Origin of the sequence: Shewanella sp. 5S214, from assembly GCF_041439795.1 — a bacterium.
Taxonomy (GTDB): domain Bacteria; phylum Pseudomonadota; class Gammaproteobacteria; order Enterobacterales; family Shewanellaceae; genus Shewanella; species Shewanella vesiculosa.
In genome coordinates, this window is record NZ_JBGOOV010000001.1 from 305,142 (window position 1) to 359,491 (window position 54,350).

Annotated in this window: 41 protein-coding genes, 2 pseudogenes and 1 riboswitch; of the genes and pseudogenes, 22 read left to right on the top strand and 21 right to left on the bottom strand. The window is 41.6% G+C overall.

All coding sequences use genetic code 11. The features are described 5' to 3' along the window. From ACED29_RS01180 to nth, 5 genes and pseudogenes are all read left to right on the top strand, one after another. Positions 1 to 522, top strand: a pseudogene (locus ACED29_RS01180) (electron transport complex subunit RsxC); the annotation flags it as partial. Positions 523 to 527: 5 nt separating this feature from the next. After that, on the top strand, positions 528 to 1,580 hold the full coding sequence (gene rsxD / locus ACED29_RS01185; RefSeq protein ID WP_124014719.1) for an electron transport complex subunit RsxD: 1,053 nt from the start codon (positions 528 to 530) through the stop codon (positions 1,578 to 1,580). Positions 1,581 to 1,606: 26 nt separating this feature from the next. Continuing rightward, the gene (gene rsxG / locus ACED29_RS01190; protein ID WP_182697431.1) at positions 1,607 to 2,230 is read left to right on the top strand and encodes an electron transport complex subunit RsxG; all 624 of its coding nucleotides are present in this window, start codon (positions 1,607 to 1,609) and stop codon (positions 2,228 to 2,230) included. Next, positions 2,223 to 2,918, top strand: coding sequence for an electron transport complex subunit E (locus ACED29_RS01195; RefSeq protein WP_124014717.1), 696 nt, complete (start codon positions 2,223 to 2,225; stop codon positions 2,916 to 2,918). Before rsxG ends, ACED29_RS01195 begins: the two co-directional genes overlap by 8 nt. Before the next feature lie 59 nt (positions 2,919 to 2,977). Then, positions 2,978 to 3,610, top strand: coding sequence for an endonuclease III (nth, locus tag ACED29_RS01200; RefSeq protein ID WP_124014716.1), 633 nt, complete (start codon positions 2,978 to 2,980; stop codon positions 3,608 to 3,610). Between the two features lie 110 nt (positions 3,611 to 3,720). Here the strand turns inward: nth and ACED29_RS01205 are convergent, their stop codons facing one another. Beyond that, the gene (locus tag ACED29_RS01205) at positions 3,721 to 5,112 is read right to left on the bottom strand and encodes an alpha-amylase family glycosyl hydrolase (RefSeq protein ID WP_124014715.1); all 1,392 of its coding nucleotides are present in this window, start codon (positions 5,110 to 5,112) and stop codon (positions 3,721 to 3,723) included. 118 nt (positions 5,113 to 5,230) lie between these two features. On the opposite strand from ACED29_RS01205, the pseudogene ACED29_RS01210 reads away from it, so the two are divergent. Both ACED29_RS01210 and ACED29_RS01215 read left to right on the top strand, forming a co-directional pair. Further along, a pseudogene (locus tag ACED29_RS01210) lies at positions 5,231 to 5,476 on the top strand (endonuclease III); the annotation flags it as partial. A gap of 478 nt (positions 5,477 to 5,954) precedes the next feature. Next, a complete protein-coding gene (locus ACED29_RS01215) occupies positions 5,955 to 6,950 on the top strand; it encodes a LacI family DNA-binding transcriptional regulator (protein ID WP_371696774.1) in 996 nt (331 codons plus the stop codon). On the opposite strand, the gene ACED29_RS01220 is transcribed toward ACED29_RS01215, so the two are convergent. The 5 genes from ACED29_RS01220 to ACED29_RS01240 form a co-directional block, all read right to left on the bottom strand. Next, positions 6,922 to 8,136 (bottom strand): oligosaccharide MFS transporter, encoded by a 1,215-nt coding sequence (locus ACED29_RS01220; protein ID WP_182698582.1) that lies wholly within the window; start codon positions 8,134 to 8,136, stop codon positions 6,922 to 6,924. The two genes, ACED29_RS01215 and ACED29_RS01220, sit on opposite strands and share 29 nt — an antisense overlap. Before the next feature lie 61 nt (positions 8,137 to 8,197). Continuing rightward, positions 8,198 to 10,210: a glycoside hydrolase family 32 protein gene (locus ACED29_RS01225; RefSeq protein WP_371696776.1), complete on the bottom strand. Its 2,013-nt coding sequence runs from the start codon at positions 10,208 to 10,210 to the stop codon at positions 8,198 to 8,200. After that, on the bottom strand, positions 10,197 to 11,534 hold the full coding sequence (locus ACED29_RS01230) for a sugar porter family MFS transporter (protein ID WP_182756202.1): 1,338 nt from the start codon (positions 11,532 to 11,534) through the stop codon (positions 10,197 to 10,199). The genes ACED29_RS01225 and ACED29_RS01230 overlap by 14 nt, the downstream gene beginning before the upstream one ends. 194 nt (positions 11,535 to 11,728) lie before the next feature. Next, a complete protein-coding gene (locus tag ACED29_RS01235) occupies positions 11,729 to 13,438 on the bottom strand; it encodes a RagB/SusD family nutrient uptake outer membrane protein (RefSeq protein WP_273058158.1) in 1,710 nt (569 codons plus the stop codon). A 33-nt stretch (positions 13,439 to 13,471) separates the two neighbouring features. After that, the gene (locus ACED29_RS01240) at positions 13,472 to 16,417 is read right to left on the bottom strand and encodes a SusC/RagA family TonB-linked outer membrane protein (RefSeq protein WP_273058159.1); all 2,946 of its coding nucleotides are present in this window, start codon (positions 16,415 to 16,417) and stop codon (positions 13,472 to 13,474) included. 1,869 nt (positions 16,418 to 18,286) lie between these two features. On the opposite strand from ACED29_RS01240, the gene ACED29_RS01245 reads away from it, so the two are divergent. Further along, positions 18,287 to 19,249 carry a mechanosensitive ion channel family protein gene (locus tag ACED29_RS01245; protein WP_371696777.1) on the top strand — a complete coding sequence of 321 codons (963 nt, stop codon included), beginning with the start codon at positions 18,287 to 18,289 and terminating at the stop codon, positions 19,247 to 19,249. A 406-nt stretch (positions 19,250 to 19,655) separates the two neighbouring features. Here the strand turns inward: ACED29_RS01245 and ACED29_RS01250 are convergent, their stop codons facing one another. Next, positions 19,656 to 19,781: a hypothetical protein gene (locus ACED29_RS01250; RefSeq protein WP_259395335.1), complete on the bottom strand. Its 126-nt coding sequence runs from the start codon at positions 19,779 to 19,781 to the stop codon at positions 19,656 to 19,658. A gap of 311 nt (positions 19,782 to 20,092) precedes the next feature. Between ACED29_RS01250 and ACED29_RS01255 the strand changes: the two genes are divergently transcribed. The 5 genes from ACED29_RS01255 to gloA all read left to right on the top strand — a co-directional run bounded on the left by ACED29_RS01255 (position 20,093) and on the right by gloA (position 25,107). Next, entirely contained in the window at positions 20,093 to 21,469 is a 1,377-nt protein-coding gene (locus ACED29_RS01255; RefSeq protein ID WP_371696780.1) for an NAD-dependent succinate-semialdehyde dehydrogenase, read from the top strand. Between the two features lie 54 nt (positions 21,470 to 21,523). Further along, a complete protein-coding gene (locus ACED29_RS01260) occupies positions 21,524 to 22,126 on the top strand; it encodes an SDR family oxidoreductase (protein WP_371696782.1) in 603 nt (200 codons plus the stop codon). 81 nt (positions 22,127 to 22,207) lie between these two features. Beyond that, on the top strand, positions 22,208 to 22,945 hold the full coding sequence (locus ACED29_RS01265) for an SDR family oxidoreductase (RefSeq protein ID WP_371696783.1): 738 nt from the start codon (positions 22,208 to 22,210) through the stop codon (positions 22,943 to 22,945). Between the two features lie 383 nt (positions 22,946 to 23,328). Next, positions 23,329 to 24,105, top strand: a complete 777-nt coding sequence (locus ACED29_RS01270; protein WP_371696784.1) for a hypothetical protein — start codon at positions 23,329 to 23,331, stop codon at positions 24,103 to 24,105. A 591-nt stretch (positions 24,106 to 24,696) separates the two neighbouring features. Continuing rightward, complete coding sequence (gene gloA, locus ACED29_RS01275; protein WP_124018189.1) at positions 24,697 to 25,107, top strand: lactoylglutathione lyase; 411 nt, start codon at positions 24,697 to 24,699, stop codon at positions 25,105 to 25,107. A 207-nt stretch (positions 25,108 to 25,314) separates the two neighbouring features. Here the strand turns inward: gloA and ruvB are convergent, their stop codons facing one another. The 6 genes from ruvB to ACED29_RS01305 form a co-directional block, all read right to left on the bottom strand. Continuing rightward, positions 25,315 to 26,319 carry a Holliday junction branch migration DNA helicase RuvB gene (gene ruvB / locus ACED29_RS01280; RefSeq protein WP_124018188.1) on the bottom strand — a complete coding sequence of 335 codons (1,005 nt, stop codon included), beginning with the start codon at positions 26,317 to 26,319 and terminating at the stop codon, positions 25,315 to 25,317. Between the two features lie 30 nt (positions 26,320 to 26,349). Next, the gene (ruvA, locus tag ACED29_RS01285; protein ID WP_124018187.1) at positions 26,350 to 26,967 is read right to left on the bottom strand and encodes a Holliday junction branch migration protein RuvA; all 618 of its coding nucleotides are present in this window, start codon (positions 26,965 to 26,967) and stop codon (positions 26,350 to 26,352) included. Further along, the gene (gene ruvC, locus ACED29_RS01290) at positions 26,964 to 27,485 is read right to left on the bottom strand and encodes a crossover junction endodeoxyribonuclease RuvC (RefSeq protein WP_124018186.1); all 522 of its coding nucleotides are present in this window, start codon (positions 27,483 to 27,485) and stop codon (positions 26,964 to 26,966) included. The genes ruvA and ruvC overlap by 4 nt, the downstream gene beginning before the upstream one ends. 7 nt (positions 27,486 to 27,492) lie before the next feature. Beyond that, the gene (locus tag ACED29_RS01295; RefSeq protein WP_124018185.1) at positions 27,493 to 28,245 is read right to left on the bottom strand and encodes a YebC/PmpR family DNA-binding transcriptional regulator; all 753 of its coding nucleotides are present in this window, start codon (positions 28,243 to 28,245) and stop codon (positions 27,493 to 27,495) included. Positions 28,246 to 28,370: 125 nt separating this feature from the next. Beyond that, positions 28,371 to 30,146, bottom strand: coding sequence for an aspartate--tRNA ligase (aspS, locus tag ACED29_RS01300; RefSeq protein WP_124018184.1), 1,776 nt, complete (start codon positions 30,144 to 30,146; stop codon positions 28,371 to 28,373). A 171-nt stretch (positions 30,147 to 30,317) separates the two neighbouring features. Continuing rightward, positions 30,318 to 33,134, bottom strand: a complete 2,817-nt coding sequence (locus ACED29_RS01305; RefSeq protein ID WP_347690025.1) for a transporter substrate-binding domain-containing protein — start codon at positions 33,132 to 33,134, stop codon at positions 30,318 to 30,320. 567 nt (positions 33,135 to 33,701) lie between these two features. On the opposite strand from ACED29_RS01305, the gene cmoA reads away from it, so the two are divergent. From cmoA to ACED29_RS01345, 8 genes are all read left to right on the top strand, one after another. Further along, the gene (gene cmoA, locus ACED29_RS01310) at positions 33,702 to 34,433 is read left to right on the top strand and encodes a carboxy-S-adenosyl-L-methionine synthase CmoA (RefSeq protein ID WP_124018182.1); all 732 of its coding nucleotides are present in this window, start codon (positions 33,702 to 33,704) and stop codon (positions 34,431 to 34,433) included. Further along, entirely contained in the window at positions 34,430 to 35,422 is a 993-nt protein-coding gene (cmoB, locus tag ACED29_RS01315; protein WP_182723674.1) for a tRNA 5-methoxyuridine(34)/uridine 5-oxyacetic acid(34) synthase CmoB, read from the top strand. Before cmoA ends, cmoB begins: the two co-directional genes overlap by 4 nt. A 25-nt stretch (positions 35,423 to 35,447) precedes the next feature. Continuing rightward, positions 35,448 to 36,218 carry an ATP-dependent zinc protease gene (locus ACED29_RS01320; RefSeq protein WP_273058169.1) on the top strand — a complete coding sequence of 257 codons (771 nt, stop codon included), beginning with the start codon at positions 35,448 to 35,450 and terminating at the stop codon, positions 36,216 to 36,218. A gap of 8 nt (positions 36,219 to 36,226) precedes the next feature. Further along, positions 36,227 to 37,735, top strand: coding sequence for an inactive transglutaminase family protein (locus ACED29_RS01325; RefSeq protein ID WP_124018179.1), 1,509 nt, complete (start codon positions 36,227 to 36,229; stop codon positions 37,733 to 37,735). Then, a complete protein-coding gene (locus ACED29_RS01330) occupies positions 37,735 to 38,691 on the top strand; it encodes an alpha-L-glutamate ligase-like protein (RefSeq protein WP_124018178.1) in 957 nt (318 codons plus the stop codon). The genes ACED29_RS01325 and ACED29_RS01330 overlap by 1 nt, the downstream gene beginning before the upstream one ends. After that, positions 38,654 to 40,465 (top strand): hypothetical protein, encoded by a 1,812-nt coding sequence (locus ACED29_RS01335; protein WP_371696788.1) that lies wholly within the window; start codon positions 38,654 to 38,656, stop codon positions 40,463 to 40,465. The genes ACED29_RS01330 and ACED29_RS01335 overlap by 38 nt, the downstream gene beginning before the upstream one ends. After that, positions 40,443 to 41,567 carry a DUF3541 domain-containing protein gene (locus tag ACED29_RS01340; RefSeq protein ID WP_124018176.1) on the top strand — a complete coding sequence of 375 codons (1,125 nt, stop codon included), beginning with the start codon at positions 40,443 to 40,445 and terminating at the stop codon, positions 41,565 to 41,567. Before ACED29_RS01335 ends, ACED29_RS01340 begins: the two co-directional genes overlap by 23 nt. A gap of 115 nt (positions 41,568 to 41,682) precedes the next feature. After that, positions 41,683 to 42,582: a LysR family transcriptional regulator gene (locus tag ACED29_RS01345; protein ID WP_124018175.1), complete on the top strand. Its 900-nt coding sequence runs from the start codon at positions 41,683 to 41,685 to the stop codon at positions 42,580 to 42,582. Between the two features lie 152 nt (positions 42,583 to 42,734). On the opposite strand, the gene ACED29_RS01350 is transcribed toward ACED29_RS01345, so the two are convergent. From ACED29_RS01350 to thiC, 8 genes are all read right to left on the bottom strand, one after another. Then, positions 42,735 to 44,069, bottom strand: coding sequence for a putative metalloprotease CJM1_0395 family protein (locus ACED29_RS01350; protein ID WP_371696789.1), 1,335 nt, complete (start codon positions 44,067 to 44,069; stop codon positions 42,735 to 42,737). 2 nt (positions 44,070 to 44,071) lie between these two features. Next, positions 44,072 to 44,359, bottom strand: coding sequence for a chemotaxis protein (locus ACED29_RS01355; RefSeq protein WP_124018173.1), 288 nt, complete (start codon positions 44,357 to 44,359; stop codon positions 44,072 to 44,074). Between the two features lie 88 nt (positions 44,360 to 44,447). Beyond that, positions 44,448 to 45,563, bottom strand: coding sequence for a 2-iminoacetate synthase ThiH (gene thiH, locus ACED29_RS01360; RefSeq protein ID WP_371696791.1), 1,116 nt, complete (start codon positions 45,561 to 45,563; stop codon positions 44,448 to 44,450). 1 nt (position 45,564) lies between these two features. After that, complete coding sequence (locus tag ACED29_RS01365; RefSeq protein ID WP_182756162.1) at positions 45,565 to 46,374, bottom strand: thiazole synthase; 810 nt, start codon at positions 46,372 to 46,374, stop codon at positions 45,565 to 45,567. 2 nt (positions 46,375 to 46,376) lie between these two features. Continuing rightward, positions 46,377 to 46,604, bottom strand: coding sequence for a sulfur carrier protein ThiS (thiS, locus tag ACED29_RS01370; protein WP_124018170.1), 228 nt, complete (start codon positions 46,602 to 46,604; stop codon positions 46,377 to 46,379). Continuing rightward, positions 46,591 to 47,409: a HesA/MoeB/ThiF family protein gene (locus tag ACED29_RS01375; RefSeq protein ID WP_182698556.1), complete on the bottom strand. Its 819-nt coding sequence runs from the start codon at positions 47,407 to 47,409 to the stop codon at positions 46,591 to 46,593. The genes thiS and ACED29_RS01375 overlap by 14 nt, the downstream gene beginning before the upstream one ends. After that, positions 47,406 to 49,100, bottom strand: coding sequence for a thiamine phosphate synthase (thiE, locus tag ACED29_RS01380; protein WP_371696792.1), 1,695 nt, complete (start codon positions 49,098 to 49,100; stop codon positions 47,406 to 47,408). The genes ACED29_RS01375 and thiE overlap by 4 nt, the downstream gene beginning before the upstream one ends. 5 nt (positions 49,101 to 49,105) lie before the next feature. After that, positions 49,106 to 51,106 carry a phosphomethylpyrimidine synthase ThiC gene (gene thiC, locus ACED29_RS01385; RefSeq protein ID WP_371696794.1) on the bottom strand — a complete coding sequence of 667 codons (2,001 nt, stop codon included), beginning with the start codon at positions 51,104 to 51,106 and terminating at the stop codon, positions 49,106 to 49,108. Positions 51,107 to 51,312: 206 nt separating this feature from the next. After that, positions 51,313 to 51,412: riboswitch (TPP riboswitch) on the bottom strand. Between the two features lie 280 nt (positions 51,413 to 51,692). Between thiC and ACED29_RS01390 the strand changes: the two genes are divergently transcribed. Then, entirely contained in the window at positions 51,693 to 53,819 is a 2,127-nt protein-coding gene (locus ACED29_RS01390; RefSeq protein WP_371696800.1) for a TonB-dependent receptor plug domain-containing protein, read from the top strand. Positions 53,820 to 54,350: the final 531 nt, after the last annotated feature.

Sequence of the window (54,350 nt, forward strand, 5' to 3'; positions counted from 1 at the left end):
ACCGATAACCCTGCTGAGTCTGATAGTGCTGTTACGGCTGAGGCGATAAATAGCCAGAGTGCAACAGATAGCAGTATTAACGTCGCTCCTGTTGATGACAAAAAAGCTAAAATCGCTGCTGCGGTGGCTAAAGCAAAAGCCAAAAAAGCCGCGTTAGCGAATGAATCGGCTGCAACCGATAACCCTGCTGAGTCTGATAGTGCTGTTACGGCTGAGGCGATAAATAGCCCGAGTGCAACAGATAGCAGTATTAATGCCGCTCCTGTCGATGACAAAAAAGCTAAAATCGCTGCCGCAGTGGCTAAAGCAAAAGCTAAAAAAGCAGCATTAGCTAATGAGTTGACGCAAACAGATGAGTCAGCCGTATCATCTACCGTCGTCAATCAGGCGATTAAGACCGCTAGTGATGTTGATATGACCAATAGCGAAGCTCCTATTGATGACAAAAAAGCCAAAATTGCCGCCGCTGTCGCCAAAGCGAAAGCCAAGAAACTCGCTAACAGTGCTAAGCAAGAGGAATAACCACTATGGCATTTAAAATTGCCTCATCACCACATGTCAGTTCAACATCGCAAACCAATACAGTGATGAAGCGCGTTGCGCTATGCCTGATCCCTGGGATTGCTGTACAAAGCTATTATTTTGGCTATGGAACCTTAGTTCAATTATTACTCGCCATCACAGTAGCTTATCTCGCTGAAGCTGCAGTAATAAAGTTACGTCACAAAAATATAACGGCAACCTTAGCGGATAATAGCGCATTGGTGACGGCAAGCTTACTGGCGGTTGCAATTCCGCCTTTAGCACCCTGGTGGATGATCGTTATCGGGACATTATTTGCGATTGTGATTGTCAAGCAGCTCTATGGCGGATTGGGCAATAATGTCTTTAACCCTGCTATGGCTGCATACGTACTGCTGTTGATCTCATTTCCAGTGCAAATGACATCATGGGTTGCCCCGCAAACATTAGCCCTCAACAGCGCCGATATGTTGCATACATTCAACAGTATCTTTCAATTAAACACTGGCTACGCTGCAGACTATTTCCATCTTGCGATTGATGGCACAACGATGGCCACGCCACTAGATACCCTAAAAACTGACCTGTCGATGGGCCTGACGACAACAGAAAGTATGACTAAGACTATCTTTTCTGGCACTGTTGGCGAAGGTTGGTTTTGGGTCAATCTCGCCTATCTCATTGGCGGCATAGTCATGCTGAAGCTCAAGGTGATCCGCTGGCACATAAGCGGATCAATTCTTTTGAGCTTATTTGTTTGTGCCAGTATTGGCTTTTTAATCAGCCCTGATACCTTCGTGAGCCCTACGATGCATTTATTTTCTGGGGGAACCATGCTGGCGGCATTTTTTATTGCCACTGACCCTGTGACTGCGGCAACGAGTACTCGTGGTCGTCTAATATTTGGCGCCATGATAGGCTTACTTATTTACTTAATAAGAACGTTTGGCGGCTATCCTGATGCTGTCGCATTTGCTGTGTTACTGGCGAATATGTGCGCACCATTTATCGATTATTATGTTCGCCCTCGCAGTTATGGTCATCGAGCAGGAAATTAATTATGTCTATTTTAACCACTAACCCGATGATTAAAAATGGTCTTTTACTGGGCCTATTTGCCTTGTGTTGCACAGGTCTTGTAGCATTAGTGCATGCGTTAACCAGCGACACGATTTCATTGCAACAGCAAAAACAATTAACCTTGATTCTCAACCAAATCATTCCGCCCCAGTTACACGATAATGTACTCAGTGAGCAATGTATTTTGGTTAACTCGCCAGAACTATTAGGCACAGAAGCCGATTTACCGGCATATCTTGCTTATCAGGGTGATCAACCTGTCGCTATCGCAATAGAAGCAATTGCACCAGATGGCTATAACGGCGAGATAAAACTGATTATCGGCGTTGATAACCAAGGGGAAATATTAGGTGTGCGAACCCTTTCCCATCAAGAAACTCCTGGGTTAGGTGATAAAATCGATCTTCGTAAATCTGATTGGGTAACCCATTTCAGTGGCAAATTATTTAAAGACAACACCAGCATGTGGAAAGTAAAAAAAGACGGTGGCCAGTTTGATCAATTTACCGGTGCAACCATTACTCCACGCGCTTATGTTAAAGCCATTACTAAAGCGATGACGTTTATTGAACAACATCGTCAAACACTGTACCAAAGTCATTATGCCTGTGAGGCCAGCCATGAGTAATTATCGTGAAATAGCCGCTCAAGGGCTATGGAAAAACAATCCAGGGTTAGTGCAACTCTTAGGCCTATGTCCACTACTTGCCGTTACTGCCACCATTACTAACGCGTTAGGTTTAGGTGTGGCCACTTTGCTGGTATTAGTTGGCTCAAATATTTTAGTCTCTTTAGTGCGCGATTTTGTTCCTAAAGAAATTCGAATCCCGGTATTTGTGATGATCATTGCTGCACTGGTGACTTGTGTGCAATTACTGATTAACGCTTATGCCTATAATTTATATTTATCATTAGGTATTTTCTTACCCTTGATCGTCACTAACTGCGTCATCATAGGTCGCGCTGAAGCATTTGCATCGCGTAATTCATTAGCCCACTCGACATTCGATGGATTGATGATGGGCTTGGGATTTACCGCAGTATTGGTAGTGTTAGGTGCAAGCCGTGAACTCATTGGTCAAGGGACTCTTTTTGACGGTGCAGATCTATTATTAGGTGATTGGGCCAGTGTATTGACCATTCATGTATGGCAGGTAGACACACCATTTTTATTGGCCATGTTACCGCCTGGAGCATTCATTGGCATGGGATTACTAATCGCCCTTAAAAATGTCATCGACAGCCGAGTAAAAGCCATGCAACCTAAAGCTGAAGTAGTTGGTGTTACGCGGGCTCGGATCACTAAAGTCAACTAATACTCAACCGCTGTTAACCGACAGCGGCCGTTAACTTAACGATAAATTGACCGATTATTATGAATAAAGATAAACGCCATCAAATTCTCTGCCGATTAAGGGACAATAACCCTAAACCTGAGACCGAACTTAATTTTTCCAGCCCATTTGAGCTCTTAGTTGCGGTCACATTATCAGCACAAGCAACTGACGTCAGTGTCAATAAAGCCACTGATAAACTGTTTCCAATTGCCAATACGCCTCAAGCAATCTACGACTTAGGCGTTGACGGGCTCAAGCAATATATTAAAACCATTGGCTTATACAATAACAAAGCTATTAATGTGATTAACGCCTGTAAAATGCTGATTGATTTACATGCTGGTGAAGTGCCCGAAAATCGAGAAGCGTTAGAAGCTTTACCTGGAGTAGGACGAAAAACGGCCAATGTAGTACTCAATACCGCTTTTGGTTGGCCAACCATTGCCGTTGACACGCATATTTTTAGGTTAGCAAACCGGACTAAATTTGCCCCAGGCAAAAATGTCGATCAAGTTGAACTGAATATGCTTAAAGTGGTGCCGAATGAGTTTAAAGTAGACGTACATCATTGGTTTATTCTTCACGGACGGTACACTTGCTTAGCCAGAAAACCCCGTTGCGGCTCCTGTATTATCGAAGACTTGTGTGAGTTTAAAGATAAGACTGAGTAAGCTAATTTTTAATTGAAATATATTGATGATCATGCGAATAACTTAAATATGTGCTACTCGCATGATTATCTTAATTTGAAAACCTTAAATAGCCGCTTAACCTTTAATTATTACTGAACATAAACTCTATACTCCCAAGGCGCCAACTTAAGGCTTGTGTCTTCAGTAAGCGTTGCCTTTTGTTTGCTAAATAGCTCTGTATATACTCCAGCTGTTTGTGGCCCCATAAATTGAATATCTTGCTCTTTATCAGAAAAATTAATCACAACAAACACTTTATCTTTGGTATTTTCGCGTATAAAACTAAACACTTCAGTCGGGTTAGTATTATAAATACGTTCCATTCTCGCGCCATACTTGCCATGCCATAACGCACTATTTTGTTTCTGTAAAGCTAAGAGCTTCTGAATCAATGGCTTAAACTCATGCTCTTTCCATTTAATAGGATCTTTTTCGAAAAACTCAAGCCGCTTATTATTCCCAGCTTCAAGTCCATTATAAATTAATGGCATACCTTCACCGACAATAGACAATACAATAGCTGTCGCTACTTTTTCTTCACTACCATAACGTTCAAATACGGTACCTTCCCACGAATTAGCATCGTGATTTGAAACATACGTCATCCGGTAGCTATTTTTTGGGTAAGCTCCCTCATTCCATGAATAGTATACAAACAACCTATTTAGATCAGCGTGACCACTTAAAATATCATGAATAGCTTCCTGCCAAGACCATGCATAAGTAGCATCAAAAGCTTTAGCATGTAAATCCCGCATCTCCCATTCAGCTAACATAAAAACAGGCTTGATCGCGTCTAGCTCTGACCTAACGTTTTCCCAAAAATCTAGAGGAACAAAACCTGCTACATCACATCGATAACCATCAATGTTCGCTTCTTTGACCCAATACTTCATTGCATCAGTCATGTATTCACGCATTTCTGGTACGTTATAATCAAAGTCTATTATGTCTGACCAATCCCACCAAGGCGTAGGTTGAAAATTGCCTTGCGAATTTTTTGTATACCAATTTGGGTGCTTATGCCTTAATTCATTATCCCAGGCACTATGATTCGCGACCCAATCTAAAATAACGTACATACCTAATTCGTGAGCAGCATTAACAAAGCTTTTTAAGTCATCTAAAGTACCAAACTCAGGGTTAACACCGTAGTAATCTTTTACTGAATAAGGGCTACCCAGCGACCCTTTTCTGTTTTCTTCGCCAATCGGATGAATCGGCATTAACCAAAGAATATCGACGCCAAGTTCTTTTAATCGTGGTAGTTGATGCTCAGCGGCTGCAAATGTTCCTTCAGGCGTGAACTGTCGCGTATTAATTTGATAAAAACTTGCATTCTTACTCCACTGAGGATGCGTTAACTTCACATATTCTTGCGGAACATAATTTGAGGAAATATTCGTTGTCTTAGTTTTTTTACTTATATTAGTACAAGCACACAGCCCTAAAAGCAGTAATATGAGCGTAAGTTTTTTCATTTGTGGAACACCTTAAACGATTAAGTTCAAAGAATATACGATGTAGCGACATTATTTTAAACAGTCCATTAACATGAATACGAATGCAAACCTTTGCGCCTGTCTAGCATAATTACCTTTTGGCTGGCCAACCATTGCCATTGACACGCATATTTTTAGGTTAGCAAACCGGACTAAATTTGCCCCAGGCAAAAATGTCGATCAAGTTGAACTGAATATGCTTAAAGTGGTGCCGAATGAGTTTAAAGTGGATGTTCATCATTGGTTTATTCTTCACGGACGGTACACTTGCTTAGCCAGAAAACCCCGTTGCGGCTCCTGTATTATCGAAGACCTGTGCGAATTTAAGGATAAAACAGAGTAGTGAGATCCTTGGATTCTTTTTCTGCCGGCTTTTAAGTTTTTGTTGCCCTAAAATTAAGGTATAGATTTTCGGTAATAGATAATTCAAACCTCTTTTCCTTTATTTTCTTCATTACATTGGCACTCAAACGAGTAACTATAATAATTAGCACTCGTTTGAGCACCATTATGTGACTATTTAATGTATAAAATTTTCGCTTAGCTTATTAATATCACTGAACATACACTCTATATTCCCAAGGTTTCAATTTAAAGCTTGTCTGTTGAGTAAGTTTACCTTTTTGCTTACTCAATAACGCTGTATATTCTCCAGATGTTTGTGGTCAAAAATCATCTGATTTAGCAATAAAAAATTTGGCTACAGTAAGCCAAGATTTATAGTTACTGCTTATATTTGTAATAAAACTATTATAAAAACACATAAATAAAATCTAATCAGCTGTTATACTCTAATGACTCAGAGAGGGTCTTATTCTAGTATGGTTACAATTAAGCAAGTGGCTGTCCACGCAGGTGTTTCATTCAAGACAGTATCGCGAGTGGTCAATAATGATCCAACAGTCAAAAAGATTAACCGCGAGAAGGTTCTTAAAGCAATAAAAGAATTAGATTATCGCCCTAATCGTGCGGCAAGCATAACGCGACGTAAAAAATCAAACATTTACGCAATTATTGCTGATGAACTGCTTAGTGTTCCTTATACTTTCGATATTATTCGTGGTGCCCAAGAAATTGCTTGGCAGAAAAATAAAGAACTGTTGATCCTCAATGTTAACGAAACCCAAGCGAGTATAGACAGAGCTATCGAAAGCCTTTTAGAGTATCGCGTAGAGGGTGTTATCTATTCAGCAATGTATCATCGCCAAGTTGTAATCGCTGATGAACTAAAAAAAATCCCAACTATTTTAGCTAACTGCTTCCCTGCTTCAAATAACTTTCCTTGCGTAGTACCTGATGAGCAACAAGCCGGTGAAGATATTACCGATGCATTAATACGTAAAGGCTATCGCCGAATTGCTTTCTTAAACTTAAATGAGCATATAATTGCTGCCAAAGGTCGCAAACAAGGCGTTATAAATTCATTTAAAAAGCACGGCTTACCGCTCGATGATTTACTCATTGAATCGGTTATTTTTTGTCAAGCCGATGGTAGTGATATTTCTACCTCGAGAGAATCTGCGGCGCGAGTGATAGACGAGTTTAAACCTGATGCTATTATATGCGGGCAAGATCCCATGGCGCTGGAAATTTATTTTGTTGTGCATGATAAAGGAATGGTAGTTGGTAAGGACATTGGTATTGCAAGTTTTGATGATTGGGGCAGTATTCCAGAATTATTACAACCGAATTTAACTACGATGGCACTACCACATCATGCGATGGGACGTTGGGCAATGGAGTATCTTATAGAGCAGCGCACTGATATTGTTCACCACCACTTACCGTTTAAATTGATTGCTCGCAATTCGTTTTAATAACATCTGTTTTTAATGCAAAAAACGATAATACGATAAACACACAGATAACCAAACCCAAATATTGATAGGCTAACGCAAAGCCTACATGATCATATACAACGCCTACCCCGACGGCTAACATTGATGCCACCAATTGCGTAGTAAATTGAAAGCCAATTATATAGATCATCGCTGAATAGCGAGCGTCAAAATGCATATTTATATATTTAAATAACGCAATCAGCATCAGCGGTAATTCAATTGCGTGTAACAATTTCAATAAACTAATGCTGATAGGATCACTAACAACCCCCGAGCAATATATTCGTATCGCCATCAATACACCACTTAACAGCAACGAATTTTTAACGCCCAAATAATTCACCCATTTTACAGCTAAATACAAAATAACCGCTTCAAGGATAACTTGCGCTGAAGTTAAATAGCCAAAAATTTCTCGACCTTGCTCTGGGGTGTCAAAAAAAGAGGTGTAATAAATAGCAAATTGCTGATCAAATACCGCATAAATACAACTAACACCGATCACAAACACACTTAACCGCCACAGTCCTGCGATTTTAAAAAAGGCTTTAAGCTGTTTTACAGGAGTAAAAGTTCGAGAAGGCGCTATTTCACTCTGATTTTGTGCGACCTTAACAAAGGCTAAAAAACCTATTAAGCAAACCGCCGCAATGCTTGATAACCAATAATTTAAACTAGGGGATAAATTAAACGAAAGACCTGCAAAGTAGCTTGCCATGGCCCAACCTAGTGACCCCCACATTCGAGCTTTACCAAATTCAAAGTTCGTCGAGCGACTTTGTTTATCAATATAACTTTCAAGCGTCCCTACTCCAGCTAAAAATGCACATGAAAAAACGGCACCGCCTAAAATAGCAGCCAGATAAAACTGCGTTTGTAGTAGTGGCGCGTATACATAACTAACAAACGGGCCAATCAACATAATGAAAAATGCAATGAAGTAAAGCAGTGTTTTTTGTAAACCGAGTTTATCTTGCAAAATGCCGTAGCAAGGCATCACGAGTAAAGCCATGATGGAATTAATACTAAAGATAATCCCGACTTTAGCACTATTGAGGCCTACTTCTTGACTAAGCCAAATAGGAAATAATGAAAAAGAAAAAGACCATGCCATAAAATAAACAAACAAAATGACACTTAAGAGTCGATAGTTGCTACTCATATATCGCATAGCCTTGGAGAAAGATTAATGACTCTATAATAATATAGAGTCATTTTGGAAGTTATTTTTCTATTGCTATATTATTTAACTTAACGTCACTAAGCGACAAAGGCTGCTCAGCACTTACTTGTATTTTATTGTAAGGAGAGGTTGGAAAAACAATCGAGGTCATAGAGCTAACCCCTTTATTTACAAACACTTCTACCGACGCTTTATCTACCCATATCTCAACATCGTAATACTCAAGGCCCTTTTGTAATGGGGCTGTTTGTAAAGAAGCAAACCCATCTTCAAAGTCTTTTAAACCTGATTGTCTGCGATCAAGTACAAGTTGCCCTTGAGCTGGGTTTAGCTGCAGCTTAGTGTATTCACCCGTATCAGAGCTAAGCACAATATCAGTAACTTGCTCAGCGTTTGATAAACTAAAGCTCACCTTAAATTGCCCAGGTTCAACAGTAAAAAGCTCATCTAACTGATAGCTATTTGCACCAGTTAGGCTTGCCTTTTGTTGTGTGTTACTCAATAAACTATCGAGTTCTTTAATAGGCTGAGATGCTAAACGCACGCCACTTGCTGTTTGCAATAAGGTTAATTCTCTGGGAATCGTCATTGCACTGCGCCATACTTCAGTGGGTACTTGGTTTGCGTATTGCCAGTTACTCATCCACCCCATAAATAAGTGTCTACCGTCTTTGACATCAGAAAAAGTGACACCTGCATAATTATCTGTGCCGTAGTCTAACCATATTGAAGGTTCATATCTTTCATTTGCTGCATTATCAGAAAATACGATATCAGCGATTTTTATATGCCCCCAATCACCTCGTTCATTATCGACCACTTTAATATAAGCTTGCTGGCCTTTTAATTGACTTACGTTCCATGAACGCTCTGTCATAGTACCGGTATTATTTCCGCTTGCGGTTTTAACAATCTCGCCATTAACTAACAACTGTATTGCGGTACTATTGTGATGCTTTCCGCCTGCAATCTTAAAGTTAATGAAATCATGATCGATCGCAAATGATGTTGAGGTTAATGTGCCAATTGCCTTATCAGAACCTTTAAAAGAACTGGCAATCGTATTTGCTGGTTGATCATTAACTATATGGAATGCATCACCAGATACTTGCCAATTTTTTAAACCACTCTTGAAATTAGAAAAATCAAGTCCTTGGGGGAAAACGGCTGGCGTTGCAGTAAGCATTTTTTGATAATCACTATCAAGTACAAATTTTTCACCGTCGAAATCGCCGACAAAGTATTGTGTACCAGAGCCGCCATTTGGCGCGCCTGGGTTGATGCTCACTAATAAAACATATTTATATTCATCTGTGCCTTCAATACGCACGCGAATAAGGTCTGGACACTCCCATACACCTGCGTGACTTCCCCAATCGGCGCCAAAGTTACTTTCAAATTGCCATGTTTTTAAATCTTTTGAGCTGTAAAAGCCAATATGATCATCTTGAGCCAATACCATAACCCACTGCTGGGTATCCTCATGCCAACTTACTTTAGGATCACGAAAATCGCGGATCCCAGGGTTTTTTAATACCGGATTATTAGCGTATTTTTTCCATGTACGGCCTTTATCGGTGCTATATGCTATACCTTGCGTTTGAAAATCAATCGCCCCCAGTGCAGCCTTTTTATCATCGTGATAGGTAAATATAGCCACTAATGGTGGATTTTCTTTAGTGCCAAAGCCGCTACTATTTTGCCAATCAACCACCGCACTACCGGAGAAGATAGTACCGTGCTCATCAGGAAACAGCTTAATGTCTTGATGCTGCCAATGAACCATATCTTTACTAATTGCATGTCCCCAATGCATTGGCCCCCATACAGATGAATCAGGATTATGCTGGTAAAACAGATGATATTCACCTTGGTAATAAACCATACCGTTAGGATCATTCATCCAATGCTTTTTAGGGGTAAAATGAAAAGCGGGACGAAACACCTCTTTGCTAGGTTTATCTACACCCTCAAGGGCAGTTTTTTCAGTTTGGTTTGTCATACTACATGCTGCCAAAAATGATGAAATTAATACTAAATTAACGGTTCGCATCTAATGCTCCATGCTTATTATTGGTATCTAATGAAATTGCTTCTAAAGACCGTCCTTTTGTTTCTGGCATAAACCACGCAACAAAAATTAACTGGCCTAACATCATTAACGTAAAGAAAGTGAACACTTCAGTGGCACTAAAGCGCTCTAAGAAAAATGGCATAAGTAAAGTGATTGCTGCGGCAAAAAACCAATGCGTACCTGAGCCCAAAGACTGACCTTTTGAACGTACATTATTAGGAAATATTTCTGCAATGAAGACCCAAATAACGGTACCTTGGCCAATGGCATGAGCGGCAATAAACACAAATACAAATGCTACGACCGTTAAGCCGCCAGAATCCGTACTAAACGCCCACGCCACCACCGAAAGAGAAATAACATAGCCAATTGAGCCTATATACATCAGCGCACGGCGACCATACTTATCAATCAAGGATAAACCTAGCATGGTAAAACATAAGTTAACCACACCGATCCCAGCGCCTGAAAGTAATGATTGATTTACATCCAAACCAGCAAGTTCAAATACACGCGGGGCATAATAAATAATAAAGTTAATTCCTGATAATTGATTAAATGCGGCAAATAAAAATGCAAATAATATGGCCTTATTGTAACTACCACCAAATAGCTTTGATTGACTGTTGTGTAACTTGTCGCGCTCAATTTCATTTAATACTTGGTCTGGATCTTCTTCACCTAAGGTAACTAAAATGGAACGCGCTTTGGTTCTCTGATTTTTCTTTTGCACTAACCAACGTGGGCTTTCAGGTGCCTTAATGATCATTAACAAATAAGCTAAAGCAGGTATTGCCTCCACACCTAACATTAAACGCCAATCAATTGAGGATGTACCTGCAATTAAAAAATTAGAAACAAACGCGACTAAGATACCAAATACAATTTGGAACTGATAAAGCGCAACCAAACGGCCACGGAACTTAGCTGGAGCAATCTCAGAAATATAGGCAGGTACAACAATTGAAGAAATCCCCACTCCCACACCGCCAATAAATCGCAATAAAGCAAAGCTGTAAACTTCAGGAGCCATGGCAGAGCCAAGTGCCGAAATAAAAAATAACACCCCGACTAAAATCAATGTGGGTTTTCTCCCCCACTTATCGCATGGGTAATTACCGGTTAATGCACCAAGTAGTGTCCCCCATAAAGCCGAAGACATAATAAAAAGACCATGAAATAACGAACTCGTATTCCATAATGCTTGAATAGGTTTATCAGCACCGGATATAACCGCGGTATCAAAACCGAATAAAAATCCAGCAACTGCAACAGTCGCTGACCAGTAAATAATTTTTTTCATAATCACTCTTAACACGTTAAATTTAAAAGGTGGGCCGAAACCCACCATTAATTAGTAACCTGAGTTTGTGTATAAAACTCGCTATTAATCACCTGAGTCTTGTGTATACAAGCCACGGCTATTAATCACCTGGGTTTTGTGTATAAAACCCACCCCAATTAATCACCTGAGTTTGTGTATACAAGCCACCGCTATTAATAACCTGGGTTTTGTGTATACAACCCACCACTTAAAATCATTTGCTGATTCGGAATAGGTAAATACTCATCACGACCTTTAGTGAAAACAGCATCGGCCAAATAAGGTTTGCGTAACGCTTCAATTGCTAAATAACTATCAATCGTTTCTTTCGCTATTCCCCAACGCACTAAGTCAAAAAAGCGATGTCCTTCAAGCCCTAATTCTAAACGTCGCTCAAAGCGCAATGCCTCTCTTGCTTGCTCTTTAGAAACAAAACTTGTATATGAGCCAATATTATAAATACTGGCGTTGTGTAATTTACCGGTGCTATTTTTAGCGCGCTCACGAATGCGATTGATGATTGGCAATGCTTCGTCATACCGATCTAACTCAATTAACGCTTCTGCTTTCCAAAGTAATACATCAGCGTAACGAATGAGCGGTGTATTTAATGAAAAGATAGGAAATGGTCCATTCTGACCACGACAACTACAATCTGGGTGTTCAAGATCCTTCATCGCTGTAAAGTTGCCATATATCCCCGGAGCTCGAGCCCAACTATCACCGCCGTGGATCAAATTCTCGTCATATTTAAATGGTTTACCTTCCATCGCCACAGTATGATCTAGGCGAGGATCAACTGCATCGGTCACCTTGTCGTAATTGAAATCGTTAAAAGTGTCAAATAACGGTAAGCCTTGTTGATCTGTTTTAAACGCATTGACAAAATTTTCTGTTGGTACATGGAAACCACAGCAACCAAAGCCTCCAGCCAATGGGGCATTTAATGCACTAGGCCAGCTTCCACGTCCATCTGGCGAACCGTCATTTAAAGAACGCTGAATAGCGAATACTGATTCTTTGCCATTTTCACTTTCAAACAAAAAGTTATTCGCGTAATCATCAAATAAGCCATATACGCCCGCCTGTTCAATTTCATTAACCAGAGCGACCACTTTTACAAGTTTATCTTTATTAATATTGATAACTTGATGTAACTCATTCTGCTCATAAGCCTGGTAGAGCAATGCTTTAGCTAAATATGCCTTAGCAGATAACGCTGAAGCTCGCCCGACATCTTTTTGAGTTTGTGGTAAATGATTGGCAGCAAACTCAAAATCAGCAGCAATTTTATCCCATAACTCCTGATCGCTCAGATCACTATTAGTCGTGAGAAGTATCTGATCTTGTGTCATTGTTTCATCAATCCACGGGATATGTTTATGATGTATTTTTAAATCAAAGTAGAAAATACTGCGAATAAACCGCAGTTCGGATTGTTTTGCAGCACTGTCTTCAATTGCATCTGGCGCATTTGCGATTACCGCTAATGCTGAGTTGACTCTTGAAATACCCGTGTAATTACGTACCCATTTTTTGTTGTTCAAATCAATCAAATCTGGCGGGAATGACTCCATATCAGGCACTACTGGCTGATATAAAGACAAAGCATGATAAGCAAAAATATCACCAGGTCCATTACCGCCTTTATGGGCGTCTCCTGCGCGTAAATTCCCCGTCGGCCATAAAAAGTTAGGCGCGGTATAATGATCGTTACCTAGATATGAGTAGGCTGCGATGATCAACGCATCTACATTTTTACTGTTAGAAACTTGTTCTTCGGTCAATACCCCTGAAGGTGCAACATCAAGATCAGAACCACCACACGAAGCTAAAAAAAGAGCAAATGTAGTTGCTGAAAATAGCGTTTTTATTTTATTCATAATAAGTGCTCGTATCGTTTTTGTTTTAATAAATCAAAAAGTGAGGTTCACGCCTAACGTGAAACGTTTAGGATTTGGGAAGGTTCCGTTCGGAGTTTCAGGATCCTGAGTTAACGTCCCTGATGGCGTAATGGTCAATAAGTTACTTCCCTGAAAATAAATTCGTGCAGAACTTATACCGTAGTGACTTAACCACTGTTCATCGGGGGTATACCCTATAGATAAATTGCGCAATTTAAGATAGGTACCCTCTTCCCAAAATAAGCTTGATTGACGACCTTCACCATTGTTATCAATTGCAGTTAACGCAGGAACATCGGTATCAGTATTGCTGCTTGACCAAGCATTAAGAACACGATCGCCATAGTTAGAACCTATGTTGAGTGATGTAAAGTCTGTGAATCCACGCCAACCATTTCGAATTTGACCTCCTTTAACACCTTGCCAGAACATAGTGAAATCCCAGCTTTTGTATTTGAAGTTCATATTCATGCCATAGATAAAATCAGGATCGGTATCGGCAAAAAATGTTTGGTCGTTTTCATTAATAACACCATTGCCATCAAGATCCTGCCAACGAACTCTTCCTAAGCCAGCACCTGATTGAACAGCGTGAGCATCGATTTCACCTTGATTTTGAAATAAACCGTCGGCAACGTAGCCATAAACTGAATTAATAGAATGACCAACAATTGTCTTATCAGCGCCATTGCCGCCAAAGGAGTTAACAACATCTTTTGGAAGGGAAACAACTTTATTTTTAGCGGAAGAAATATTGAAGCTTATATCAACATCAATATCATCATCTAGGCTATCGAATGAAAGGTAATCTGCGTAGCCAATTATAAATTCGAAACCTGAGTTTTCTATTGTGCCACCATTAACCCACTGCTGAGCGCCTTCACCTAGCGTCGCAATAGGGTTGGTAAGAGTTAAGATATCTTCAGTGGTTTTTTCAAACCAATCAATGCTGCCGTAAATCGTGTCGTAATGCATTCCAAAATCAATGCCAATATTTTTTTGCGTTGAAGTTTCCCACTTTAAATCATCATTACCTGTTTGAGCTTTGACAAAACCTGAAGGTAAGGTGCCGCCATTAGCGCCGCCGATATCATAAGCGGTGCCTTCATCTTGCTGATCAGTGAATAAAGACTGTGTTGCATAACGACTTAAATACGTTGTATATGTTGCATCTGTAGGAATTTCTTGGTTACCCGTTTTACCCCAACTAGCTCGTACTTTTAAGGTGCTTAAAAACTCGAAGTCATAAAATGATTCGTTGCTAATGACCCATCCCGCTGAAGCAGCTGGAAAATTACCGTAACTATTATTACTACCAAACCGAGATGAACCATCGCGACGAATAGTGAGCCCAGCGAGGTAGCGATCATCAAAGTTATAATCCATACGAGCAAAGTAAGAATCGAGTGTCCACTTATCGCCATCACCTTCAACACGTACGTCTCCAGTTGCTTGTGATAAATGAGCATAATCACGATCATCAGAGGCAAAACCTGAACCAAAACCAACAGAGCCTTCATACTCATAATCGATTTGTTCTGTACCGGCTAAAAAGGTAAAACTGTGATTATCACCAACATCTAATTTATACTCTGCAGTGTTTGTCCAACTAAAACTACTATTCCAGTTTTCAGTAACTGAAAGTTGATCTCCGTAGTTTAATGAGCCAGCTTGAAAAGCACGAGTATAGTTTCTGAAGTAGTATTGTCCGTAATCAAGTCCAACAGTACTTTTTAGCGTTAACCCATCAATTAATTCATATTCAAAAAAGATATTACCCATTAGTTTATTAAACCGACTGACATTATCGCGGTTCATTTCGATTATTCTAACTGGATTATCGCGGTCCGTGACACCAGGAACAGGGCCACCCCAGCCGCCTTCATCATTGTAAACGGGCACAATAGATTGTTGCTCTATTGCCAGCCCTAGAATTTCACTAGCTCTCGCATTGATGAGATTTGACTCTTGATTAGTAACAGTGAAGTTTTCGCCTATTTTTAATTTGTCGGTTAATTGGTAATCAGAATTAACTCGAAAACTAATTCGTTCAAATTCCGAACCATCAACAACACCTTCAGAATTGAAATAGCCTAAAGAAGTATAAATAGAGGCATTTTCTGAACCTCCTGATAAAGAAATGTTAAGGTCACTAACTTTAGCTGTACGGGTTACCTCATCAAACCAATTCGTGTCTGCAGGACGCTGTACTTGTTGAGGATCGGTATAAGTAGGTAAGATCACCGCGTTTAATTGGGGGTTACTGAAGTCACCATTCCAATCATAACGATATAGCGAACTGGCTGAATTTGGATTTGAACCATCATTAACAGCAGCTTGCCATACAGCTTGTCCACGTTGTTGGGTATTAAGCGGATTTAGATCATAGCTATAGTCATCTTGAGATTGGTTAGCAGAGAAATTAAAATCAAGTCCCTCATGACCTTTTTTCGTTGTAATGACTATCACGCCATTACCAGAACGTGCCCCAAATATACTAGCAGCGGCTGCGTCTCGTAAAACCTGAATATCAGCAATATCATGGCTATTAAGTTCATGCATTCCTGACTTAGTAGGAATACCATCAATAACATATAGAGGGTCATTATTGCCTAATGGCCCTAAACCTTGGCCACGTATCCTTACCGTTGCAGTAGACTCCGGTGAACCATTAGTTGAAATTTGTAAGCCAGGTACTCTACCCTGCAAGTTTTGCATTATATTACCCGAAGGCATATCAACTACATCGTCTAACTTAACAGAACTTACAGCACCTGTTAGGTCCTTTTTTTTAACACTGCCATATCCATAAGACACTTCGATAACTTCTATATCGTCATCCTCAGGAGGCTCTTGTACTTGTTCTTGTTGAGCTGCTAAAGAACTGTATGGCAAGAGCAAGCCTATTAATACAGCACTTACGCTCGCAGTAAGTGGCTTTTTACGAAACCTTTGCATTATGTGTGTCCCCAATTGATCTAATTAATTAATGTTGATATTACTCACTACAAATTAACAACGTTGTCTTTTTTGTTTTTAGGCTAGTTATCAAAGTCTACATATTAGAATATTTATTCAAATTCAAAGTAGCTTTTGCTGGTTTAAACAACGTTGTCTTTTTAACATCAAAGAAACTAAGTTTCAACATATATTGCAAACTTTATGTATAATTCTATTTATTTTATTACCAAGATAGTCAATCTGTGCGGTTCGATAAACTCATTAATCTGCTGATGAGATAATGTTGAAGTTGCTCCGTGACATTGAGCTCACATAGCCCCAACCGCACATGAAAAATCAATCCCTTGCTGTGGTGATTTATTAAGACAAAGTTGATAACCAAGCGCCTACAAGAAAGAATATCAAGGAAAAACAGTGTTATATACGTTTTTGGTTTAACCTGAATTATAGTAATGCTTACCCTTAACCGGCAATAAATCGCCATGACGCCGTTTAGTAACACATAAATAGTCTGTGTTTTTTTGGATATAAATGCTCAGTTTTGTTCGAGTGATTGATATTGACTACCCATTCGTTGGTACAGGATCTTATAGCGACTTTGTTTTCGTGATCCTGGAGTATTTTTCAATAAACAAACCAATAACTATTGAATATTATTAACAAGTCGGTATGACGCAGATGCAGTAATTGCCCTATATACGGCTAATAAACCACTTAACTTTGAAGTACCTGATTGGGTAAGATTTGAAAATGGACAAGCAATTATTTATTCCGACCAAAACGATAATAAACCAGATGTAAAATATTGAGCAAAAAGTGAAAATACATGGTTCTCTGGCCAATACCCTGCGCAAGAAGGTGAATTTTTATGCAGGTAGGACTGCTAGCCCGCCGACGTAAACTCTCATGTTTGGTTGGGCAGCTCATAAGAATACACGCTCTAATATAGGCAATGCTGATTTTGGTGGTGACTTAGCAATATATAAAGCCTCAATGACTACGTTTCACTTTATCAATACATTTATTACGTTAAATACTATGAGAGCCTAGCGACTTAACGTAACTGCGACACTTAAACACATCAATACCAGATAATATGCCAACAAACTTTTGTGAGTCTTTAGTGGCGGCGCTTAGACCCGTTAGCAACTAAACAATCAACCTCAGCTTTATTCATCAATAGCGGGTAGTTGTCTTCAAGTTGGCATTGAGCTTACCAATCAGTGCTCGGCGCTTTACTGCTTTATAATCATGCACCCAATTATAGTGAACAGTCCCTGCACCAAACTAACCATTAATTAACTCAGCGATTTTTACACCATAGCCTTTTTAAACAGCTCAATTTTGCGCAACATCATGGTTTTATTGTGAGGCTCAAACTCAAACTATCTTTTGTCGTCATTCCACACCACCCAACTAGGCGGCTTAACACATTTAACCCTAGAACCACATTTGACAGCAAGCCCACGATTGCTATTGACACATATTTCTAGCTTAACAAATTATACCAAATTCCCCCGCGGAAATAGAGAAAGCTCAACGTGCTCATAGTTACGCCAGTCGCCGCGCAAACTCAGCTTGTGACTGCTTTAACGTTGGGCGAATAACATCGGGTGATGACGGCGTAAAAAGCTCTGTTGTCCACAGCATATGCTGAGCTTTTTTAAGTCATAGAAGACAGTGCGCTGACTTTCACTCCCTCGAGGATAGTAAAGAGATGTTAGTATGGAAAATATGAGGCTACATGGATTTTCATTTTGTCAAAAATGTCGTTTTATTTTACCTCTCCTCGACACTCGAAAAGCTCAATACATGGGCTGTATCTGCATTAAAGAACGATGATAAATAATAGTGGGAATAATATTAATGGACCTCTCTGTATTAGACAAATTCTGGCAGCTAATTAACGAAAAATTACAAGGCTGGCTAGAAGCTGGCATTAAACACTTGCCAAATTTTATAGTCGCCTTTCTCTTAGCCATGTTTTTTGGCTTACTGGCTAAATATGTTGGTAGAGTCGTTCGAAAAGTGCTTCATAAAGCCTTAGAGTCTGAACAAATTGCCGATCTACTTTCATCAATAATCAAGATGCTGGTGTTGTTGACAGGGCTATTTATCGCTCTAGAGTTTTTGGGGTTAACCGGCACCGTAACGTCACTCTTAGCTGGCGCAGGTATTATTGGCCTAGCGCTTGGTTTTGCTTTTCAAGACATGGCAGAGAATCTTATTGCTGGTATTGCTATGGGTATTCGTAAGCCATTTCAAATTGGCGATGTGGTTGAGGCAGGAGATGTATTCGGCACAGTAAAAACCATTAATTTGCGTAACACATTAGTCGAAACGTTTTTTGGCCAAATAGAAGTTATTCCAAATAAAATCTTATTTCGAAACGTACTCACTAATTATACGGTTACAGGGGTCAGGCGAATCGAAGTGCCCGTTGGTATTTCTTACGCAGACGACCCAGAAAAGGCCGCTGAAGCTATCGAAGAAGCGATAAACGCCTGTGATTTTGTTATCAAAAAAGAACAAACTGCCGTGTTTGCTAAGGGGTTTGCAGACAGCAGTATAAACTTAGTGGTCTGGTTCTGGATCGATTACCCAGGCGACACTGGCTTTATGAAAGCTCGACATACTGCGGTGGTAGAAATTAAAAAAGCGCTAGAAAAAGCTGATATCTTAATTCCCTTTCCTATCAGAACATTGGATTTTGGCGCCAAAGGCGGTGAAAAGCTCAATACTATGTTGTCGGAAACAAAGTCAGAAGAAAAGGCAGAAGAAAAATCAGCAGACACACAGAAGTCATCATCGTCTGAAAATGAAAAGTAATCTCTGGGATTAGAGACACTTTCATTAACTAAACGTCAGTTTTGTCGCATCGGTCTAATTTAATTAGACTGCCAAAAATGTTGAAGGTCGGCAGATCGCTCCTGGTTCTGGAAAAAGAGCCGACCATCGGCTTTTGCTACGAGTACACTAATTCTTCCAGGCGGCTTGAAAGTCGGTAATACTGAGATAGCCGACGTTCAAGTTTTCTCTGGGATGTAAATATAAGCGCTCGAATAGGCTTATATTGACTCATCGAATGCGCACATTTGCCATTAATGATCCGACACATAGCATAACTGATCTGACATATAACATAATTTCTGGACTGAATACTTTCGTGAGTCCAGTGGTTCACTTAATCTTTTCCTGCCACACAGGAAAAACATATCAAGCGGTTAAAGATAAACTATTTTGCTGGCATTACAGCAAGTGGGTCAATGCCAACGTCACCGCTCATTTCAGCGCCAAGCAATTTACTGCCGCCTATGCGAGTCCCCTCACAACAAGATATCGCCTGGGGAATTAGCACCATCAAATTTGTTCTCTGGCCCCCGCATTCTTACAGAAAAGGGGGAAAACCAACATACCTGCCTAGCGCTCTTTAGTCGATTGACTTGTTCCAACATAGGGTTCAATGACCCTCAAGCCAACACACCAGACCATGCTGAATCGATCAAGTATGTGCTTTTTTCTTTGGGCCATTTTTCCACTACCAGCAGGAGCTCGGCGCTGTTTGCAACACGGTAGTGTTGGCAAGCGAACAGACAGATCCCGCCAACGGACTGATAATACACCAAAGCTAGCGCCAACGGCGTTTACCCATCAGACTCGGAAGGAGCAACCATGACGACAATCACCACCATTAATCCCGCGACTGAAAAAGCAATCCATTCCTACGACATAATGACCGAAAAGCAGGCGACGGCTCGGCTTGAGTCCTGCCATGGGGCATTTCTGCAATGGCGTAAACTACCCCATCTGGAACGGGCCACCTATCTTAATAACATCGGTCAAAAACTACGTGACAATGCCGATGAATTGGCCGCCTTGATGACCAACGAAACCGGCAAACTCCTGAAAGATGGTCTCGTTGAGGTTCAACTCTGTGCTGCGATCTTAGATTACACCGCTGAAAATGGACCAGAAGCGCTGGCTGATGAAGAGCGTGTGCAAGGACTCAACGGCAAACGCGGCGTCATCAGTTATCAGCCAATCGGCGTCATCTATTCAATCCAGCCTTGGAACTTTCCCCTTTACCAGCCGATCCGTGTGCTGGCAGCCAATCTGATGGCAGGTAATGGCTGTGTTCTGAAGCACGCCAGCATCTGCACTGGCTCCGGACTTCGTTTGCGTGAATTGTGTATTGAGGCCGGCTTGCCCGAGGACCTGTTCCAGGTTTTGGTGATCGATCACGACACCAGCGACAAGCTGATAGCCCATCCAATGGTCCGTGGTGTCACAATGACCGGTAGCGACGGTGCTGGGCGACACATCGGGGCTGTGGCAGCCAAAGAGTTAAAGAAGACAGTGCTAGAACTGGGGTCGAATGACGCTTATCTGGTGCTTGAGGATGCCGATATTGAAACCGCCGTAAAATTTTCGGTTATGGGCCGACTTTACAACAACGGAGAGACCTGCGTTTCTGCCAAGCGGTTCATCGTGACCGATAAGGTCTATGACGCCTTTGTCGAGGCTTTCGTCGCTCAAATGCAAAAAATCAACATGGGTGACCCCACGGATAAGAATACCCAGCTTGGGCCGCTTTCCAGCCAGGAGCAGTTTGACACCGTTAAGGAGCAGGTGGACGCCAGCGTCGCCAAGGGTGCAAAAATCCTCTGCGGTGGCGAAGTGCCAAAACGCACAGGTGCCTATTATCCCGCCACTGTGCTGGCAAATCTTACGCCCGGAATGCCCGCTTATGACGATGAAATCTTCGGGCCGGTCGCGTCGATCATCCGCGCTATTGATGATGAGGACGCCATGCGACTGGCTAATGAAAGCCGCTATGGACTTGGCGGAGGGATCTTTTCAAAGAATGAGGAACGAGCCCTCAAACTGGCACGCGATGACTTTGACACAGGCATGATCCGCATTAATTCGTTTGGGGCTGCTGATCCGAATATGCCATTTGGCGGGGTCAAGAATTCCGGATACGGACGTGAACACGGTGGTTTCGGCATCAAGGAGTTCGTCAACGTAAAGTCGATTTTCCTGCCCTGACCTGGCTTTACACCCACAATTTCGCCCATTTCATTCAACATTAAGGATTTCTCTATGAGTATGAACATTTTTGTCGCCGGTGCCACCGGTAAAACGGGCCAGCTTCTGGCCCAGTACCTGATAGATCAGGGCCATAAGCCGATAGCGCTGGTTCGCGAAAGTTCGGATACCAGTTCTTTGCCCCAAGGTGTAGACCTGCGCCATGGTGACCTGACCGACCTGGAAACCGGCCTGTGCGACTGCATGGACGTGGTGATCTTTGCCGCAGGTTCAGGAGGAAGCACCGGCCCTGAAATGACCAAAAAAGTGGATCGGGACGGCGCGAAGCGACTGATTGATCAAGCGAAAGAATCAGGCGTAAAGCGTTTCGTGATGCTCAGCTCGATCGGCGCAGATCAATCCAACCCTACCGGCGACATGGCCCCTTACCTGAATGCCAAACACGAAGCGGACGAATACCTCAAGGCTTCCGGAGTAACTTACTCGATCCTGCGCCCTGTAGCACTGACCAACAAGGGCCGAAGCACGGATGTGATCTTGGGTGACAATGTCGACAAATCGGCCAAGGCATCTCGAGCGGATGTGGCACACGTACTGATGGAGGCCGCCACTACAGGCCGTTACGACGGTATGACGCAGAATATGCAGTCAGCCTAACCCTAGTGTCGCTGGCGTAACATTAAGCTTGGAACCGTTAACGTATAAAATTCAATCATTCATTTCAACAGGAGAAAATCCATGTCAGAGATCAATAGCAAAGTCGTTATCATTACCGGTGCCAGCAGTGGTCTGGGTAAAGCCACAGCACTACGCCTGGCAAAGGGTGGCGCTAAACTGGTGCTTGCTGCCCGCCGCGAGGAACGCCTTGTGGAGCTGCGTGACACGATCAAGGATCAGGGGGGTGAAGCTATTTATCAGGTTACCGACGTCACTGACCGCGCTCAAGTCGAGTCGCTGGCCAAGGCGGCGAAGGAAGCTTACGGACGCATCGACGTGCTGGTCAACAACGCTGGTTTGATGCCGCTATCGCCCCTCGATGAACTCAAGGTCGACGAATGGGAGAAAATGATTGATGTCAATATCAAAGGCGTGCTCTACGGCATTGCCGCGGTGCTGCCGACCATGCGCGAGCAGCATGTTGGCCACATTATTAATCTCTCGTCAGTAGCCGGGCATAAGGTCTTTCCGGCATCCGCCGTTTATTCCGCTACCAAGTTTGCCGTCAAGGCGCTATCTGAAGGCATTCGTCAAGAAGGCAATGGGGAAATCCGCTCCACCAATATTTCTCCTGGTGCCGTAGCGACCGAGCTGACCAGTAAAATCAGCGACCCCGATACTGCCAAAGGTGTTGATGAAATGTATGAGATGGCCATTGACCCTGATGCGATTGCGCGAGCAATTGCTTATGCTATCGAGCAGCCGACAGATGTTGATGTCAACGAGATTATCATTCGTCCCACTAGGCAGCCACTGTAAGTGCAAAGCCACTCTATTGGACAGGAGCAAGATGCAAACTGGCATGATAAAAATCACAGCTGCTTAGGTCTGCTGTTGAACCAGTTACATTGTAAGCCAGCACAAGAGAGCGATTTTTAGCATGCGGACTCAAACGGATTGTCGGGCCAGAGGAAAAAATGCTAGATCAGAAGTATCCCTTGCCTGAGTGCATATGTTGTCATTTCTCAGCAAATCCTTTTTGCTCTTCGGTCTCTGTGTCGCTATTTTAGATAGCAGATAAAACATAAGAGCCTAGCAACTAGGGAATAAGCCGTCAGAGTGAAGTAAATAACAATTTACTTCACTCTGTTTATCATTCTTGGTGAATTATCCTGAGGAGAAGCAAACAATGAGTATTAATTATGACTGACAAAATATTAAAAATTTCAGATGCGTTTTGGAATATTCGTGGTGAGTTTAAGATTTTCGGTTTACTAAATATTGGAACACACGCTTCTTTAGTAAAGCGCGGTAACGGCAAGTTTGTTTTGCTCGACGCTTATGAAATGCAAGACGACATTAAACAGCAAGTCGATTCGCTGACCAACAATGGAGTCGACATTGAAGCGATTATTAACTTGCATCCATTTCATACAGTGCATATTGAAAAAATACATGGCGATTATCCACACGCAAAACTCTATGGCACGCAGCGCCATATCGATAAGTTGCCCAACCTAACATGGCAAACAGAGTTAACCAATTCAAACGAGTTTGCCGCTTTGTTTTCAGAGGATTTTGAATTTTCAGTGCCCCGCGGGGTCGATTTTATTTCCAAAAACGAGCACCTACATTTTTCATCGGTGCTTGCTTACCACAAAGAATCAAAAACCATTCACGTTGACGATACGTTTATGTACTTTCAATTACCCGGTTTACTCCGTTTTTTAAAAAGTCCAGAATTGGCTTTTCATATGACACTGTCGAAAACATTAGAACAACGCAAAGGCGCTGCTGATGATTTTCGGCATTGGGTCGCAGATCTAGCGGAGCAATGGAGCGGTGCTGAAGTGTTATGTGCGGCTCATTCGTCAACATTGTTTATTAAAAACCAATCGCCATCAATTGCGGCGATGATCATGACAGCATTGGAACGGGTAGAATTAACCTTAAAACATCATGAAAACAAGTTTGGTTAGCACCTTTCTCGTCGTTATATTGCAGTTAAAACTGAATTAGGCGTCCAGAAATTAGCGTGATCAGAGCCGATGAAATGTCACGTTCGGATCTGCAACCATCGAACACTCCAGGACCAGTGAACTGTGCTTAGCGACAAAACCTCTCGGTGGCGTTTGTATTTTTGAAGCCTTGTGGGAGTTGTCTGCAAAACAAGATTTGTAAAAAATAAACTCTCAAAGCACCAAAAGCACTTTGAGAGTTTATAAAAAAACGTACAGCATGTTAACTTCTCAATTAACATGCTGTACGTTCATTTGGCATTGGGTCAAATGGAGCTATCTATTTTTGCGGGTGCTTAAAACATCGACACAAAAAATGCGCTGAAACAAATTGCGATTACAACTGTTGTGCCTAAAGCCATTTTTAATTCTGTAGTCATTGTCTTGCCTCCAAATGTGTATACTGCAAGAATAACGCTTTTTATGAGTTAACCCAAAAAATATCCTCACAAATGTGAGCTAAAGCAAAATTTTATGGGTATTAACCGCCACACTTTTCATTAGCATCTGAGCTTGATACAGTCAGATAAATTTTTAATAAGAGAGTATATCATGTCACAACTACTTCATACGATGATCCGCGTAGGCAATTTAGATCGCAGCATCACTTTTTATACTGATGTAATGGGGATGAAATTACTGCGTAAATCAGAAAACCCAGAATACAAGTACACGCTTGCCTTTGTCGGTTTTGGCGAAGAAACCACAGGCCAAGCTGTGATTGAATTAACCTATAACTGGGGTGTCGACAGTTACGATTTAGGTAATGCTTTTGGTCACTTAGCCATTGGAGAAGAAGATATCTATGCCCGCTGCGATGCAATTACTGCTGCAGGAGGTAAAGTCACCCGAGCACCAGGGCCGGTTGCAGGCGGAAGCACTGAAATCGCTTTTGTTGAAGATCCTGATGGATATAAAATTGAATTAATTCAGAAAAAGTCAGCAACTGCAGCTTTAGGTTAATATGGTACGTATTAGTATTAGTATTAGTATTAGTATTAGTGATAAGTAAAAATAACAAAAGCCAGCAAGTTGCTGGCTTTTTTGTTAGCTGCAATAAGCATGCAGCGGATAATATGCTGATAAACAATTGATTAAAAAATTTGGGCTAATCTGATACCCAAAACACAAAGCAAAATTAATGATTCAACGTTAACCCATCGAGACTGACTATTCTGGCTTTAGCAAACTAAAGTGATCGTAGGCACGCTGGGAGGCTATTCGTCCTCTAGGAGTGCGCTGAATAAAGCCTTGTTGAATTAAAAAAGGCTCCAATACATCTTCAATCGTTTCTCTATCTTCACCTATCGCGGCGGCAAGGTTATCTAATCCTACTGGACCACCCATAAATTTATCAATAATTGCCAGCAAGAGTTTACGGTCTAAGTAATCGAAACCTTGCTCATCAACATCAAGCAAATCAAGTGCATACTCGGCCACTTTTTGGGTGACTTTGCCATCATGTTTAACTTCCGCATAGTCGCGAACACGGCGTAATAAACGGTTAGCAATTCGCGGGGTGCCTCGTGAACGTTTGGCAATTTCAATCGCACCTTGCTGATCAATCTCAAGCTCCATCACATTCGCTGAGCGTGTCACGATAGTGGTAAGATCTTTAACATTATAAAACTCTAAACGCAGTGGTATACCAAAACGCGCCCGCAGTGGTGATGTTAGTGCTCCAGCTCGAGTGGTCGCCCCAATAAGCGTGAATGGCGGTAAATCTAACTTAATCGAACGTGCTGCGGGGCCTTCACCAATCATAATATCCAGTTGGTAGTCTTCCATCGCCGGATAAAGAATTTCTTCAACCACAGGGCTTAACCGATGTATTTCATCGATAAACAGTACATCACCCTCTTCAAGATTCGTTAACAAGGCCGCTAAATCGCCGGCTTTTTCGAGCACGGGGCCAGAAGTGGATTTGATGTTCACCCCCATCTCATTGGCGACAATCATTGCTAAGGTTGTTTTACCTAAACCTGGAGGGCCAAAAATCAGCATGTGATCAAGGGCCTCGCGGCGATTTATCGCAGCTTGTATAAAAACCTTAAGCTGGGCACGAGTGTCATCTTGACCAGTATACTCATCCAACATTTTAGGGCGCATAGCACGATCAATCAGTTCATCTTGACCTTGTACTTGCGGCTGGATCAGGCGATCAGCTTCAATCATTTTTACGTACCCTGTTTATGCATATCATACTTATAACATTGATTTTAAAGCAGCTTTAATTAACGTTTCAGAACTCATACCTTGCTTAAAAGCCGCAGAAACCGACTTACTGGCCTGAGCGGGCTTGTAGCCTAAAGATAATAAGGCAGAAATAGCATCTTCTTCAGCGCTTTCAGCTGCTGGCGCGGGAGTGTAATTACTCTGTAGCATAAACTCGCGCTCAGAACCGGCAGAAGCTTCAAGCAAACTTTTAAGCTTATCGCGCATTTCAATCACTAAACGTTCAGCCGTTTTCTTACCCACTCCAGGTAATTTCACTAAGGTGGCAATATCATCGCGTTCAACACATGATACAAACTCAGATGCAGTCATACCTGATAAAATCGTTAACGCCAACTTAGGGCCGACACCATTAGTTTTAATCAGTAAACGAAATAACGCCCGTTCTTGTTTGGTGATAAAACCATAAAGCAACTGAGCGTCTTCGCGCACCACAAAATGGGTAAATAACATGGTAGCTTGATTTAACGCAGGTAATTCATAAAAACTGGTCATCGGCACTTGTAATTCATAGCCTACACCATTAACGTCTAGCACCACTTCAGGCGCTTGCTTTTCAACTAAAATACCGCTTAATCGACCTATCATTTGTATCTTCCATATGTTCTGCTGCTGGCTTTACCGCCCATAGCGATAAGACTTTGATAAGTATGAAAATGACATATTGCTACTCCTAATGCATCGGCCGCATCAGCTTGTGGTGAAGCTGGTAGCTTAAGTAATTGTTTCACCATATGTTGTACTTGCGTTTTTTGAGCTCTGCCAGTGCCAACTACGGCACTTTTTATTTGTGTTGCACTGTATTCTGCAACCGGTAAACCAGCACAGGTTGCAGCAACAATCGCCGCACCTCTCGCTTGGCCCAGTTTAAGGGCAGAATCCGCATTCTTGGCCATAAACACCCGCTCGATAGCAAACTCGTCGGGCTGATATTGGGTAATGATTTCACATAAGCCAGCATAAATTTGCTGTAAGCGTTGCGGTAACTCATCGGCGGATGTTCGAATACAGCCACTACCAAGATAAATCTGTTGACGGCCTTGGCATTGGATCACCCCATAACCGGTAATACGTGAACCCGGGTCAACACCTAAAATAATGGCCATTGATGCCTCATGCGTTATCTAACGCTTGCATAACGTCATCTGAAATCTCAGCATTATGATATACCTCTTGTACATCATCATGATCTTCTAAGTTATCAATTAAACGTAAAAACTTTTCAGCCGTATCGGCATCAAGCTCTGCTTTTAATGACGCTACCATGGTCACTTCAGCATGAACCGCCCCAAAAGCCGCACTATCAAGTGCATCTTTGACTTTGCCAAAGGCCTCTGGCGTAGTAAAAACGTCGATAGAGCCATCTTCATGGGTGATAACATCTTCTGCACCCGCTTCTAAGGCACTGTCAATTAAGCTGTCTTCATCGATATCACTGTCGTAAGAAATAATACCTGATTGCGTGAACAAATAGGCAACAGAACCATCGGTGCCTAAATTACCGCCCGATTTATTAAAGGCATTGCGCACGCCTGAAACAGTACGATTGCGATTATCTGTCATGGTTTCGACCATCACCGCCGTTCCACCAGGTCCATAGCCTTCATAAATAATAGTTTCTAGTTGCTGGCCATCTATCTCACCGGCACCGCGTTTTATGGCGCGTTCAACGGTATCGCGAGTCATATTATTGGATAAGGCTTTATCAACTGCAGCACGTAATCTAGGATTGGCATCAACATCTGAACCGCCTTCGCGGGCCGCGACGGTCAGTTCACGAATGAATTTGGTGAATAACTTGCCGCGTTTAGCATCTTGTGCTGCTTTGCGGTGTTTAATATTGGCCCATTTACTGTGTCCAGCCATTGTATCTCCTTACTATTCAATAGGACGTACCAAGTAAACTCGTTTACTTGTAAAAAACGTACCGAGGCAAAAGCCTCGGTATGTAGTCCCCTGTTAAGGGCGAGCAAATGGCTAACGTTAGCGCTTTACTCTTCTGTTTTAACCTTTTCAACCACGGCGATGCCTAACTCAGCGAGTTGCACTGGGTTAGCAAATCCTGGAGCATTGGTTAACGGACATGCAGCGGTAGTCGTTTTCGGGAAAGCCATCACGTCGCGAATGGAGCTGGCGCCGGTCATTAACATAATAATACGGTCTAAACCGAATGCTAAACCAGCATGTGGCGGAGTACCATAACGCAATGCTTCAAGTAAGAAACCGAACTTTTCTTTGGCTTCTTCAGCTTCAATACCTAAAATATTAAATACTGTGCTTTGCATTTCAGCATTGTGAATACGAACTGAACCACCACCTAACTCACAGCCATTTAACACCATATCATAGGCATCTGAAATTGCTGCTGCAGGATCTGCAGCCAACTGTTCAGCACTCATACCACGAGGAGCTGTAAAAGGATGATGAACAGCGTGGAACCCGCCGTTAATTTTTTCAAACATAGGGAAGTCAACAACCCACATTGGACGCCATTGACCTTCAAGCAGCTTAAAGTCTTCACCTGCTTTTAAGCGCAATGCTCCCATAGCCTCGGCAACAACATTGGCTTTATCGGCACCAAACAGAATGATATCGCCTGTTTGTGCATTAGTACGACTGATAATATCGTTAACTATCGATTCAGTTAAGAACTTAAGTACAGGAGATTGAATACCTTCAATACCTGCAGCTAAGTCATTTATCTTCATCCACGCTAAGCCTTTCGCGCCATAAATTGCCGCATACTTGGTATAATCGTCAATTTGCTTGCGTGATAATGATGCGCCTGTCGGAATACGTAATGCGGCTACGCGGCCTTCAACATCGTTTGCTGGGCCATTAAATACCGCAAACTCGACGTCTTTAACTAAATCAGCAATATCAACTAATTCAAGTGGATTACGTAAATCGGGTTTATCAGAACCATAACGCTTCATGGCTTCGGCGTAAGTCATACGCGGAAAATCGCCTAAATCAACATTCAATAAATCGTGAAATAAACCGCGCATCATTTGCTCAGTTTTTTCCATGACTTGTTCAGCAGACATGAAAGATGTTTCGATATCGATTTGGGTAAATTCAGGTTGGCGATCAGCACGTAAATCTTCATCGCGGAAACATTTAACGATTTGATAATAACGGTCAAAACCTGACATCATTAACAACTGTTTGAACAGCTGTGGGGATTGAGGTAACGCAAAAAATTGACCTTTATACGTTCGGCTTGGGACTAGATAGTCACGTGCACCTTCTGGGGTCGCTTTGGTTAAAATCGGCGTTTCGATGTCTAAAAAACCATTGGTGTCTAAGAAGCGACGAACAGAACTGGTGACCTTAGCGCGGAAGATAAGACGCTCGGCCATTTCTGGACGACGTAAATCTAAATAACGGTATTTTAAGCGTTGTTCTTCACTGTTATTTTGATAATTATCCATGCTTAAAGGTAACGGAGCTGATGCATTAATCACTGTCAGTTGCGTACCTAAAATCTCAATCGCACCGGTTTTCATTTGTGAATTGACTTGGCTTTCTGGACGAGCGCGCACAACACCTTTAATTTGAACACAAAACTCACTGCGCAATGTGCTGGCTATATCAAAAACGTCTTTTAGATCTGGGTCAAAAACAACTTGAACTAGCCCTTCTCTATCGCGTAAGTCTAAAAACACAACTCCGCCTAAATCGCGACTACGGTTTACCCAACCGACTAAAGTAACTTCTTGACCTAGATGAGACGGATTAATGTCTCCACAATAATGACTGCGCATTGAACTCTATCCTTTATCCACAAAGCGGTATTTTGGAAATCGAAAATGATAAAAACGGCATTATATACCGTGACTCAAACTTATGCATTGAAGTATCAATCAGATTAAGGCAATTAACCAGACCTATAGCGAATAAACTGGATTGACTGACTGAAAAACCATCAATCAAAACTAGCTCATTTTATATTGATGGCCACCTACTTTTTTAGCCTGATACATGAGCTGATCTGATTTTTTCAATAATGAGGCTGCGTTATCAGAATCATCAGGAAATATGGCGATACCGATACTGGCAGAAATAGTAATACTGACATCACCGATTAGCAGCGGTTTTTTTAACGTGCTGAGTATGTTTTCCGCAACTTGACGGGCATCTTCTTTGGTTTCAATCTGATTTAATAGCATCACAAATTCATCTGCTACAAACCGCGTTACAGTATCAGAATCTTTCAAATGGCGAGTCAGTAGCACCGCAATACGTTGCAGTAACTTGTCACCAACATGATAGCCATGTTTATCATTTATGACTTTAAAGCCATCCAAATTGATAGACAACAATGCAAATTTTAATTTATCTCGCTGATGGACTAGGCTTGTTTGCGCTAATTTATCTTCGAAAATATATCGGTTAGGCAAAGCCGTTATGTTGTCATGACTGGCCATAAACCTTAGGTCTTCTTCTACTTTAGCGCGCTTTTGAATTTCAATATTTAAGCGTCTACTTGACACGAGTATAACAATGGCAACTAGGGTGACAATAGACAAAAAAATCACCAAATATTTAAACCAAGGTTGATACTGTACCGTGTCACTGTTGAGATCTAACGATACCCATTTTTGATACATATTTTGTTGTTCGGTTTCATCAATAGTGGCAAGAACCCTATCAATTAAAGGCACCAAATTTTTAACCCCTGGAAATAAACCAATGTGGCTATGTTGCTCGGTAAGCTCAGCTAATAACGACATTTTTAAACTGGGATATTGGCCGCTTTTTAAGGTTGTCGCTAATGATGCCACCTGCTCTATAAACATATCCGCCGAGCCATTAAGCACGGCTGCCATTCCCTGTTTAGTATCTGCAACAAACACTAATGTTATTCCCGGATATTGCTGTCGCAACTGATCGACAATCTGATACCCCTCGACAACCGCTAAGCGTTTTCCGGTTACTTGTGAAATATTAAAAATGGGAGGTTGAGTTAAAGAAGTGACTATCGCCCAAGGAGATGGCCAATAGACTAATGAAAATGCCAGTTTACTTGCACGTTCAGGGGTTTTGGCCATACTGGCAACAAGATGAATATCGCCTTTAATAAGATCATCTATCATTTGGCGAAAATCATCGTAAGGCACAGGGATAATCGTTAAATTAAGTTGTTTGACTAATAAATTTTTAATGTCTGCATTAATCCCTAAAAATTCCCCATTTCTCCCTTGAAATTCCATCGGCGCCCAGTTTTTTAGGTAACCCATTTTAATGGCTCCTAAGCTACTGATATATTGCTTTTGCTGGGTCGTCAATTTAATGTTATGGGCAGAATTGGCAAAAAAACGATCATCGGGATTAATTAACCACTTACGCTCTATTTGCATTTGTTCTTCGACAGAAATTAGATTAAAACCGGCTTGAATTCGGTCCGCTAGACCGCTGTCATCAATCCTGGTTAAGACATACATATCGGTGGAAAATTCGATATCCGTATATTGACGAAATTCTGCCCACAGTTTATTTGCCAGCAAGTAATGCGATGCCATCGCTGCAGAAGACACAAAACCACTGATCTCTTTATTCTGAGCCGCTTTTACCATGCTGTCTAATGAATCATAAAAACGTAACTGAGCTTTGGGAAACGCTTTTTTCATCTCACTAATATAAGGTGCCGTTGGAAATACACCGATTCGCATCGCAATATCTTCAATGTTATTGATGCTTAAATTAGCACTAAAAAAACGACTTTTGACTGAAATAATATGCCAAGCTTGTTTCAAACCTGTACGCATATCTTTGCTTTCAGGATAACCAATATGGACATCAGCAACACCACGTTTAACATCATCAATGCTACTGTTCATGTCACCAGCCACAAAATCAACATTAATACCGGTTTTTTCTGACCATAATTTCCATAAATCGACCAACATGCCATGTGGCAAACCGTCGGTACCAATATCGACATAAGGTTCAACGCCATTTTGCATCGCAATAATGACACCCGATGTTTGTCGATGATAGCCTAACCAACGACGCTCTATTTGTTGGATAACGTTAGGCGGTATTAATTCAAAACCATGATTAATTTTATTAATAAGGTCTTGATCACCTTTGGCTACTGCAGGTGATATATTGATTTTTTCAATAGGAATACGTGACGAACTATAAAAATTCGCCGCGATATCTTGCTCTAAGGTCAAATTACGTTGATAGCCTTCCATACCAGCAAAAACAAACAACTCTCCATTCACGGCAGCTTGTAATAATTGTTCACGATTTTGATAATGCTTAAAGCTCAGCTTTGGCTCTAGCGCTGATAATGTTGCCTCATGGGATGATCCTGTCACAACACCTATTTGATAAGGCACTAAGTCACTAATTTGTTTTTTACTATTGAGAGATTTATGAACGAATAAGTAGGAATTTACTGAGGTGAATGGCTTGGCAAAATCAAATTTTTTGAGACGCGCACTATTTTTAGACATGCCGATGTGAATATCGGCCTGTCGCTGTTCAAGTTGATCAAGGGACTGCTGCCAGTGTCGCGATACAAATTGCACCTTGGTATCAGTAATGACAGACCACTCACGCCATAAATCAACCAAAATACCTGAAGGAGTACCGTTTTCATTTAAATATTCAAATGGATAAGTATCTTCACCCATCACTATCACCAATGGTACTGAAGTATCGACTTTATCTGAATGCATTGCTTGCGCAGGTGATAATGCTAACGCAAATACTATTGCGAATATCCAAGGTATAAATTTCAAGTTTTTTCCCTAATACTTTCACTTGTTATAACAACCAACAACTCATGCAATAAATCCAAAATGGAGTCAATATGAGACTTTTCAGGCATTACTTGTCCATGTTGCCAATTGATTAACAAGCTTGATTAACATCCATAGCAGTGTGCTGTGCATCAACACACAAGACCAAGGTGAAGATGGCATTTTAACCGATGACGATCCCGATATGAGGCGACCAAAAGACCTTGTTAATATCATTATCAATACATGTCGCAAATGAAAAATATTGCTAATGTTGGTTACAAATACACAAATACACAAAAACGATATGGCGTATATTTTTGTTGCTGTTTTGTAACAAGGTTAAATAATATCATTAATCTATCTTGTGTCGTGCTAAATTTATGAATAGAAATTAATTTCTTAGCTCTTTGTACATATTATCAGCATTAATAAGCATTCAGAACCTTCGCTACCTATTATATCGTTAAATATATCAAAAAAAACGTACAAATTAGCAGTAGAATACTTGCTGCCGTTCATCATGATTAGTTAAAATACTGCTATCATTTTTTCACATTGCAACTCATGAACTCCCAACAAGATAAGATATACGCTCATGTGACAGATAAAATCACTGATTTTCAATTTGATCAACGTGTTGCAGGTGTATTTAATGACATGATACGCCGCTCTGTTCCTGGTTATGCCCAAATAATCAATACTATTGGTGATTTTGCTCATCGATTTGTCACACCTAGCAGCAATATATATGATCTCGGCAGTTCGTTAGGCTCAGCAACCTTAAGTATTCGTCGTCAAATTGAAGGCCGTCAATGCCAGATCTACGCGGTCGATAACAGTCAGTCGATGATTGACCGTTGTAATGAAAACCTTGCGGCATATGTCAGCGACATCAAAGTAAATTTACTGTGTGCCGATATCAGAGAAATTGACATTCAAAATGCGTCGATGGTGGTGCTAAACTTTACCCTACAATTTTTGCCTATTCATGATCGCGATGCTTTAATAAAACGTATTTACGATGGCATGCTTCCAGGCGGAATATTAGTCATTTCGGAAAAGCTATTCTTTGAAGATAATCATATACAACAGTTATTAGATGAACAGCATTTAGATTTTAAGCGCGCAAATGGGTATAGTGAGCTCGAAATCAGTCAAAAGCGCAGTGCGTTAGAAAACGTGATGCGTCCAGACAGCTTAAATGTTCATCAACAACGCTTAACCGAAAACGGCTTTAGTCACTTCTCAGTTTGGTTTCAATGTTTTAACTTTGCATCTATGGTAGCGATTAAATGATCAATTTCAGCTCTTTTTATAAAGACATTGCCGATTCTAACCTACAACACTGGTTAGAAACATTACCGGCAATTTTAGGTAAATGGCAGAGAGATCATAAACACGGTAATTTACCCAAATGGGAAAAAGTGCTCAATAAATTACATTATCCGCAACCCGATAATATAGATTTTAGCAGTAGTGTGACCATTGGAACCGGAGAGCAACTCAGCTCGGGCCAAGCCGAAAAACTAACTAATTTGTTGGCCGTTTTTCAACCATGGCGTAAAGGTCCATTTTCCGTTCATGGTATTCAAATTGATACCGAATGGCGCAGCGATTGGAAATGGGATCGGGTTAAAGATTATATTTCGCCTTTAAAAAATCGCACCGTATTAGATGTCGGTTGTGGCAGTGGTTATCACATGTGGCGCATGTTAGGGGCTGGGGCAACGCGTGTTGTGGGCATTGATCCGTCACCGTTATTTTTATGCCAGTTTGAAGCAATAAAACGCATTGCGGGTAATCAACACCCAGTGCACTTATTGCCTCTTGGTATCGAAGAGTTACCAGCTTTAGATGCCTTTGATACCGTATTTTCAATGGGAGTGCTTTATCATCGTCGCTCACCAATCGATCATTTACTACAATTACGAGACCAATTAAGAATTGGTGGTGAACTGGTACTTGAAACACTGGTAATAGATGGCGACGAAAACGCGGTATTGGTTCCACAAGATAGATACGGCAAAATGAACAACGTTTGGTTTATCCCATCTGTTGCAGCCTTAATGCTATGGTTAAAAAAATGCGAGTTTATTGATATTAGATGCGTTGACATCGATATTACCTCGCTTGCGGAACAACGTAGTACCCAATGGATGAAAAATGAATCTCTAGTTGATTATCTCGATCCAAATGATGTCAGTTTAACTGTAGAAGGTTATCCCGCTCCCAAGAGAGCCATCATCATTGCAACAAAGAACCAACCGAATCACGATTTAGTGTAAATAATACTATTCAACAGGAATTGACATGTTAAAGCAGGTAATTGCTCTATCCGTTGTAGCGGCCCTCGTATCGGGTTGTACAACTACTCAAAAACCAATAACACCTCCGCTAACCAATGCTGATTTGAATAGCAGTTTGCAAGTTTCGCAAACTGTCATTATTGATGCTATACATTCACAAAGCAGTCAGCACATTGCCGACATTAGTGCGCTTTCTGATGAAGTCAGAAAGTTAAAGACGCAAGTCAGCACTGCAATGAGTCAGAAACCAAAAACGGTAATAGTTCAACCTCCAGTCTCCAAACCTGTTTCAGTGCCACTACAATGCCCTGAAAGTCTTATTGGTGAAAAATTTCTCCTTGGCGAAGTCGAAAGTGTTTTTATTGATGAGTTAAAAGCAAAGTTTGCCACCCGTATTGATACCGGTGCCGAGTCATCATCTTTGGATGCGCGCAATATCGTGTTATTTGAACGCGAAGGCGTACAATGGGTTCGTTTCGGCGTCGTCACTAATAATGCAGATCAACCAGAAAATACCTTTGAATTTAAAGTAGAGCGCTTTGTTCGTATTAAACAAGATGCAGATTCAGATGATGATCGTCGTCCGGTTATTCATGCCCATTTGAAAATAGGTAAATATGCCGCCGAAACTGATTTAAATTTAACGGATCGAAGCCATCTTGATTATCCTTTGTTACTCGGTCGCAAGTTTATGAAAGATATTGCCATTGTTGATGTAGGTCAAATCTACATTCATGGTAAAGACAAAAACCAAATTACCACGTTAATTAAGTAGGATCCGTAATGCATTCTCGTAAACCGTTTTACATATTCGTTGCGCTGCTATTTATCATCGGGATCAGTACCAGCATATACCGTGGTATTGAACACAATGTGCCTTTTTTACCTGGTGAACAGGTTCAAAGTTGGGCCGTGGACGCTAAAATTAGTTTCAATGGCAACAATGAACCTGCTGAAGTCAATTTTTCATTACCTGACGATCCTGCATTTGATATTTTAGTTGAAAATGCATCATCGCCAGGTTATGGCTTAAACATTTCAGCCGATGCCAATAATCGTCGGGCAATATGGTCGATTCGTGAAGCTACAGGCTCACAAGCACTATATTATCGCGTAACTTTGGTTCCAACCGGTAAACTCACTATCGAAGCAGACCAGGAACCTGTAACACCTGAACCCTATTTATGGCCTGCAACTGAGAAATCAGCAGCCGACCAAATAATTGAAGAAGTATGGGCTCGTAGTGCAACGAATTTGTCTTTTGCTCAGCAATTAATGAATTTGATTAATGATAATAACCAAAGCCAAAATATGGCCTTGCTACTATCGGCTAACACTTCAACCAATTTGTTTGTCCACATGTTGCACTCTAAAGGTGTACCGGCACGCATAGTGAACGGTTTACAACTTGAAGATCAACGCCGTCGCCAACAACTGACGTCATATGTTCAAGTGTATAATGACGGTCAATGGGAGCTTTTTGATGTACCCAACAACAAGAAAGGCCGTGATAATACCTTAGTATTATGGGAATACGCAGGTCACCCAGTTCTTGATGTTATGGGAGGTACTAATTCATTAGTTAACTTCTCCATGCTACAAGATACTCGTTCAGCATTAGCGACATCTATCGACATGATGATGAATGACGATGCCATGGATTTCTCCCTGTATCAGTTACCACTTGAAGAACAAAGCACATTTAAAGGCATATTATTAATACCCATTGGAGTATTAGTTGTCGTGTTCTTGCGAGTGATTGTAGGCATCAAAACATCGGGTACATTTATGCCGGTATTGATCGCCTTGGCATTTATTCAAACCACCCTACTCACTGGCTTAATTGGTTTTTTACTGATTGTTGCCTTTGGTTTAATGATCCGCTCCTATCTGTCGACACTTAACTTACTGCTCATATCCCGAATATCAGCGGTTATTATTGTGGTTATTTTTATTATCGGCTTATTTACCTTAATCTCATTCAAATTAGGCTTAAGTGAAGGCTTAACCATTACGTTCTTCCCGATGATCATTCTCGCTTGGACCATTGAACGTATGTCGATTCTTTGGGAAGAAGAAGGCCCTAAAAAAGTCTTTGTATCTGGTGGTGGTAGCTTATTTGTGGCGACATTGGCTTACTTAGCTATGGACAACCAATTAGTTCAGCATTGGGTATTCAACTTCTTAGGGATCCATTTAGTGATCTTAGCGTTGGTATTAGTAATGGGACAGTACACTGGTTACCGTTTAACTGAGTTAAAACGCTTTAGACCATTAGTTGGAGAACAATAATGAAGTACGCCTGGCCCTGGGAATTGAGCCGTAGCGGTGTACTCAACATGAACAGGCGCAATATTAGCTATATTGGTCGTTATAATCAGCGTAAGTTTTATAAACGCGTTGATGACAAGCTAATAACTAAGCAACTTGCGCTTGCTAATGGCATTGCTGTTCCCGATTTAATTGGGGTTGTTCATCAGCAACATAAAATCCAAGAAATACCAGCAATGGTCCTTGACCGCAGTGGTTTTGTGATAAAACCTGCCAAAGGTTCTGGTGGCAAAGGTATTATGGTGATCACTAGGGTGAGCAATGGTTGTTATTATAAACCTAATGGCCATGAAGTGACTCAGAATGAAATTTACCGCCATGTATCTAATATTTTAAGTGGATTATTTTCACTTGGTGGTAAGCCTGATGTGGCGATTGTCGAAGGATTAATTGAATTTGATCCGGTCTTTGAAGGGTTAAGTTATGAGGGTGTCCCTGACATCCGCTTAATTGTCTTTAAAGGTTTTCCTGTCATGGGAATGTTGCGATTATCGACGGCGGCGTCTGACGGTAAAGCAAACTTGCACCAAGGCGCTGTCGGTGTTGGTTTAGACATTGCTACCGGTAACAGTTTACACGCGGTGCAATTTGACGTGCCCGTTGATAAACACCCAGATACCCACTTCCCGCTGTCGAACATAGTCGTTCCTCATTGGGAAACCTTACTTCACACGGCATCTAGTGCTTATGAAATGTGTGAATTAGGCTATTTAGGCACTGACATGGTGCTAGATAAAAACAAAGGCCCATTGTTACTCGAATTGAATGCCCGACCCGGTTTAACAATTCAAATTGCCAATGGAAGAGGGATCTTACCTCGACTTAAGCATGTTGAAGCGATGAATAGCTCAGCAATGTCAGTTGAGGAACGTGTGGCTTATGCTAAAAAGCATTTTTGTAGCAACCCTATTTTTTAATCTTTTAGCCACAACACATGCTGTGGCTAATCCTTTAGCACTGTTCATCGAACAGTGCTTACAATATCAACCAGATTTAGCACAACAGACGCTTGTTTCTTTTCAGTCTGTAGAGCGACAAGCGGTTGCATTTGAAAGGAATACACTGGCGTTAAATAATATTAACGACAGAATTCAATACTATCGCCCTTTTGCCAATAACAGCATCAATAGACAAGGCCTATTATGGTGCCAACTTCATCTTGCTGATGAACTTAATGCAGTCGTTAGCGCACCACAAACCTTATATCTCATTGACCAATTACCCCACCTTGCTCCGCCTTATAACCAATTAGGACAACGTTTAGAGACCATAAAACGTGCACAATGGCCAGTCATCGAAAAATCAAAATTGCATGGTGCCCAAGCCAGCATAGATCAAGCGTTATCGCTGCAACACTTTACCCTGCAATTTAATCAACAAGATTGTGTTTTACCACAACGAACAGAAACCACAAACAAGCATCAAGATACTGAGCCTGCCCAAAATACGAATATTGATATCAGTATTGCCAAATACTTAATTAAACAACCCAAAGAATACTGCAGAAAACAAGCCTGGCTCGCCTATCAAACTCGCGCTAAAGAACAACAGGCAGCAGCGGTTGAATCAATCCATTTTCTGCAACAGCAGCAAGCCCATCGTCAAGGATATGCCAATACAGCTCAAGCTCAGCTGGCCTCTCATCGCTTAACGCCGCAGTTATTACAACAATTTTTAGATAGCCAAACTGCCAATATCGATATTGCGCCCTGGAATATTGCCCAGACGTTAAGTGACATAAGTAAATCATCTAGTATGGAAATGATGACAACAAATGCATTTCTACAGCAAATATTCACCAGTCTTAAGCCTCTTAACCTTAAATTTGAACTCATCACAATCGAAAAACCCAGGGTAGAGGGAGAAACGTCATCTGATGATGGTCAACAAAACAGCTTAAATGAAACCCAGATTATTCGGGTATGGCATCAACAACGCTTACTCGGTGAAATTTTTACTTATCCACAAGCGGATCAACAATCACGTCAAGACGTAAACGGTCAATTGATAAAACAAACCGTCGTTGGTCATCAATTTGGCCAATATGCACTCAGCTTTCCACCACAATTAACCCGTGCAACACAACAACAAAAATTAATTAACCAATTAAGCCAAGCAATAGTATCCTTAGCACAAGGTGGAGAGTTTTATTTTCTCAACCATAAAGCGCAGAATACGGATGCTCACGCCATTGCAACACTGTGGCTAGTTAACTATATTAAACAGCAGCTTAAATTAGAAAGTATCTCTAAACGATATCAGTTAGTCGCTCAATATCAGCAACAGTTATGGGTATTTAGAGCCAAGGTTGCACTGGATTTTTATCAATATGATGGCGACTTCAACAACACTGAACAAGACACATGGTTAAGTCATAACCAGCAGCTATCAGCGTACTTTGAACAAAGTTTTGGTCAACAATGGCCGCAAGCAACAGATGCAATATACAGCTATCAAGCTATTGCCAATGAAGGAGTTAATTATTATCTTCCGCTATGGCAAAGCGCATTGACTGAGCTAATTATGAATCAAACACCAGCCAATATATCGACTGGAGAGATATTTAATTTACTGGTAGTCAATGAAACACATTTAACCTTAAACGATCAACTCGAGCAGCTTATAGGCTTACCGATTGACCCACATTCACTTATCAGGAGATTTAAACATGCTGGAACTACGCAAGAGTAAAACACTCTCGTATTTACTATTGTCAGCTACGTTGTTTAGTAGTGTGGCTTTCGCAAAAGAATCGGCAGAAAAAACCGCCCATACTTTAACCGCTGAACAAGTTTATCAAGGCATAAAATCCAATTTAGAAACCAACCTTTACTCCTTACCCCCACGAGTTCAAGGCCACTATGCTATACGCCAATTCCGTATGACTGGGGAACCCAAATACGCTAACGGCTCATTAATTGATCTCCTCACTATTGCTGAACGTCAAGCTTACTATTCATGTAATCTGGATAAGCCCGGTTTTATTAAAAGTGAATCAAAAATTGAGGCGGATAAATTAGGTTCAGGCCCACGGGCTATTGCCCGTAAAGAAGCCATCGCTCCCTACCCTAATTTTATGTTATATACCGACGTGCTATTGCGCTATGCCAGTCGAGTGGATGAGTTTGGTTTTACCGGACCTTGTCATGATTTAATGATAAAAACCCTAAAAAATGCTAATTTAGAACCTGCTTTCACTGATACAAAAATGATTAAGGCTTGGGCCGCGCAGTTAATCAACTATGTATATTGGGCCAAACAAATCGGCGTTGGCGACTATTACCAAGCTTACAAACAAGCTTTTATTAAAACCTATCCAGATAGCAATGATGATAAACTCAAAAAAGGCCAATATAAAAACAAAGTCTATGGTATGACTCACTTTATTTTTTCCGCCAGCGAGTATTATCAACACCCTGTCGATCCAAAAGAATATCAGTGGATTTTAAATTACTTTGAGAAAAATATTGATCGTATTCTGACCGACACGACTGAAGATATTATTACTGAAGTTGGGATTAGTTTCTTAATTACGGGTAACGGCGATAACCCAGTTGTGGATAAAGTGAAACAACACGTGATTGCGGCATATGATCCAAAAATCATGATGATCCCGTCACCACATGGCAAAGCTGAATTATCTTCTGGTGAACACAGAAACGTACTAGCAATGATGTTATTAAATTGGCCTGAAACATTACACAAAGGTCCGTATTTAAATAATATTGCGAGTACTAAAAAGTACTTACCAAAATTAGTGAAGCCTAAAGCTTCTCTGAACAATGCTAAATAACACTCAATACTAGCCAAGATATATTTGAGGCAAATGCTGCAGTGCATTTGCCTTTTTTATGATAAAAAATACGCTAGTTTCCTTCATTTTCAGCCAACAATAAAGAGAGCACTTAATGAGCAGAGCAAAATCAACCTTAGAACAATGGCGAATAGTCCAAGCTGTTGTTGATTTTGGCGGCTATGCTCAAGCGGCAGAAAAACTCAACAAAAGCCAATCATCGTTAAATCATGCCGTGGCCAAGTTACAACATCAATTGGGGATCAATCTACTCGAAGTCAAAGGTCGAAAAGCATATTTAACTGAGCAAGGTGAAGTGTTATTGCGTCGCTCTCGCCACCTAACTCAATCTGTTGAAGAACTTGAACAACTGGCCTCAAATTTAGGCCAAGGTTGGGAACCTAACCTCACTATTGCCAGAGAAATTGTTTACCCAATGGACAATCTTGTGGAATCATTGAGAGAATTTTTACCGGACAGCCGTGGTACTCGGGTAACCATTATTGATTCTGTTATTTCCGGAACCCACGAACTTATCAATAATAATCAAGCTGATATTGCTATTTGTGCCACCGCACCTAAAGGCCATATATCTGAACCATTATGTGAATTAAGTTTTGAACTGGTTTGCCATCCGGATCATCCTCTGGCAACACTGACTTTAATTGAAGATGACAAGCAATTAGCCCAGCACCTTCAAATTGTCATTAAAGATACCGGAATTAATGCCAGTAATGATATTGGGTGGTTAAAAGCAGAACAACGTTGGACCGTCTCTAACTTTCATGAAGCAAAGAGTATTCTGGCCCGTAATATTGGCTTTTGTTGGATACCTAGCTTTTTAGTTGAACAAGAAATTGCCAATAAACAGCTTATCCGCTTACATTTACGTGGCAGTTATCAGCGCAAAATAATGCTTAACTTGGTCATTCCCAATCGAGATCAACAAGGACCCGCGTGTAAATTATTAGAAAGCCTCATTTTGAAACAACATGATTTACCCTTTAATGGCTGATGCTGAGCAGCAGAGGCTATTTGTTAAGTCACTGAAGATACTCACAATACAATTAATAATACGAATTTCACATTCCGATTAACAGATGAGCCAATGTTTGAGTTGATCATGAACAGGTTGAATGGATTAAATCAGCACGAGGTGCTGAAGTACTACGCATAAATTTCAATCGATTGATATTGGTCGCGTTCTGATGAAGATAAAGACGTTTGTATTTGACGATTAGAGTCTCGTTCGGCATTACTGTTATTATTTGTCACCGCATTATTTGTAACTGTATTATTAGCAAGACCATTATTAATCAGTGCCTCATTATCCTGTGCTGCAGATACAGGACGGTTAGACGACAATGAATTGATATTTGCGTTATCAGCGTCTATTTTCAAAACACTACTATTTGGCGCGATAGAGTTGTTTGAGTTAGTTGCTGGAGTCAATGGCTGTTGATTCTGTGCGCGAGTAAAAATATTGCCGCTCTCAGCTGAGGTTTGATTATTCAGTGTTGAACCAGTATCTTGCTGGCGGTCTTGTATCAACTGTTTATTTGCTTCATTCATGTTTTGTAGCGCTTGTGCAGCCACACGAATATCTGCCATTGATGGTTGTACTGGCGCCATCGCTGCCGCATATACCTTCTGCATTTTACTTAATGTTGCTTTAGGATCGCCTGAAACAGGCGACACATCAATACTCACCTCACCTTCTACGGCATAACGCCGGCCGTCTGGCCCTTTTTCATATTGATAACTAGGGCTCTGAGTTAAACTACCGCCCACTGCTGCATGAGCTTGTTCGTGAGTTTTAACCTCGGTATCTCGTTGTACAAGTTGTTCAATCTGCTTTGTTTGAGCTTGTTCTATTTGCTGTTGCTTTTTTACAATCTGTTGCTCAACTTGCTGTGTAGCTGTTTCATCTTGATTATTTGATACCTGAGGAGCTGATTGTGTATCAGACTCAGCAGCAAAGGGATCCGCTGCTGTGTCATTTGTTGCCGCAATAGTTCTAACCACTGGCTGTTGCGTATTGGCCGCATCACTTGAAATATTAGTTGTAACATCTGCACTGACTGATTTTTCAGCAAGTGTGACGCTTGCCTGTGCTGGCACAGATGAATTATTCAATACGCCCGCCAGATTCGCAGGACCGCTCTTTAGGTTATAACTATTAAGTGGATCAGAACCGACAATTTTATAAGATTGAGTTTTGTCTGTTGCATCAGTTTGACTCGCTGTAGCTTGAGCCGTTTGTGGCTGATAAGCGTGTTGTTGAGAAGTGAAGTTTTGACCGACACCAGTACCAGTATTGATAGACTTGGTACTGATTGGATTAATACTAGTGGGTTTGATATGACTAGTAGTTTCAATAGCAGAGATTTTAAGACTATTGTTTGCAACGCTACTGGTGTGAATAGCTGCTGCAGATATTGTATTGTGATGGGCAGCATTAATGAATGAACCAATGTTAGCAGAAACCATTGGCGCACTCATGTTTACACTTCTATATCAATCAAACTACCCACTGTTTCAGAAGCCTCTTCAATCACTCGTGTTGAAGCTTGAGCTTGATTCGATGATTGAGTTGCAGAGACTAAAGCTGCTGTGGTGTCAGTTTGATCAACTGCACGTGAACTAAGTGTCACAGTATCTTGAGTTGATGCATTAGCGACTGCTGGCTTTTGCTGATCTGGCGTTGCTACAGATGTTGTTGCTTGCGCTAAACCTTGCTGAGCACTTTGTAAACCTTGTAAACCAGATGAATACGCTGATTGAACTTGCATAATGACGACTCCTGATCATAAAAACTTTCATTTAGTATGATCTAAACCGACTAATATGTACAGTTTATAAGCAAACCAATCTTAAACTTTAATCATTATTCCAGCCCATCTCCCAATCTTTCCATACCGGATTCAATCCTCTTCGCCTCATTTGGATTATCACTTGCTCTGCAGAGCGATTATCACTGATCTCAAATTGATCAAGTTGGCTGTCAGGTGTCATGTAGCCTCCTGGTTGGGTTGAGCTTCCGGCACTCATGTGAGTAATCCCAAGTGGCAGTAAATTATCTCTTAACGACGGCAGTTCACGTGTTGATAAACTGATTTCAAGTTGCGGATTAAACAACCTAAATGCACAGATCATTTGCACTAATCCGGCATCGGTTAATTCAACCTTAGGTGAAATACCACCAGTGCATGGACGTAAGCGAGGTAATGAAATACTGTAACGAGTGCGCCAGTAGATTTTTTCTAAATAATCAAGATGGTATCCCATTAATAATGCATCGAGTCGCCAATCATCTAACCCAAGTAATACCCCTAAACCTATTTTATCGATCCCTGCTTTTGCGACTCGATCTGGGGTATCTAAGCGATAAACGAAATCTTGTTTTTTACCGCGAGTATGATGTTTTGCATAAGTTTGTGGCCGGTAAGTTTCTTGGTATACCATAACGGCATCAACACCTAACTTACCAAGACGCTGATATTGTTCTGTTTCCAATGGTTGAACTTCCATTGCCACGTAATTAAAAGTCTTGCTAACTAACGGTAACACCGACTCAAAATACCCCATTCCAACTTTGGTTTCGTGTTCACCAGACACCAGTAATATCGAATCGAAGCCACGTTGTTTAATAATAGCCATTTCTGCTGTGAGTTCATCACTGTTAAGGGTTTTACGCTTAACCTTATTGCTCATGCTAAAGCCACAATAATCACATTCATTGGCGCACAGATTTGATAAATACAAGGGTAAGAAAAGACCGATATTGGCACCGAATCGCTTTCGAGTCAGCTGAACTGCTTGCTGCGCCATCGGTTCAATATATGCCATTGCGGCAGGAGATAATAGTGCCAACAAGCTATTAAGATTACCGCTTGGATTTTGCAAAGCCAATTCAACGTCTTTGGCGGTAGTCGAATACAATTTCATCGATAATGCATCGGGGGCTAATTGCGTAAATACGCTTGAATATGACATGCTAACCCTCCTTGATGTTCACTGACTGCGTCAGTGAATTGATTGATGCTTCTGTCAGAAATCCGGTTAATGGACTGGTTGCATCGGCGTGATGATTCACAGCCCCTAATCCTGCAAGGTAGGCTTGTCTGCCTGTCGCGACCGCATCAGCAAAGCATTTCGCCATTTGCTGAGGATAAGCGCTACTTGCAATCGCGGTATTAACCAATACGGCTGCGGCCCCCATTTCCATTGCTCTGCAAGCTTGCGAGGGTGCACCAATTCCCGCATCAATGATCACTGGTATGCAGGCTTGTTCGATGATAATGCGTAAAAAGGTTTCCGTGGCCAGGCCTTGGTTACTGCCAATGGGGCTACCAAGAGGCATCACTGCGGCGCAGCCGACTTCTTCTAATCGGCGACATAACACAGGATCGGCATGCACATAAGGCATGACAATATAGCCTTGTTCGCATAATTGTTGAGCCGCGATCAATGTTTCAATAGGATCTGGCATGAGATATTTAGGATCTGGATGAATTTCAAGTTTAATCCATTTAGTGCCAAGCATTTCATAAGCCAGTTCGGCAGCAAAAATAGCTTCTTTGGCATTACGCGCACCCGCGGTATTAGGTAATAACTTTACCCCCATACTTTGCAGCGGCCCGAGTAAATTGTCATGGCCGCGGGTTAAATCAATCCGCTTCATCGCCAAGGTAACTAACTGTGATCCCGAACTGTTTATAGCTTGTAACATAGTGTTGTGATCTGAAAATTTTCCCGTCCCGGTGAATAATCGAGACGAAAATTGATGATCGGCTATCGTTAACATTATTAACCTCCAGCAACGGCAGAAAAAACCGTAATATTATCGTTCGCTTGACACAATACGTGCACCCATCGGCTTCGTGGTACAACACTATCGTTGACGACTATGGCGACCGCTTGAGTGGGTAGATCACTTAAAATCAGTAATTCGGCCAAATTCAAATTAGCCCGAACGATTTGTTCGACCCCATTGAGTTGCAAGGCAATCTGAGAGTGGCAATTAGTATGCGTCATTGGGCTGCTCCGAAAGCTGAGTGACTGACTGTTGATGACACACTGCACACTCTGGATCTTGGCTCATGTGGGCATGCTGCCAATGTAAGTTTTTAGCATTAAAGCAATGTAAAATACCGTATTGAGTGAAGGTATTACTAAGATGTTGTATACCCACCAACGCTTGCATACTGGCAATAATGCCCGCAGCAGGCCCAAGAACTCCTGCTCGAGTACAATTTTGCGTAATCGTCATATCAAGTGGATATAAGCAACGATAACAGCCGCTATTTGGGTGTAAATTAGAGCCTGAGTCTGAAAAATCAATACAAAATAGTTGTCCTTGATAGCCACTGATTGCGCCACTAACCAACGTCAATTTCTGTTCAACGCAGAGTTGATTAATAAGCTGCCGTGTCTTGAAATTATCAGTGCAGTCAAATACTAAAGGCTTGGTTACTTTTCGCTTGATAAGCTGATAAAAATGCTGGGCAGTAACTTTTTCCGCGATAGTATTGATGTTGATTTCAGGATAAGCACGATTAAGCACTCTTTTAGTAACAGCAACTTTGGTTTGGCCAATATCTGTGGCAGTAAATAATAGCTGCCGTGGCAAGTTAGATAATTCAATAACATCATGGTCAATCAACAACATATGCTGAACACCTGCCGCCGCGAGGTAATGAGCGACTAGATGCCCTAATCCGCCCATGCCAATAATGACGACCGAACTATTCATAATGGCAAGTTGGCCAGTCTCGCCAATATCACTGAGCAACATGGTGCGTGAGTACTGGATATACTGCTGATCCGATAGTATATTCATCTCACCTCCGCAGAGACACTCGGTTTCGATAATGATCGCGTCAACTGTAACCACTTATGATTTAACGCTTGATAAGCTTTAGCGGGATCTGCAGCAGCACTCACGGCTCTGACAACCGCAACATCACCCACCCCAGTCATGGCAATGACCTCAAGATTACTGAGATTGATTCCGCCAATCGCAACCGTTGGATAATGACGCGAAAATAAGCTGACATAACGTGTAAGCTTAGTGATCCCTTGGGGGGCTGATGGCATTTGTTTCGTGGTGGTAGCAAAAATATGCCCCAGGGCAATATAGGATGGTGAGTGTTGGTGAGCTAACAAGGCTTCAAAATAACTGTGGCTCGATAACCCTAATGCCATTCCAGCTGCAGCTATCGCGGCTAAATCTGCAGTCGCCAAATCATCTTGGCCTAAGTGAACCCCAAACGCACCGTGTTTAAGCGCCAGTTGCCAATGATCATTGATAAATAACTGAGCATGAAACTCTCGACCCAGTTTAATCACTTCAATAATATTAGTTTCGAGTGTTAATCGCTGCAGACTGTCCGAACAAGTGTCGCTATCGAGTTTAGTGCGATATTGAATGGTTTTGCAGCCAGCTGATAGCAGCTGTTTGAGTATATTTAGATCATCAACAACAGGATAAATACCGAGTGGTTTTAGCAGCGATTTAAAGTCATTATGGGCTGTGTGTTTAAATGAAGCTTGAGCGAGATCGTCTGATGTAATCAAGTTGATTAACGGCATAGCCTGTAAATCATCGGGCCAACCGGTACGGGCTAAAATCCCAGGACCTTGCCCTAGACTGAAACCTAATGCTAAGCCCTTATTGACATAAGCTTTTGCCAACACAATAGCATCATGGATCACGAAGTCATGGGCAATAAAACACGCTATTGCAGATGATAAAGTGCAACCACTGCCATGATTGTTATTAGTGACTATCCGCTGACTGCTTAACATAAACACGGCATTACTGTGTGCAATACTGGCACCTGGTACACTTGTACTGACATAAATATCTGTCGCATCGTGCTGCCAATGAGCATCACCACCTTTGGCGAGTACATGGCATTTAAATATATTTGATAACCACTTAGCGTCGTTAATCATCTGCAGTTGCAGAGTACTGATGGGATCGATCTCAATCGATGATTCGAGATTGAGGTTATCATTTCGATGTTGCGCTAAAACGCAATGATGACATAAGCGACCTAACTCATGCTGATTAGGGGTTAATAAGTCAATTAAGCCAATGAGAGGACTAAAATCGAGATCCATAGGATTAAAGCTGGCACCACTGCTGGCGACCATCACAGGATCAAGCACCACAAAAGGAGCCATAATTAGTCTAGATCGTATCTGGGTTAACCAATCAGCCAAAATGTTTACCTGTGCTTGGGATGCCAACAGGCCAATTTTAATCGCTACCGGCGGCAGATCTGCACATAAGCTGGTCAACTGAGCCAGTAACATGGATTGAGAAACAGTTTCAACAAGACTGACACTGACTGAGTTTTGCGCAGTTAATGTGGTTATTACGCTACACCCGTGACATGACAAGTCTTGCATGGTGAGTAAATCAGCTTGAATCCCCGCACCACCACCACTGTCTGAACCGGCTATGGTCCAGACAATGGGTGGGGTTTGCATTATGGATTCACTGACAAATGTCGATGAATTCATAATAGTTATTCAACCTCTACCGCTAAGTCGGTATCAACTTGTGCTGCTGGTTTGACGGCGTGATACAGTGCCGATCCCGACGCTTTGAACTCAGCCGACTTTTGCGCCATAGCCTCAGACGGATTTATGGCTTGAGCCATAGGTTGAGTTTGATAAGCACTAGCGGCAGATACTTCAATCTTAAGTGCTTCTGCTTGTTGAAGATTCGCGGCATATTCACGCACTTCGTGGGTTATTTTCATCGAGCAAAATTTAGGCCCACACATTGAACAAAAATGAGCCACTTTTGCTGATTCTTGTGGTAACGATTCGTCGTGGTAAGCACGAGCGGTATCAGGATCAAGGCCTAGGTTGTATTGATCTTCCCAACGGAATTCAAAGCGGGCTTTGGATAACGCATTATCACGCACTTGTGCACCTGGATGACCTTTAGCGACATCAGCAGCATGAGCTGCAATCTTGTAGGCAATTAAGCCTTGTTTTACATCTTCTTTGTTAGGTAAGCCTAAGTGTTCTTTGGGGGTGACGTAACACAACATCGCCACGCCATACCAAGCCATCATGGCAGCGCCAATCCCTGAGGTGAAGTGATCATAACCCGGCGCGATATCGGTAGTTTGTGGGCCTAAGGTATAAAAAGGCGCTTCATCACAAAGGGCCAATTGCTTTTCCATATTGACTTTAATCAACTGCATTGGTACATGACCAGGGCCTTCGATGATGGTTTGCACATCATATTCCCATGCAATTTTAACCAACTCGCCTAAGGTTTCTAATTCTGCAAATTGCGCTTCATCATTGGCATCGGCAATTGAACCGGGGCGCATACCATCGCCTAACGACAAGGACACATCGTATTGGGCGCAAATCTGGCAAATATCGCGAAAATGCTCATATAAGAAACTTTCTTGATGGTGGCTTAAACACCACTTAGCCATAATTGAACCGCCACGCGACACAATACCGGTAAGGCGTTTGGCGGTCATAGGTACATAACGCAATAACACCCCTGCATGGATGGTAAAATAATCTACGCCCTGCTCGGCTTGTTCTATTAGCGTATCTCTAAATACCGCCCAACTGAGATCTTCGGCAACGCCATTAACCTTTTCTAATGCTTGATAAATCGGCACAGTACCAATTGGAACAGGCGAATTACGGATAAGCCACTCACGGGTTTCATGGATATAACGTCCGGTCGACAAGTCCATGACGGTATCGGCGCCCCAACGAGTTGACCACACCAGTTTTTCCACTTCTTCTTCAATTGACGATGTCACCGCCGAATTACCAATATTGGCATTCACCTTCACCAAAAAATTACGCCCAATAATCATAGGTTCGGTTTCAGGATGGTTAATATTGAGTGGGATAATCGCTCGACCTCGAGCGACTTCATCGCGGACAAACTCAGGAGTGATCAGCTGACCAATATGCGCACCAAAAGCCTCTCCTGGTGCCTTTTGAGTCAATACGGTGTCGGTTACTTCAGCACGAGCCATGTTTTCACGAATGGCAATGTATTCCATTTCAGGGGTAACAATACCTTGGCGAGCATAATGCATTTGGGTCACGCATTTGCCCTGCTTGGCTCGCTTCGGCGCAACTAGGGCATCAAAACGCAAGTGATCTAAGCCATCATCAGCCAGTCGCTGTTGAGTAAAACCTGAACTTGCACCGGTTAATTGCTCGGTATCTTGTCGCTCATCAATCCATGCTTGACGGATTTTAGCTAAACCTTGACGCACATTAATGTCGGCAAGGGGATCAGAATAAGCGCCCGCGCAGTCGTAGACCATGATAGGTGGATTGGCTTGTTTAATGGGCTTTGCATCGGTGCCGCCAATGACGGTTTCAGTTTGATTAACCTGACGCATAGCGACGTTGATGTCTGCACGACTACCCGTTAAATAGACTTTTTCAGAATTAGGATGTTGTAACGGTTTAAGGGTATCAATAAATTGTTGAGCATTAGCTCGAGTTTGACGACGGTTTGGATTTGACATTAGCAACCTCATTATTAAGAGTAGAGTTGCTTGTCTGGAGAGGTGTTGATAGCAGCAGTAAACAATAAAAATACTATCGCTTACGTCAATAACCACATAGAAAAATACTAAAGTAATAACTTAACTGGACATATAAACCGATAAAAAACTCAGAGGTAAACGTCCATTTACTGTCTTGTTAAAACGTTATTATCTTCCCAATAATAATGATTATTACGCTTGTTTCCTTCGCAGGTTCTAGCCTGATCAGGTTCAACGGATCCCGAATAAACGGTCTCAGCCATAATGGCACTCCGACAAGATGTGCGTCAGTATAGGCAAGCTTTAAACAAAATATCAAGCCCTAACTATCATCTATTGCTATGACATCTATGAGTTAACATGCCGGCATTAGTTTAGCTTTATCCATTATCTATCGTATTCACTCAACACTTGATGCATATATTTATAAAGGTGCGACATCATGTCGCACTCTTCATATTTATTAGCAGGTTATAATTTATTAAGGTGAACAATCTCCTTTGAAATTAACTCATCAAAGGTTTATAAAAAAACAATAAAGGTGATAGCTTTGACTCACAAAGTAATGCAAACCATTAAATTAACGAATAACGCCCCATGGGCTTACTCATCAATTGCATTGGCAGTAACACTGGCCATAACGCCGCAAGTAAGAGCTGAATCGAATGACATACAAAACAACCAAGGTGTTGAACATGTCAAAGTACAAGGACAGCAAACAACACATAAAGACCTACTAGGTTCGGCTGAAAACCTCTTAAAAAAGCAAGGCGTCGATTTCTCTGAAGCTGGCGGTGTGTCAGCCTTACCCATCTTAAACGGCATGATGGGCGATCGGATAAAAATCCTTATCGATGGTAGCGACATCACTTCATCATGTGCGAACCAGATGAACCCGCCGCTCTCATATGTATCTGCAAATCAAATCAGTTCAACGCAAGTCGTCGCGGGAGTCTCTCCGGTAAGTGCTGGCGGTGATAATATTGCTGGTGTGATAAAAATCAGCAGTTTAAACCCACTGTTCACTGATAGCGACGCTGTAACATGGCACAGTGGTAATGTTTCTAGTGGTTATCGCAGTACCGATGATGCTTTTCTTGCTGGCGTCAATGCCACCGTTGCCAGTAAAACGTTAAGTTTTAGCTATCAAGGGTCATTTGAAGATGCTAACAGTTATAGCGATGGTCATGGCGATAAAGTACTCGACACGCTATATCAATCTCAAAACCATGCGCTAACGGCAGCTTGGCAAGATGAGACCCAACAAATAGCCATTAAGCTTACTCATCAACATATTCCTTATCAGGGTTTCGCTAACCAATATATGGATATGACTAACAATGACAGCTATGGAGCGTTAGTGCGTTATCAGCGTTCACTAGAAAATGATGCCGAGTTTACAGCACAAGCCAATTGGCACAGCGTCGAACATGAAATGGGATTCTTTACTGACGAAAAAACCGGAAATATGCCGATGGAAACCAAAGGAAAAGATTATAGCTACCAGTTGCATTGGCAATTACCCATAAGTTCAGACAGTACCTTGTTGATTGGACAAGAATATTATGTTTATCAACTTGACGATACTTGGCCCGCTATCGAAGGTTCATCTATGATGGGACCTAATGATTATGTCAATATTAATGACGGCAAGCGTCAACGTGCTGCTCTTTATGGTGAATGGCAACACACTCTAAATAGTCGTTGGTGGTTATCAGCGGGCGTCCGATATGAATACGTGTCAACAAACGCTGCTGAAGTACAACCCTATAACACTATGGCGATGATGGGTATGAACAATGTCAATGCCATAGCCGCAGATGAATTTAACAGCCTTTATCGTAAGCGTAATGACAATATTATCGACGCTACGCTCCTGGCTCGATATCAATTGAGTGACACTGAAGTCATAGAGGTTGGTTTAGCGAGAAAAAGCCGAGCACCAAATTTATATGAACGTTACAGTTGGGGTCAAAGCACCATGGCAACAACCATGATCGGTTGGTTTGGTGATGGAAATGGCTATATAGGTAACCCAAACCTCAATGCCGAAACAGCACATACCTTAAGTACAGCCTATAAATTGGTACAAGATGATTTAGCCTTCAGCGCTACCGCTTGGTACAGCAAAATAAATGATTATATTGATGCCGATGAGGTTGGTAGTTTTAACAAAACGCCTATGACCAATACTCGCCGCAATATTTTACAGTTTACCAATGTTAATGCGACTCTGTTTGGTGCACGTATTGATGCTGAATACCAACTAGCAGAAAACCGCAGTGGTAAATGGCTCATGGTTGCTAATGCCACTGCCACTCACGGCGAAAGAGATAACGGTGACGAGCCTCTGTATCAAATAAAGCCATTACAAACTGAACTTGCTCTTCACCAAGAACTTGGTGATTGGAAAAATAGCCTTAGCTGGCAATGGGTCGCGAGCAAAGATCGCGTTGATAGTCAGCGCTTAGAAAATACAACCAACAGTTACTCTCTGCTTAACTTAAGCAGCAGTATCCAATGGCAAGGTGCAACAATGACTGTCGCCGTGAAAAACTTACTCGATGAATATTATCAACTGCCTTTAGGCGGGGTCAGTATTGCACAATACAAAACAGACAATAGCAACGGCTTTGAACAAATAGCCGGAACTGGACGATCGCTTGAATTGAATATTAATTACGCATTCTAGTGCTGGGTAGATACTAGCGAAAAAAGTATCGATTACAATTACCTTAAACCGTCGAGTTCACACTGCTTAGCTATATATTTTCAGTATTAAAAGCACCCACTATGGCCGGAACTGAGTGGGTGCTGCTGAACAGCGGTGATAGTTATCAACAATGGCAACAGCCAAGATGCGATATAGCCTCGAATGAATTATGTTTAAATAAATAAAAGTTAGCTTTTAGACGGAGTCGTCAGCCAAGACGCTACAATTCATACTGCGGTTAATTGTATGCAAAATAAGCTCGATAAAGCTGCTTACTTGATGGGTAGGATTTAGATGTCACCGCCCCTAAGGATAATGTTTTGCTTTGCGCCGTAATGGCTATTTACTCAATCTGATGCTGAAATCACTCTGTGGTTATCTCGATTGGCTTAAGCATTCAGCTCCGTCTTAAAATAAAAAAGCCTCTACAGCAATGTAGAGGCTTTTTTATTTATTTGGCGGAGCGGACGGGACTCGAACCCGCGACCCCCGGCGTGACAGGCCGGTATT

What these genes read in the sequence shown, in the direction of transcription:
- rsxD (WP_124014719.1), top strand. Translation starts at nt 528, where the DNA reads ATGGCATTTAAAATTGCCTCATCACCACATGTCAGTTCAACATCGCAA.
- rsxG (WP_182697431.1), top strand. Translation starts at nt 1,607, where the DNA reads ATGATTAAAAATGGTCTTTTACTGGGCCTATTTGCCTTGTGTTGCACA.
- ACED29_RS01195 (WP_124014717.1), top strand. Translation starts at nt 2,223, where the DNA reads ATGAGTAATTATCGTGAAATAGCCGCTCAAGGGCTATGGAAAAACAAT.
- nth (WP_124014716.1), top strand. Translation starts at nt 2,978, where the DNA reads ATGAATAAAGATAAACGCCATCAAATTCTCTGCCGATTAAGGGACAAT.
- ACED29_RS01205 (WP_124014715.1), bottom strand. Translation starts at nt 5,112, where the DNA reads ATGAAAAAACTTACGCTCATATTACTGCTTTTAGGGCTGTGTGCTTGT.
- ACED29_RS01215 (WP_371696774.1), top strand. Translation starts at nt 5,955, where the DNA reads ATGGTTACAATTAAGCAAGTGGCTGTCCACGCAGGTGTTTCATTCAAG.
- ACED29_RS01220 (WP_182698582.1), bottom strand. Translation starts at nt 8,136, where the DNA reads ATGAGTAGCAACTATCGACTCTTAAGTGTCATTTTGTTTGTTTATTTT.
- ACED29_RS01225 (WP_371696776.1), bottom strand. Translation starts at nt 10,210, where the DNA reads ATGCGAACCGTTAATTTAGTATTAATTTCATCATTTTTGGCAGCATGT.
- ACED29_RS01230 (WP_182756202.1), bottom strand. Translation starts at nt 11,534, where the DNA reads ATGAAAAAAATTATTTACTGGTCAGCGACTGTTGCAGTTGCTGGATTT.
- ACED29_RS01235 (WP_273058158.1), bottom strand. Translation starts at nt 13,438, where the DNA reads ATGAATAAAATAAAAACGCTATTTTCAGCAACTACATTTGCTCTTTTT.
- ACED29_RS01240 (WP_273058159.1), bottom strand. Translation starts at nt 16,417, where the DNA reads ATGCAAAGGTTTCGTAAAAAGCCACTTACTGCGAGCGTAAGTGCTGTA.
- ACED29_RS01245 (WP_371696777.1), top strand. Translation starts at nt 18,287, where the DNA reads ATGGACCTCTCTGTATTAGACAAATTCTGGCAGCTAATTAACGAAAAA.
- ACED29_RS01250 (WP_259395335.1), bottom strand. Translation starts at nt 19,781, where the DNA reads ATGGTGCTAATTCCCCAGGCGATATCTTGTTGTGAGGGGACTCGCATA.
- ACED29_RS01255 (WP_371696780.1), top strand. Translation starts at nt 20,093, where the DNA reads ATGACGACAATCACCACCATTAATCCCGCGACTGAAAAAGCAATCCAT.
- ACED29_RS01260 (WP_371696782.1), top strand. Translation starts at nt 21,524, where the DNA reads ATGAGTATGAACATTTTTGTCGCCGGTGCCACCGGTAAAACGGGCCAG.
- ACED29_RS01265 (WP_371696783.1), top strand. Translation starts at nt 22,208, where the DNA reads ATGTCAGAGATCAATAGCAAAGTCGTTATCATTACCGGTGCCAGCAGT.
- ACED29_RS01270 (WP_371696784.1), top strand. Translation starts at nt 23,329, where the DNA reads ATGACTGACAAAATATTAAAAATTTCAGATGCGTTTTGGAATATTCGT.
- gloA (WP_124018189.1), top strand. Translation starts at nt 24,697, where the DNA reads ATGTCACAACTACTTCATACGATGATCCGCGTAGGCAATTTAGATCGC.
- ruvB (WP_124018188.1), bottom strand. Translation starts at nt 26,319, where the DNA reads ATGATTGAAGCTGATCGCCTGATCCAGCCGCAAGTACAAGGTCAAGAT.
- ruvA (WP_124018187.1), bottom strand. Translation starts at nt 26,967, where the DNA reads ATGATAGGTCGATTAAGCGGTATTTTAGTTGAAAAGCAAGCGCCTGAA.
- ruvC (WP_124018186.1), bottom strand. Translation starts at nt 27,485, where the DNA reads ATGGCCATTATTTTAGGTGTTGACCCGGGTTCACGTATTACCGGTTAT.
- ACED29_RS01295 (WP_124018185.1), bottom strand. Translation starts at nt 28,245, where the DNA reads ATGGCTGGACACAGTAAATGGGCCAATATTAAACACCGCAAAGCAGCA.
- aspS (WP_124018184.1), bottom strand. Translation starts at nt 30,146, where the DNA reads ATGCGCAGTCATTATTGTGGAGACATTAATCCGTCTCATCTAGGTCAA.
- cmoA (WP_124018182.1), top strand. Translation starts at nt 33,702, where the DNA reads ATGAACTCCCAACAAGATAAGATATACGCTCATGTGACAGATAAAATC.
- cmoB (WP_182723674.1), top strand. Translation starts at nt 34,430, where the DNA reads ATGATCAATTTCAGCTCTTTTTATAAAGACATTGCCGATTCTAACCTA.
- ACED29_RS01320 (WP_273058169.1), top strand. Translation starts at nt 35,448, where the DNA reads ATGTTAAAGCAGGTAATTGCTCTATCCGTTGTAGCGGCCCTCGTATCG.
- ACED29_RS01325 (WP_124018179.1), top strand. Translation starts at nt 36,227, where the DNA reads ATGCATTCTCGTAAACCGTTTTACATATTCGTTGCGCTGCTATTTATC.
- ACED29_RS01330 (WP_124018178.1), top strand. Translation starts at nt 37,735, where the DNA reads ATGAAGTACGCCTGGCCCTGGGAATTGAGCCGTAGCGGTGTACTCAAC.
- ACED29_RS01335 (WP_371696788.1), top strand. Translation starts at nt 38,654, where the DNA reads ATGCTAAAAAGCATTTTTGTAGCAACCCTATTTTTTAATCTTTTAGCC.
- ACED29_RS01340 (WP_124018176.1), top strand. Translation starts at nt 40,443, where the DNA reads ATGCTGGAACTACGCAAGAGTAAAACACTCTCGTATTTACTATTGTCA.
- ACED29_RS01345 (WP_124018175.1), top strand. Translation starts at nt 41,683, where the DNA reads ATGAGCAGAGCAAAATCAACCTTAGAACAATGGCGAATAGTCCAAGCT.
- ACED29_RS01350 (WP_371696789.1), bottom strand. Translation starts at nt 44,069, where the DNA reads ATGAGTGCGCCAATGGTTTCTGCTAACATTGGTTCATTCATTAATGCT.
- ACED29_RS01355 (WP_124018173.1), bottom strand. Translation starts at nt 44,359, where the DNA reads ATGCAAGTTCAATCAGCGTATTCATCTGGTTTACAAGGTTTACAAAGT.
- thiH (WP_371696791.1), bottom strand. Translation starts at nt 45,563, where the DNA reads ATGTCATATTCAAGCGTATTTACGCAATTAGCCCCCGATGCATTATCG.
- ACED29_RS01365 (WP_182756162.1), bottom strand. Translation starts at nt 46,374, where the DNA reads ATGTTAACGATAGCCGATCATCAATTTTCGTCTCGATTATTCACCGGG.
- thiS (WP_124018170.1), bottom strand. Translation starts at nt 46,604, where the DNA reads ATGACGCATACTAATTGCCACTCTCAGATTGCCTTGCAACTCAATGGG.
- ACED29_RS01375 (WP_182698556.1), bottom strand. Translation starts at nt 47,409, where the DNA reads ATGAATATACTATCGGATCAGCAGTATATCCAGTACTCACGCACCATG.
- thiE (WP_371696792.1), bottom strand. Translation starts at nt 49,100, where the DNA reads ATGAATTCATCGACATTTGTCAGTGAATCCATAATGCAAACCCCACCC.
- thiC (WP_371696794.1), bottom strand. Translation starts at nt 51,106, where the DNA reads ATGTCAAATCCAAACCGTCGTCAAACTCGAGCTAATGCTCAACAATTT.
- ACED29_RS01390 (WP_371696800.1), top strand. Translation starts at nt 51,693, where the DNA reads ATGCAAACCATTAAATTAACGAATAACGCCCCATGGGCTTACTCATCA.